The sequence below is a fragment of the Pantoea sp. GCM10028869 genome, from assembly GCF_042666835.1.
Taxonomy (GTDB): Bacteria; Pseudomonadota; Gammaproteobacteria; order Enterobacterales; family Enterobacteriaceae; genus Pantoea; species Pantoea leporis.
Map to the genome: position 1 here is coordinate 684,200 of NZ_JBHTGO010000001.1, position 57,671 is coordinate 741,870.

Genomic DNA, 57,671 nt, shown 5'->3' on the forward strand with positions numbered 1-57,671 from the left:
TGCAGCAGCAACGGCGGCGCAGCGGGCTGTGACTATCTGGAAACCGACTCCCTCGCGCTGATCTACGACGAAAATAATGCCAAAGTGGCGCTGTTTCTCGGCCCGGAATTTGTGCCGCTTGCGGCTGACAACTCATCGCCCTATTACCAGCAAACTGCCGAAACAGAAGCGGCGTTTATTCATCAGCAGAATATTAACTTCGTCACCAACCGCGATGACCAGACGTTATCGCTGCAGGGGGCGGGCGCGCTAGGATTCACTGAAAACAGCTATGCCGGAATTGACTGGGACTATCTGGCGCAAAAATACCGTCAGCAAAGTCATCAGGAAGTGCGTTTTAACAACGTGTTTCTGCGCCGCGATCTCGGCAAACGCTATTACGTGCAGGCCGGACGCATGGATTCGCGCGATATCTTCAGCAACGCCGGCGGCAACATTACCTTAAGCCAACTGCCGCTCAGCACCATCGAAGGTGCGCGCGTCGGTTCGACGCTCGCCTGGATGAACCGCGCACAGGCGGCGCAAGGCACGCCGGTCACTGTCTTTATTACGCGCCCGTCGCGTATTGATGCTTATCGCGGGCAGCAACTGCTTGGCACCTTTTACCTGAATGCCGGCACGCAAAATCTTGATACCAGCGCCTTTCCCAATGGTAGCTACAGCGTGACGCTACGTATCTATGAAGATAATCAGTTGTCGCGTACCCAACAGGTTCCTTTCAGCCGCACCGGTAATGCCACCAGCCAGAACATTGAATGGTTTGTGCAAGGCGGCTCCATTCCCGATCGCGAGATGCAGGGCAACGGCGCTGCATCGCAATCGGGTGCCGATCGCCGTGTGATGCAGGCGGGCATCAAAGTGCCTGTGATGCAAGACGTTGCGCTGACCGGCGGTGTCGCCGTGACCAACCGCAACCGCTTTATTGAAAGCGCAATCGACTGGAGCCACGGATTTGATAATCCGCTGCTCGACGGCATCCTCACTACCCGCTTTAGCTACCTGAAAGGCAGCGAAGGTTCGCGCGGCAATATCCAGCAGGTCGCTTATAACGACGGATTCTCCCTCAGTTTCTACCGCTGCGCCCTGTATGCGCAGGATTGCTACAGCAACAACGGTGGGCAATACGGTTTTAGCGGGTGCTACCAGAGCAGCAGCCTGATGTTCAGCGTGCCGGTGAAAAGCTGGTATCTGAATGCCGGTTACAGCGCCAGCAAAAACGAGGGCCGCAATGTGCTTCCGGTGCAGTGGGATGATAACGCCGTCGTGCCGCAGTGGACGCGCCGCAACATCTACAGTAAAACGCAGACTACCACCTGGCAGGCTGGCCTGGGGCGCGGCTTCAGCGTCAACGGACTCAATATTAATACCAGCGCCAATCTCTTTACCCGCACCAGCAGCAGCGGAACTCAGCGCGACAACGGTGGCTTCCTCTCCGTCTCACTCTCGCGCGTCAGCACGCCAACCATCGATTCACGTTCGAGCTACAGTTCGCTCGGCATGACCTACCAAACCGATCGCAACAACAAGGATCAGGTTGGCTATAACGTGTCGCAAAACTGGTATTTCGATGCGCAGAATCAGCAGGAGATCGGCGTGAACCTTAACGGTAATCAGGAAAATACTTTGAATGCTTCCGTTTACGGCAAAACTGCGGGCGAATACGGCAGCGGCAGCCTGGCATTCAGCTCTGCGTCGTCCGGTTCATCCGCTCAGCGCTTCAGCAGCAGCGGCAGCTACAACTCCTCATTGGCGGTAGCGCGTTCCGGCCTCTATTGGGGCAAATGGGGCAACGGCCTGCCCGGGGCGGCGGTGGGCGTGCATGTGGCAAGCAGCGATGAAAGCCGCGACACACGCGTGGATGTCTCCGTTGATGGCGCGGGCAGCGCCAGCCTACATGGCACCGGCCGCACTTTATTCAGCGTACCGGCTTACACCCAGAGCGCGATCAGCATCAACGATTCCATCGAATCCACCGACGGTATGCGCAGTGAAATCACCCAGGGTGCCGGACGACGCACGCTGTTTATCGCGCCGGGCCGCATGCTGGTGAGCAAAGTGAATATTGTTTCGCGCTACACATGGCTTGGCAGGCTGATGATCAACCAACAGCGTCCACTGGAAGGCGCCACGCCGCTGAATGTCGCCAGCTGGTCCGGTTTAGGCCAGGGCGGATTCAGCGCTGAGACCGATCACCGCATAAAAAATCTGTACATGGTGCGCGGCATGCAGATGTACCGCTGTGAAATGAAGGTGAAAAGCACCCATGACGTAGTGCGCTATGTCGGCGACAGCGACTGCAAACCCATCGAGCTGGCTTCAGTGCCGCAGGATGTGCAGCAACGAGCAAAAATGCTGATTGTCACCCGCCAGGCGGATGAGGTTCCGCTGGCACGTACCACGTCGTCTTCGCCGGAACAACAATAGGGATTTTAAATGAAAAGTAGAGTTATTAGCGCGTTGACGCTATTGGCCCTCGTCGCGGGCATGCAGGTGCAGGCCGCCATGCTCACGCCTTCAGGGCGCAATACCAACGTTGCCGTAACCTTTGACCGCATGTCAGTACCGGCGCAATTGCCGATCTGGACCAATGAAAATGGCGGTTACGATACCAATGACGCACCAAAATGGGGCCGCAATACGCTGGTTTGCCAGTCGCGCACCAGCAATCAATATGGTGCCTGCCTGACATTACCTGTCTGGCTTGAAGCGTCGCCGTCACCCTACCCCGTTCCACTGTTGTTTACCGAAAGCAGCACCAAACAGACGTTGGTACTGAATGTCTATCTCACCAAAAGACGCTCGCTGAATAATGTGGTGGTGGCGACTAATCTGGTGCCGATGAATGCCTTTGGCGGGGCCGTCACGCCACGTGGCGATGGCACCGATTATTCGGCTTATCTTCCCTCTTCAGAGCTGAGTAAATTCCCATCGGCGGGCACCTGGAGCGCGACGCTGAAAATGTCGCTGATGCAGTGGCCAGTGACGTCCTGCACCGGAAATTCGCAAAACGTAAACGTGGGTTGTACCAACGTGACGAAAATGGGTGACTGGATCGCCAACATGACCTTTAAGGTGACAGATTACGGCAACCAGCAGATCTATCTGCCTGAGTTTGGCAATGCGGCCGCCACTGTGGATCTCGGTTTAAAAACCTTTCCCGGAGCGCGCGCCACTACCACCGTTAGCGGCAGCCGTTCGCTGGATATGTGCCTGTACGACGGCAATAATTCTGACAGCAACCGGGTTAGCCTGTTGTTTCAGGACGAAGGTGCAGCCGCGCCCGGCCGGGGAACGGGGTTGTTTTCGCTATATCGCACAGGCGCGGATAAAACTCTGGCGCAAAATCGCCTCGATTATGCGATTGAAGTAATCAACCCGCTGACCAAAGCGCGTCAGGTGGTTGAGAACGGCAGTGAGATTATCTGGAGTGGCACCAACAGAGGTGTGTTGCGACGGGTGGTGTTACCGGGACAGAGCAATTCCGTGCTGTGCGTTCCTGCGCCGATGCAGCTTGTTACACCCGCCTTCACGTTATCGTCAAAAACAGCGGGCCGTTATCAGGGGACGTTGAGAATTATTTATACCCCGACGACGCAATAATGGCGCGGGCGGTGATGTCATAAAAACTGCAATTACCGAGCGCACACACTGTAGCGGCGCAATTTATTGCGCGATAAATCGCGCCGCTACGGAATGTGCGATGATTAGACGCAGCTATCAAATTATCGGTATTATGCATTAGATTTGTGATTTAAAAATTATTGGTGAAACGCTGATAGAGATGCAGGCTGTTTTTCAGATTGAGTTTTTTAACGATTTTATTCTGATGGCTATAAAGCGTTTTTTTATTTATCCCGGTTATTTTCGCCACATCTTCAATCGATTCGTAAGTGAATAAGCATCGCAGAAAGTTAAACTCCTTCCTGGTTAAATGATTATTTAATCCGGGAGCCGTCATTAGCTGGTCGCTCTTATGCTGGCACAGCATCATTGCCAGCTTAGTACTAATGGTACCGGTTGAAGATTTTTTATCGATAAAACAATCGGCTGCGATGGCATGGCTGCTGTAGTTAATCTTGTTTTTCACTGAATCCGAAAAGAAAATCAGCGTCGCGTTCAAGGTGATTTTCAGTCTGGTCAGATAATCTATCTGAGCCAGAGCCGCGCAGAAGTTTTCTGGCAGATCAAAAATAATGATTGGCGAAAGTGTGGCGGTTTTTTCCCTGTCACGCATCAGTGTCTTCATTTCTCGAAGCGTATTACAGCAAGTGATACTTGAATGTTCCAGCAGCGCAATTAAGCCCTGCTGGTGATAGCAAGACTGATCCAGATAAATGACATCCATGATTAATTTCCGATAAATATCCCTGATTCTGCGAATACTATCGGCTTTCTGGCAGAAATTAACTGTCCATTTTTGGTGCTAAATGACTCACGCGATCGACAGGTCGATTTAAAAGTAGGCCGGGTACAAAGTGTTACCTCTGTGCCCGGTCTGATTTCACACTAAAGCTTAGGCGCGCGCGGCGATGATGCTTTCAGCCACGTTGCGGGGTGCTTCCGCATAGTGCGCAAACTCCATGCTGTAGGTGGCGCGGCCTTGCGACATCGATCGTAGCGTGGTGGCGTAGCCAAACATCTCGGACAGCGGCACTTCGGCGCGAATAATGCGTGCACCAAAGCGTTCATCCATGCCTTGCAGCGTACCGCGCCGCGCCGACAAATCGCCCATCACGCCACCGGCATACTCTTCCGGCGTTTCCACTTCCACCTGCATCAGCGGTTCGAGGATCACCGGATCGGCCAGTTTCGCGGCGGCTTTAAAGCCAAAGATCGCCGCCATACGGAATGCCATTTCCGATGAATCGACATCGTGGTACGAACCAAACGTCAGCGTGGCTTTGATGTCCACCACCGGATAACCAGCCAGCACACCGCTGTTCAGCGCTTCACGAATCCCCTTCTCCACCGAAGGAATGAACTCGCGCGGCACCACGCCGCCTTTGGTGGCGTCTTCAAAGGCAAATCCGGCCCCCGCCTGCTGCGGTTCCAGCGTCAGCACCACATGGCCGTACTGACCTTTACCGCCCGACTGGCGCACAAACTTGCCTTCCACCTCGCGCACCGTTTTGCGAATGGTTTCGCGATAGGTAACCTGCGGCCGACCGATGTTGGCTTCCACGCCAAACTCGCGCTTCATGCGATCCACGATAATCTCCAGATGCAGCTCGCCCATGCCGGAAATAATCGTCTGGCCCGATTCCTCATCGGTGTGCAGACGGAACGACGGATCTTCGGCCGCCAGCCGCTGCAGCGCCAGGCCCATTTTCTCCTGATCGCTCTTGGTTTTCGGCTCAATCGACAGCGAAATCACCGGATCGGGAAACTCCATGCGCTCAAGTGTGATCACCGCATGGGGATCGCACAGCGTTTCGCCGGTGGTGACCTCTTTCAAACCCACGCAGGCGGCGATATCGCCAGCACGAATCTCTTCGATCTCGATACGGTCATTGGCCTGCATCTGGACGATGCGACCGATACGCTCTTTGCGCCCTTTCACCGCGTTCCACACGCTGTCGCCTTTACGCAGCACGCCGGAATAGACGCGCACAAAAGTCAGCTGGCCCACGTAAGGATCGCTCATCAGCTTGAACGCCAGCGCCGAGAACGGCTCGCTGTCATCCGCATGACGTTCATCGTGTTCGCCCTGCTCGTTGACGCCGCTCACCGCCGGTACGTCGAGCGGCGAAGGCATAAGCTCAATCACCGCGTCGAGCATGCGCTGTACGCCTTTGTTTTTGAACGCGCTGCCGCACAGCATCGGCTGGATTTCACCAAGCAAGGTGCGCTGACGCAATCCGGCAACCACCTCCTCTTCACTGAGATCGCCCTGCTCCAGATAGCGATCCATCAGTGCTTCGCTGGCTTCTGCCGCCGCTGCCACCATGTTCTCGCGCCACTCAGCAGCGAGTGCATGCAACTCATCAGGAATCGGCGCATAGCTAAAGCTCATGCCCTGGCTGGCGTCGTCCCAGTAAATTGCGCGCATTTTATTAAGATCGACCACGCCGCTGAAGTGCTCTTCCGCGCCGATAGGAATGACAATCGGCACCGGATTGGCGTGCAGGCGATCTTTCATCATCTGCACCACGCGGAAGAAGTCTGCGCCCTGACGGTCCATTTTATTGACGAAGGCGATGCGCGGCACATGATATTTGTTGGCCTGGCGCCACACAGTTTCAGACTGCGGCTGCACGCCGCCAACCGCGTCATACACCATCACCGCGCCATCGAGTACGCGCATTGAGCGCTCAACTTCAATGGTGAAATCGACGTGTCCGGGCGTATCGATGATGTTGATACGGTGCGGCGTAAAGCTGCCGTCCATGCCCGGCCAGAAGCAGCTCACCGCCGCCGAGGTAATGGTGATCCCACGCTCCTGCTCCTGCGCCATCCAGTCAGTGGTTGCCGCGCCATCGTGCACTTCACCTAACTTATGGCTCATTCCGGTGTAAAACAGGATGCGCTCGGTGGTGGTGGTTTTACCGGCATCGATGTGCGCGGAGATGCCGATGTTGCGATAACGTTCGATGGGGAGGGTTCGGGGCATGATGCGTCCTTAGTCATTCGACTCGTTCTGCGGCGCGCACCATTGCCCGCCGCTGCGCAACAGCCTAAACCTATTGTACGAGTAAATACGAACAGTTTGAGCCTTTTTTAAACATCGTTAAAAACTTGCAGGTGATTCAGCATTTACGGGCTGGAAAGCCGTCGCCGGTCACTTTAAGGTAAGACTTTCACTCTCAACGGGAAAATTGACCATGCGTATTCTGGTAGTCGGCGCCGGCGCCACCGGCGGCTATTTTGGTGCGCGTCTGGCGCAAGCAGGACGTGATGTGACTTTTCTGGTGCGCGAGCGCCGTTTTCAACAGTTGCAGCAAACCGGTCTGGTGCTGAAAACCCCCGGCGGCAGCGAAGTGATTCAGCCGCAGCTGGCGCAGGCCGGTTCGCTTGATGGCCATTACGATCTGATTATCTTGACGGTGAAAAGCTTCGCGCTGGATCAGGCGATGAATGACATCGCGCCCGCCGTCGGTCCGGACACGCTGATCATGCCGATCCTCAACGGCATGCGCCATTTCGATTCGCTGCGCGCGCGCTTTGGCGACAAGGTGATTGGCGGTTTGTGCAAAATCAACGCCACGCTGGGAGATAATGGCGAAGTGATGCAGATGACACCGCTGCATATTCTCTATTACGGCGCGCTGGACGGCCACAACGATGCGCGTTTGCAGCGCGTGGATGAAGCGCTGCGCGCGGCGCAGTTTGATACGGTGTTTGCCGACAACATCATCAGCGAGCTGTGGGAAAAATGGTTGCTGCTCAGCACGCTGGGTGCGGTGTGTTGTATCGCGCGTGGCAATACGCAACAGGTGCTGACGTCACAAGGTGGCGAAGCGCTGCTGCAAGGCGTTTTTGGTGAGGTGTTGGCGGTGCTGAGTGCTGAAGGTTATCAGCAGCGTCCGGCGGTGACGGCGAAGATTTATGAGACGCTGAACAATCCTCAAGCGGCGATGACCTCGTCAATGTACCGCGATTTAACCCAGGGCTTTGAGATTGAGGCCGATCAGGTGATTGGCGATCTGCTGGTGCGCGGCGCACGCAGTGGCGTAGTGACGCCGTTGCTGAACGCGGTGTATGTCAATTTGCAGGTATATGTGCAGAACCGATAACGTTGGTCGCCATTCATGGCGACCGAAACATCACAACCGTGACTGTACGCCGGGCAACTGCTTCAGGCGTTGCCAGCCGGCTTCCACCGCTTCTGGCACCTCGACGTGGCCGAGGAAACCTTTTCCGCGCGGCCCGTAGCCGTTTTCATCGTCGCGCAGGCGCTGGATTTCACCCATCAGCAGCGACAGAAAACGCTCCATCGACCACAATCCTTGCGGCGGCGCGCCGATGATGCGCAGCATGCCCGCGTCCATCATCACCTGCGGCACAAATACCGGCCAGCTGATAAATTCCGGTGCATCCGCACGATCGCGCCATTGATAGCGGAAGGTTTCCCAGGTGCGACGCTGCATCAGCGGATCCTGCACCAGCAGCACGCGCTGCGGCTGCCAGCTGTGCTCATCCAGTAGCTTTTGGCTGAAGGCGGCGTTTTCCCCGCAGTTGCGTGAGGCGGTTTCCAGCAGTAGCAAATCGTCCGGCAGCGCGGCAAATACGCGGGCGACATCGCCCAGCAACTCGGCTTCGCTTTTGCCTTTGCTGTCGATTTGGCGATACAGCGGATGTGCGGCGAGCATCTCCACCAGCAGAGAGGTTGAGTGACCGGTGCCGCCGCTGATCAATAACGGCAGCTGATACTTTTTCGCCACGGCAATCACCGCTTCCACGTTTGGCAGGACCGCGTGACCAGCGAGAATGGCTAAATCGATGTCGAGCGTGCCATCTTGTGGCATCTGATCCAGCGCCAGCCAGGCCGCCAGGGTGTTGATATCCTGAATCTGATGGTTATTGAGCTGCATCCGGTTCTCCTCTTTTTACCTTTGGCAGTGTAGCGGCTTAAGTGCGTGTCGGCAGGGAAAAATTTGCTACACTCGCAGCTCAATCTTCAGGAGAGATTCATGACTGCGCGCTCCGTAACCCTCGACGATGTTGCTCATCTGGCTGGGGTTTCTTATCAAACCGTTTCCCGCGTCCTCAACCATTCCGAGCAGGTTTCGCCGCGCACCCGCGCCAAAGTAGAAGCCGCGATGCAGCAGCTCAACTATGTGCCGAATCGCGTGGCGCAGCAGCTGGCGGGCAAAAACACCCGCACGCTGGGTCTCGCCACCAGCGATTTAGCCTTGATGGCGCCCGCGCAGATCGCTTCGGCGATTCAGCAACGGGCGGCGGCGCAGGGTTATCATCTGGTTATCGCCATGGCGAATCCCGATAATGCGCCGCAGGATACAGTGAATGAACTGCTGGCGCAGCGCGTGGATGCGCTGCTCATTAACCTGCCGCTCGATGCGGCGCAGGCTGCGCAGATTCAGCAACAGTGCGACAACAAGCCGGTGCTGTTTCTCGATGTGGAGCGCAGCGCTGAAGTGGCGCAATGCCAGTATCAGAGCGAATCCGGTGCGCAGCAGGCGGTCGATCATCTGGTGGCGCTCGGCCATCGCCAGATTGGCGTGTTAAATGGACCGGAAAGTTCTGCCTCGGCGCGCGCGCGTTTCGCCGCGTGGCAACAGGCGCTGGCGGCGCATCAGCTCAAGCCATTCTGCGTGCTGAGCGGTGACTGGAGCGCGGCATCGGGTTATCAGGCGCTGCTGGCGCGGTTGCCCAACACTCTGCCGCAAGCGCTGCTGGTGGCTAACGATCAAATGGCGCTCGGCGCGATGCGCGCGCTGCATCAGCACGGCGTGAAGATCCCGGCGGAGATTTCGCTGATTGGCTACGACGATACCGCGGAAAGCGCGTGGTATCAGCCGCCATTAACCACCGTGCGTCAGGATTTGCAGCAGTTGGGCGCGGTAAGCGTTGATCGCTTGCTGGCGCAGCTGGAAGGCGACGATGTGGCAGAGAAGACGCTGGAAACCGAGTTAGTGTTGCGGGAAACCACCGCGACGCCGCAGCAAGATGAGGTGGATGTGGCGGAGATTGCGCAGCAGTTGCAGGTGTTGGCGCGCAAGTTAAAGCGCACCTCATAAATAGGTTAGGTGCGCGAATTTGCGCACCTGGTCGTAATTACCCGAGTGCGAGTTTTACGGCATCTTCTGCGTGGATCAAGGTGGTATCGAACAGCGGCACACTGGCATCTTCCGCTTTTACCAGCAAGGTGATTTCGGTGCAGCCGAGAATAATCGCTTCTGCGCCCTGCTCCACCAGCTCAGCAATAATCTTGCGGTATTGCGCACGAGATTCATCGCGGATCACGCCAAGACAGAGTTCCTGATAAATGATGTCGTGCACCACTTTACGACCGGCTGCATCGGGAACCAAAACGTCGATCTCCGACTGATGAAGTCGGCCTTTGTAGAATTCCTGCTCCATGGTAAACGCCGTTGCTAGCAAGCCGACTTTTTTTACGCCCGCCTGACGAATGCGTTGTGCGGTGGCATCGGCGATATGCAGCAGCGGAATGCGGACCGCATCAGTGATTTGCTGCGCGACTTTGTGCATGGTGTTGGTACAGAGCACAATAAAATCCGCGCCGCCCTTTTCCAGACTGAGCGCCGCTTCTGCCAGGATCTCGCCCGCTTTTTGCCACTCGCCAGCGGCCTGTAGCTTTTCGATTTCATGGAAATCGACGCTGTACATCAGGCTGCGCGCGGAGTGCAAACCGCCCAGCTGCTGTTTCACCTGCTCATTGATAATACGGTAATAGAGCGCGGTGGATTCCCAGCTCATTCCGCCAATCAAACCGATCATTTTCATCTGCTTAACTCCGTTTTAAACATGCTGCTCAGCACTGTAATGGTTTTCCGGCCAGCGCGCTGCAGGAAACAACGATAAGCGAATATTGAACAGGTGGAACATTGGCGCAAACAGCGTGTTCTCCTGCAACGCTGCCGCTTCCAGCCGCAGCAACAACGTATTCAATTCCGCTAACAATTCCGGCTGCGGCGTGGTTTGCAGCGATTTTAACCGACGCTTAAGAAACTGGCTCAGCTCATGGAACATCGCCGCGCTTTCGATGTGATGCGCCAGCAGCAGTTCACGATGACGCGTGTAATAGTCGTAGCAGTTTGCGCCCAGCCAGGCTTCGGCAATCAGATTGCCGCCGGAGACCAACTCCGGCACCGGATCGACACGCTTACGCGGCAGAATAATGTTGACCTTATCCAGCGTGCGCGAAACAAACTGCTGACGCGCGGTCAGCGTGACGCTGTTGAGCCGCACCGTGGCGATAAACTGCAGCAGCTCGCGGATACCTTTGCGCACCGCGCGTTTGGCGGTCCACGACGGGCGCTTGTTGCGGATCAGCGCCGTGATTACCACCGCGAAGGTAATGCCCACCAGCGTCGAAAGAATAGCGTTCACTATAAGCTGTAGATCGGGCTTGAAGTTGTGGCTCATGCCAATCAGCCCGGGAATCTGCGTGGCGACAATCAGACCAATCAGGTTGGTTGACGGATTGGCGATAACCAATCCCAGCGCCAGCAAGCCCGGCGCAAGGCAAATCACCAGCGCTTCGAAGGTCACCGCCTGCGGAATCAACAAGGTGATATACAGCAGGCTGATCACCACAGAAATCAGCACCCCTTTCAGGAACAGCTTCATCGGCGCAATCGGGCTGTCCATGCCAGCAAAGAAGGAGCACAGCACCGCCGCCATCATCGGTGCGGTGGCACCATCCACCCAGCCGCTGCCGATCCAAAATACGCAGGTAACGAAGGTGGCAATAAATGCGGTAAACGACGACAGCAGCAACAAACCCTTATCGACGTGTTTGTGCGCGCGCACCATTTTTCCGGCTTTGACCGCGGGCGTCCATTCACTGACGCGCTCGCTCACGCTTTGGTAGGCATCAACGATGCGCACAAAGTTGAGTAGGCGCTCCAGCAATCCGCTCAGCAAAATGCTCTCTTCGCTGTTGAGCCTGCCCTGTTGCCACGCCCGTTTCAGCTGATCTTGCGCGTGGCTGAGCTGGTCGCGCACCGGCAGCTGATCTTCACCATTTAGCCACAGCAAAAATTGCTGAAACACCTCGGCGATATAGTCGGGAAAACGGATCTGCTGCTGCGCCAGCAAATTGAGGCGCGATTCGATTGCCGTCAGCGTGGGGATGAAATAGGAGAGATGCTGATACTGCACGCTGACTAAGCGCACCAGACGCCGCGCGGCATCGCCTTCATACACGCAGTGCGTGATGAGTGTTTCGACGTTAAGCGGATAGTTGGCCATCTGAATAAGGATATCTTCGCGCTCCACCGACTTCTCAGCGGGCATCGCCGTGACCAATTCGCTGCACAGCTTGCGCGCGTTCTGATACCACAGGTTCACGCTCTGCTCTAACAGATTGCGCATCGAGACCGGCCACAGCAGGCGATGCACCAGGCTGCTGCAGACGATGGCGACGGTGATCTCCTCAACACGCGAGATCACCGTGTAGGTGATGGCCGATGGCGACACCACATCGGGAAAACCCATGATCGCCGCGCTGTAGCCCGCCAGCATAAACACATAGCTTTTCGGCGTGCGGTCGTGCAGCGAAAGATAGAGACAAACCGCGACCCAAAGGGAGATGCACAGGCTGAACAGCAGCGGATCCTGCACCGTGGCGGGATAGATCAGTAGCGTAAACAAGCCGCCCAGCAGGGTGCCAAAGAAACGGAAAACCGATTTCGATACCGTCGATCCCGAATAGAGCTGCGAGGCAACGTACACTGTAGTCAGTGACCAGGCCGGTTTATCGAGATTGAGTTCCAGAGCAATGTAAAAAGCCAGAAAGGCAGCAAGACAGGTTTTGGCAGAGAACAGCATTGCGCTTCGTGAAAACCACTTCATAGAACGGGTAAAACCTTATGCAGGCAGCGGAATGGCTTATCCTGACAGAAGCATTTGGCAATGGCATTTTGATTTGTTATACAAATTATTACCGTGCTAATTATATGGGCATCTATGGAAATGGCGGACGCGTTTGCTGATTACAGTGAATGATCCAGATCACATAGATAATAGTTATAAGCGATCGAAATTAGTTATTTATTGGTTATATAAGGGCTTTGCTAAGGTGGCAAAAAAACCACTCGAGAATCATCATGAAAGCAAAACTTCCTGTCCTGAGCGCTTTAGCTCTCAGCGTTGGCCTGCTCTCCACGCACGCTTTTGCCGCTAACCCAGAAACCGTCACCATCGGCTATCAAAAAGCCAACATCTTTGCCCTGCTGAAGTATCGCGGCACGCTGGATGAAACCTTTAAGAAGGAAGGCATCGCTATCCGCTGGGTGGAGTTCCCGGCGGGCCCGCAGATGCTGGAAGGCTTAAACGTTGGCAGCATTGATTTGGCGGCAACCGGCGATGCGCCGCCTGCCTTCGCGCAGGCAGCGAAAGCCGATTTGATCTATCTTGGGCATTCACCGGCTAACCCAAAAACCGAAGCCATCGTGGTGCCGAAAGATTCCGCCATTAAAAGCGTAGCGGATTTGAAAGGTAAACGCGTCGGTCTGAACAAAGGCTCTGACGTTAACTATCTGCTGGTGAAAGCGCTGGAAGATGCGGGGCTTAACTACAAAGACGTGACGCCGGTGTATCTGCCGCCCGCCGATGCACGCGCGGCTTTCCAGAAAGGCGCGATTGATGCATGGGTGATTTGGGATCCATACCTTGCCGAAGTGGAAGCCAATGCCGGTGCGCGTGAAATCCGCAATGCGGAAGGATTAGTGCCACATTACACCTTCTATCTCGCCAGCCGTCCTTTCGCGGAAGGTCATCCTGATACTGCGAAACAGGTTGTCGATGAGTTGAGCAAACTCAGCGATTGGGCCAACAAGAACCCGGATGACGCGGCAGCGATTCTGTCGAAATCGACCGGCCTGGATAAAGCCATCTGGCAAACCACCATTAAGCGCCTGCCTTACGGCGCGTCACGCATGTCGCCGCAGGTGTTTGATGAGCAGCAGGCGTTAGCGGATACCTTTACGCGCGTGGGACTGTTGCCGGTGAAAGTGGATGTGCGCAGCGCGACCTGGTCGCTGGATAAGAAGTAAGTCATTACCATCAACCAGGTCGTCATGAATAGCGACCTTACATGCCCGGTGCGCATTTATGCGCACCGGGTTTTATCAGCCCTCGCCTCTGCCAATCTGCCAAATCCCCGTCGGTGCGGTGCCATTCACTTTCCAGTCGCCGATATCACGCGCTTTGTACACCACCGGATTATGTGATGACAGGGTTCGCGCGTTGCGCCAGTGACGATCCAGCGCTTTGCTGACGCGCGTATCTGATGCGCCCAATGCGTTAAACAGCTCGGTGGCGGCGCGTGTCACCAGCTCGCTGGCAATCACCTGCGCCTGCCCCGCTTCGGCTTCGGCCAGCACATTCGCGGCGGCAATTTGCGCTTCATCGTTGCTGACGTGGGCAACATATGCTGATTGCAGTGAATGTGTCGCGCGGATCACCGTGGCTTCCACCGCAAACGCCAGGCTGGTGATTTGCCCGATCACCTGCAGAATCTGCGCATCCTGACGCGCAACACCGCCGTTGCCGTGACTGTAAACCCGATTTCGCGCCGCCACCGCCTGCGCACCGTCGCGCGCCACCGCACGGCCAATTCCCGCCAGCGTGGCCAGCAAGACATGCTGATAGAAAGCGGTTTGATAACGGAAGCGGGTGGCGAAATCGTAGACATGTTCCTGCTCGACATGGGCGTTAGCGAAACGCGTGGTGCCGCTACCGGTTAAGCGCTGGCCAAAGCCGTCCCAGTCGTCCTCACGCGTCACCCCGGGTTGGTGAGTGTTAACCAGAGCGATAACGTCGCCCTGATTGTCATTGCGGCGCGCATAGACATCAATCCAGTCGGCGAACAGCGTGCCGGTGCTGTAAAACTTCTCACCGCTCAGCGTCCAGCCGCTTTCGTTTGGCGTAATACGCGTGATGACATCGCCGAGTTTTACCGTGCCAATTTCCGTCCAGCCGCTGCCCACCAGCTCGCCATCAATAAAACGGCCAAACCAGCGATCGCGTTCCGCGCTATCCGGCTGATTCAATCGATCTTCGACAAAAGCGAAATGCGCGCGCAGCGCCTGCGGCAGATTCGAGTCGGCTTCTGCCAGCTCGGTTAACAGCTGGAACAGCTGCGGCAGCGATGCGCCCCAACCGCCCTTCTCTTTCGGAATTCGCACCGTGCCGAATCCCGCCTCTTTCAGCCAGCTAATCGGTTGATGCGGCAAAGTACGTTCCCGCTCGCGTGCTACCGTTCCTTCAGCGATGCGCGCGAAAATCGGCCGGAAGTGCGCCGCCAGCGCCTCATAATCGGTGCCTGTTGCCAGTAAACTCATGGTGACTCCTGATGTGAAAGATCGTCGATGTCATGCAGCGTGGGCTCGTGGCGCACCGCCAGCAGGAAGAAGATCGGGATGATCGCTGCCAGCGATACCACCCAAAACATATTGGTGCCGAGCGCGGCTTGCAGAAGCGGCAGGATGAACAGCGCTAACGCGCTACCGATGCCGGAAAGCGCGCGGCTGAAGCCCACGCCGGTGGCGCGAATTGAGGTTGGATAGGAAAGCGCTGGATAGACCATCAGCTGCGCGCCCGGCCCGAAGCCCTCGGCAAACAGCCACAAGCCGAGCATCAAAACTGCAAAGACGATTCCGGCGATGGCTTGCGGATGACCAATTAACGCCAGCGCGATCAGCGCAAAGAATTGCAGGGCAAAGCCAGCGATGGCGACGTGGCGCGACGGATATTTCCACGCCAGACGCATGCCAAGCAGGCCGCCGGTAAAGGCGAACAGCGCGTTGAGTCCCAGCGATGCCGAGATGGTTTCAAACACGCCCGCGCCGAGGAACTGCGCCAGAATCGACGGCAGGAAGAAGGCAATGGCGGTGTATTCAAACGAGATACAGATGTTCATCACGCCCGCGACGATGGTGCGTTCGCGCCACGGCTTCTCAAACAGCACGCGGAAACTCACTTTCGGTGCCGCAGCAGCCGGTGGCGCTTCGTGTTCCGCTTCGTGGGCGTGAATGCCATAGGAATCACGCAGAATGCGCACCGCGGATTTCAGATCGCCCTGATTCGCCGCCCACAGTGGCGATTCGTTCATGAATTTGCTGCGCACCGCGATGATCAGCAGCGCCGGTACCGCACCGAACAGCAGCGACGCGCGCCACAGCCAGTCAAGATGCTCTTTCGGCAGCAGGAAGTAGAGCGCGAAGATCAGCAGGAAGCACAGCGTTGAGGCGGCGTACCACATCGGGCACCAGGCTGCGAGTCGGGATGCCTTGTTGCCTTTACCAGCGAATTTGGAGAACTCCGCCAGATATGACATCGCCACCGGCAAATCGATGCCGACGCCCACGCCCATCAGGAAGCGCGCGCCAATCAGCACCCACACGTTCGGCGCTAACCCCGCCGCAATCGCTGAAACCACAAAGAACAGCATGTCGGCCATGAACACCGAATAGCGGCCATATTTATCCGTCAGCCACCCGCCCACCAGATTGCCGACGATGGTGCCAACCATAATTGAGGAAGTGACTAAGCCGGTGAGCAGCGGCGAGAGCTGAAACTCGCGCACCACATCATCGATGCCGTACGACAGCGTGGTGAGATCGTAGGCGTCGAGGAACACGCCGCCGAGCGCGAGGAACACAATCATGCGCGCGTAGTTGTCATTTTTGGTGCGAGTGTTTATCAGCCTTGCCACATCACTGACCGAACGTACCGGTTCGGAAACCGGAATGGTGTTTTCTAAAGGAAGAGAACTCATAACGCCTCACGTTGTTGTTTTGTAGTGCAGGTGAGGTTGTTATAAGCGTTTTTCTGGCTGCGCCAAAACAACAATTCTTTATATAAATTTACATTAAAATCAATTAGATAAATGGTTTTTAGCCAACACAAAAACCCGGACACGCCTGACGCGTCCGGGTGTTCAAACAACAACAATTTATTCGGCTGAGACCGGCACCAACACGCCTTTTACCAGCGGATCGTCGGTGGTCTTCAACCACTGCTGGACGCGCGGATCGGAGAAGGCTTTTTTCAGCTTCTCGATGTTTTCCTGGTCCAGATAAGGCGTGCCAATCACCAGCTGTGAGGCGAAAGTGCGCGGCGCAGGCGGGAAGAGAATGCCTTTTTCGCGCGGCACTTTACCGGCATCAAATTGCGAGACGTAACCAATCGCCGCATCCACCGAGTTGAGCGCACGCGGCATGGTCAGCAAATCGAGCTCTTTAAACACGAAACCGTGCGGATTGCCGACAATGTTCTTCAGTTTGGCCGTGCGCGGCTCGACGTTGGGATCGAGCGTGATTAAACCCTGACGCGCCAGCAACCATAATGCCTGGCCCTGATTGGCGCCGTCATCCGGCACCACGATGGTCGCGCCCTGCGGCAGATCCGCTACCGATGTGTAGCGATCGGAGTAGATGCCAAATGCCCACTGGAACAGCGGCAGCGTTGAGGTGAGCGCAAAACCGTTGGCATCCACCACTTGCTTTAGCCACCACTGATGCTGATATACGGTGGCGGCATACTGCCCTTCCGCTACCGCGCGGTCGGCTTGCACCGGATCCTGCACGCCAACCGCCTCCAGCTTCAGGCCATAATCGGGCGCGATGTGCTCGCCAACGTATTCAATCAGCTTCTGCTCGCCCGCCATCGCCGGTTCAAAATGCACCTTCAGCGTGGTGCCAAAGACCACCGCCTGCGCCTGTTGGCTGCGCCAGAACCAGCCGCCTGCTGCAAGTACAACGACCACTATAATCAGTAGCAGCCACGGCCAGCGGCGGGTTTTACGCAGCTCGAAATCTTGTGTTGTCATAACGATGTCCCCTGAGGATGGCGTAATGCGGTGACCAAACGGTCGCCGAGAAATTGAATGGTTTGAATTAAGGCGATCAGCACCACGATGGTGGCGATCATGATGTGGTTGTCGAAGCGCTGATAACCGTACACCACCGCCAGATAGCCGATACCGCCCGCGCCGATGGTGCCGGCAATGGCGGAGTACTCGATCATTGAGATCAGGTTGAGCGTCACTGCCGCCACAATCGCCGGCAGCGCTTCGCTAAGTTGTGCCGAGAGGATGATCTGCCAGCGCGAACCGCCGCACACCAGACCTACCGCCGTCACTTCGCCGGGCAGCTCACGCAGCGCGTTGTCCACCAGACGGCCAAAAAACGGAATGCCCGCGGCGATCATCGGCACAACGGCGGCAGGAATGCCGATGGTGGTGCCGGTAAGCCAGAAGGTGAACGGAATGATGGCCGCCATCAGCACCAGAAACGGCAGCGAACGGCCCATGTTGACGATCCAGCTCAACACTCTATTAATTCCGCGATGCGGAAACAGACCGCGCACCGAGGTGTTGAACAGCACCACGCCGACGATGCCGCCAAACGTGATCACGAACAGCATCACGATCGCCACCATCAATGCGGTTTCGCCCAGAGCGGGCAACATCAGCGCCGGGATTTCTGGCCACGGCGTATCCTGACTAATCACTGATACGCTCATACCGCCTCCCGCAATAGCCGCACGCTGCCGGAAACGCTGGCAACTAAGCCCAGCTGTTCCAGCTGCGATAGCAAACGCGCCAGCGGCACGCGTTCCTGTTGATAGTGAATGCCCACCTTGAGGCGGCCAGCTTGCAGACCATTCACCTGCTCAACGTGCGCGCCGAGCAGATCAATACGCAGACCAAACTGCTGGCTGAGGCGCGAAATCCAGTCGCTGGCGACTGGCACATCGGTGCGATAACTCAGTTGCAACACCAGTTCGGCATCGCCCGCCTGCGCCGCCAGCGGGAACAGGCGCTGTCCCAATAGCGAATCGGGTTGCGCCAGCAGCTCTTTCACCACGCCGTACTGCACGATTTGGCCGTCGCGAATTTCCGCTACCGCATCTGCCGCCTGACGCACCGCGTCCATTTCATGGGTGATCAGCACAATCGCCAGCTTGTAGTCATCACGCAGTTTTTTCAGCAGGTCGAGCACGGTGACGGTGGCTTCGGGATCGAGCCCTGAAGTGGCTTCATCCGCCAGCAACACCGACGGGCGCAATGCCAGCGCACGCGCGATACCAATACGCTGCCGCTGACCACCAGAAAGCTGTCCCGGATAGGCTTTGGCTTTGTGGCTGAGGCCGACGCTATCGAGCAATTCGCCCACGCGCGCGGCGATATCGCGATCCACTACGCCAAGATAGTGCAGCGGCAAGGCGATATTCTCCCACGCGGTTTTGCGTTGCAGCAGCGCGGAAGACTGGAACACGGTACCAATTGAGCGACGCGCCTGACGTAGCGCTTCGCCATCCAGACGTGAGAGATCGCTGCCGTTTACACGGATGCTGCCGGCGCTCGGTTGTTCCAGCAGGCTGATGCACTTTGCCAGCGTCGATTTACCCGCGCCGCTGGGCCCAACTACCGCGGTGATGTTGGCTTGCGGTACTTGCAGGCTGATGGATTTCAGCACCTCGGTGATGCGGCCGTCGGGCGCGCGATAGTGTTTGCTAAGCTGATCTATTTCGATCATGAGACCTCCTGCGGCGTGGAGGATTTAACGCGATAGCCCGCGCCCGGATGCGGTGCTTGCAGCTGCGGGCCGGCGGAGAATAACTTCTCGCGCAACGTGCCCTGCGCGTACTCTTTTTTGTAGACGCCGCGCTTTTGCAGCTCCGGGATCAGCAGCTCCACCACATCTTCAAAGGTTTCATGGGTCAGTGCGTAGGCGAAGTTGAAGCCATCTACGTCGGTCTCTTCAACCCAGCTTTGCAACTCATCCGCGACGGTTTCCGCGCTGCCGACAATCAGCGGACCAAAACCGCCGATGCCGACCCAATCCGCCAGTGCTTTTACCGTCCACTGACAATCTGGATCGGCGGTGGAGAAGGTTTCGACCGCCGATTGGATGGCGTTGGTGTGGATATATTTCAGCACCTGATCCGGCTGATACTGGCCGAAGTCGATACCGGTCCAGCCTGATACCAGCGCCAGCGCGCCTTCGTAGCTGACCCAACTGGTGTACTCTTTCCATTTCGCCTGCGCCGCCAGATCGGTTTCGCCAACAATCACGGTTTGCAGATTGAAGATTTTGATGCTGTAAGGATCGCGCCCCGCTTCCGCCGCGCGGCGGCGAATATCGGCGACGGTTTTCTTCAGCAGCACTTTCGACGGCGCGGCAACAAATACGCATTCGGCATGTTCTGCGGCAAACTGTTTGCCACGACTCGATGCGCCCGCCTGATACAGCACTGGCGTGCGCTGCGGTGACGGTTCGCACAGGTGAATGCCCGGCACGTTGAAGAAGGTGCCCTGATGATTGATGGGATGGATTTTACGCGGGTCGCTGAAGATACGGCGTTCGCGGTCACGCAATACTGCATCCTGCTCCCAGCTGCCTTCCAGCAGCTTGTACACCACTTGCAAATACTCGTCGGCGTAATCGTAGCGGCTATCGTGATCGGTCTGGGTTTTGTGCCCAATGTTGCGCGCCCCGCTCTCCAGATACGAGGTGACGATGTTCCAGCCGATGCGGCCTTTGGTCAGGTGATCGAGCGTGGATAAGCGGCGCGCAAACGGATAGGGATGCTCAAACGACAGCGACGCCGTAAGACCAAAGCCGAGGTGTTCGGTCACCAGCGCCATTGGCGTAATCAGCGCTAACGGATCGTTGACCGGCACCTGCGTCGCCTGGCGGATCGCCGCATCGCCGTTGCCGTTGAGTACATCGTAAACGCCGAGCACGTCGGCGATAAACAGGCCGTCAAATTTGCCGCGCTCCAGCAGGCGCGCTAAATCGACCCAATACTCCAGATCTTTATACTGCCAGGAACGGTCACGCGGATGCGCCCACAGGCCCGGCGACTGGTGTCCGACACAGTTCATATCAAATGCATTCAAGCGAATTTCACGTTGCGATGGCATAGCAATCTCCATAGCGAGGCCGTGATCGTGTTACGACCCGGCGTTCGTCAGTTAATTTTTAGGATGTTGAGAGATTAAAGCGCTGAAGGGGGACATCGCTCGGCGGGAGCGATTTGCAGTTCTTGTAAAATATGTTTCGCCACAGCGGCGGCGTGATCGGCAACCTGCGGCAATCCCATCAGTTCACCGAAGCGCGCACGCGCAGCGGGACCGACGACAAACAGTCGTGCGTTGGGCTGGCCGTTAACATTGAGCGTGTGCGATTGGCTATCGACATCAATACCAAAACCGAGCAGGTCAGCGCGGATTAGCCCTTGCTGGCTGAGCGACTGCAGCAGCGGCTGGCTGGCGGTTAAGGCTTCATGGCCGGGACCGGTGGTGACAATCAGGTGATCGAGGCGATGGGTTTCGCTGGCGCCCTCGCGCGTGCGTAGCGTGATTTGCAGTTGGTTGCCGACATCGGAGATGTCGCTAAGCCGCGCGGCCAGCACCTTCAGACTGCCCTGCTGGCGACGTGCGCTGATCACCGCTGACACCTGCGGCGCGATGCGATAGCGATGCACATCCCACCACGAGCGCAAGTGACGAACAAAGCGCTGCTGCTCGCGCAGCGGCAGCGATTGCCAGATATCCTGACCTTGCACGCGTACCTGATCGAGCACGCGCTGCCACGGCAAATCCTGTTCCGCGGCACGCGCGACTTCGGCACGAATATGTCGCAGCCACAGACGTGCGCTGGACGCTTGTTGCGGGGCTAGTGTCCATTCAGGCCATTCACCACTCAGGTTATCGCGTGAGAGGTGTCCACGGCGCGAGAAGGCGATTAACGGGCCGCGATGCTGTCTGGTGCTCAACGAAGCCACCACGTCCGCCATGCTCAAGCCGGTACCGATAATCGCCACCGAGGATTGAGGATCGATGGCGTCTAATACGCTGTGCTGCCACGGATTGGCAATCAGCGCCGGATGCGCCGAGAACGGTTGCAGCGCACGCGGCAACGATGGTGGCGGATGACTGATCGCTAACGCCAGTACATCACCCCGCAACATTTCGCCGTTGCTGAGCAACAGCTGCTCGCCTTCCCAGGCCACGGCGCTGGCCTGAACATGGCGCAGCGTGACGTGCGGATACGCCTGCGCAGCTTGCGCAAACTGTTCTGCCAGATAGCGACCGAACAGGCTGCGCTGCGGATAAACTGCGCCGTCTTCACAGTGCGCTACTGAGTCCAGTGAACATTCCGGCTGTTGGCGATACCAGCGGTCAAACGCGCCCTGCTCTTCACCGCTTAACTGCATGCGCGAAGCGGGTACGTTGATGCGGTGCGAAGGCTCCTGCGTGGAATAGGCAACGCCGCCACCGAGGTTGGCGCGCGGTTCGACCACTGTAATCAGTAATCTGCTCGATGAGGTTCGTGCGAGATGAATCGCCAGCGCTGTGCCGCTAAAGCCACCGCCAACAATGATTACCCGTGCCATTGCCTTCTCCTGCATTAGCTGGCGCTAGTCTGTTTTGACGGACGCTTATCGCCGCCAATGGTTTCACCAAACGGGCCGGTGTTAATGGTGCGTTCACGCTGCTGCTGTGCGTTAGCCAGCGGTAGCAGCGGCAACAGTAATTCGGCCACGCGATGCGCTTCTTCCAGATGCGGATAACCGGACAGAATGAAGTTGGTGACACCCAGCGCCTGATATTCGCGGATACGCTCAGCCACCTGCTCCGGGCTGCCGACCAGCGCAGTGCCCGCGCCACCGCGCACCAGACCCACGCCCGCCCACAGATTTGGCGAGATATAGAGGTTGTCGCGCGAGCCGTTGTGCAACGCGCTCATTCGTGCCTGACCGGCGGAATCCATACGCGCAAAGATTTTCTGCGCCTGCGCGATGGTCTCTTCATCAAGATGACCAATCAACTTATCTGCCGCCGCTTTGGCTTCTTCTTCGGTCTCGCGCACAATCACATGCAAACGAATGCCGTATTCCAGCTTACGTCCGCGCTGTTCTGCACGTGCGCGCACCACTTCCAGCTTCTCGGCAACCTGCGCTGGCGGCTCGCCCCAGGTGAGATAGGTATCGATCTGTTCCGCTGCTACATCAATCGCCGCCTCAGATGAACCACCAAAATAGAGCGGCGGCCCCTTTTCCTGCACCGGCGGAAACAGCACTTCTGCGCCTTCAACGTGAATGTGTTTGCCTTCGTAATCCACTTTCTCGCCGCGCATCAGGCGGCTATAAACGTCGAGGAACTCTTTGGTGACTTCATAACGTTCACTGTGGTTGAGAAAAATGCCGTCGCCTTTGTTCTCAATCGGATCGCCGCCGGTCACCACGTTAATCAATAAACGCCCTTCAGAAAGACGATCAAGCGTGGTCGCCATGCGGGCTGCCAGCGTTGGCGGCTGCAGGCCAGGACGCACCGCCACTAAATAGCGCAGACGTTTGGTAATCGGCGCTAACGCCGAGGCCACCAGCCAGGAATCTTCACAGCTTTTGCCGGTAGGAATTAATACGCCGTAGAAGCCAAGATTGTCGGCGGCGAGCGCCACTTGCTGTAAGTAGGGTAAATCGACCGGGCGTCCGCCTTGCGTGGTGCCGAGATAGCGTCCATCACCGTGCGTCGGTAAAAACCAGAAGACATTAATTTTATCGTTCGCGGAATCGGCCATTATGCTTTTCCTATATAACTTTATTAAAAAATGATCATTTTGAACTGCTTATTTGGTTATATAGCTGTTAGCAGAAAGCGTGCCAGGTTGTTAACTGCCGCGAATCGCCGTATTTCAGGCGGTTAGCCTTGTCGCCGTCAACCAAAAAAGTTGCATTTGCGACTCTGGCGCAACAGCAATTGCTGCATATGCAACTGCTTATGCTTTTTACATGGTGTTAATAGCCAGCGTGAGCATTTAGGTTAACGATATGCTCGTTACAGGACTCAATACCATGTTAACCACCTATAACCACACCGATTCACCGAGCTTAATCGATCCCGCTTCTCTGGCGTTTCAATCGCTGCTGGATAAATTCGCGCCCACGGATGCCACCGTTCTGATTGTCGGCGAAACCGGCACAGGTAAAGAAGTGGTGGCGCGCTATCTGCATCATCACAGCCAACGGCGTAATGGCCCTTTCCTCGCGGTTAACTGCGGTGCTTTGACAGAAAGCTTGGCTGAAGCCGAGTTGTTTGGCCATGAGAAAGGCGCTTTTACCGGCGCGACGCAGTCACATCCCGGCTGGTTTGAATCAGCGCAAGGCGGCACCTTGCTACTGGATGAGATTGGCGAGCTGAGCCCTTCACTGCAGGTTAAATTGCTGCGTGTGCTGCAGGAGCGTGAGATTACGCGCGTAGGCTCGCGTAAAGCTATCAAAGTAGATGTGCGAGTTATCGCGGCTACACATGTGGATTTGGCACAGGCGATTCGCGAGCGACGCTTTCGCGAAGATCTGTTCTATCGCCTGAATATTGCGGTGGTGCCATTACCGCCGTTGCGTCAGCGCCGTGAAGACATTCCGCTGCTGGCACAGCACTTCCTCGCCCTCTACGCACGACGTTTAGGGCGCCCGGCACGGCGTCTTTCTGCTGATGCGCTTGAAGCGCTGCGCGAATACAGCTGGCCGGGCAATATCCGTGAACTGGAGAACACGCTACATAACGCCGTATTGCTGAGCCGCGAAGAGACGCTGACGCCCGCACAGTTGCGACTTGCTGGTTACAGTGAACATGGCTTTAACGAGTCAAACGATTCAACGCTCGACAGTTTTCTTCAGCAGCAGCTAACCAGTCAGCCGCAACAACTGTTTGATCGCGTTATCAGCAGCCTCATTAGCAATGCGCTATCGATGACAGATCACAATCAAACCCAGGCTGCGGCGCTATTAGGTATCAGCCGCCACACATTGCGCACGCATCTGGCGAATCAGGGAATGATTAAAGGACGGCGAAAAGCGCCGGTAACTACGTCGACATCTCATACACACGGGACGCAGGAGCGTGAGCTGCGCATTGGCTACCAGAAGTTTGGCAATCTCGGGGTGTTAAAAGCCCGTCAGAGCCTCGAACACTGTTTCGCTCAGCAAGGCATTAGCGTGTTGTGGAGTGAGTTTCCCGCCGGGCCACAGCTGCTGTATGCGCTGCAAAACAACGAAATCGATTTTGGTACGACCGGTGAAGTTCCCCCGGTCTTCGCCCAGGCGAGTGGCAATGCGGTGACTTATATTGCCTGGGAGCCGCCAGCGCCGAGCAGCGTTGGCATTGTGGTGCCTCATGACAGCGATATTCGCACCATCAACGATCTGCGCGGTAAGCGCATATCGGTTAATAAAGGCTCGAACGTTCACTGGCTACTGCTGCAGTTACTGGAGGAAGCGGGCATTGGTCTGGATGAACTCAAAGTGGTGTATACGCCGCCGAAATATCCGCTCACCGCCAGTGATTATCTTTCGGTTGATGCCTGGATGATGTGGGATCCGTTGCTCAGCGCTGCTGAGAGCAATCCCGAGCTGCGAGTTTTGGTCAATGGTGATGGGCGCGTACGTAATCATCAGTTCTATCTGGCGCGGCGTGATTACGTTGAACAGCACCATGACATCCTCAGACAGCTGGTGAAGAGTTTGCAACAAACGGGTTTGTTCATCGATAGCCATCGCCACGAAGCATCAATGTTATTGGCTCAGGAGCTTGGATTGGAAATCGCATCAGTTGAACGTGCCTTGACTCGCCGCAGCCACAAAACACGTGCGATGGCCTTCGAAGTAATCAAAGAGCAGCAGACCATCGCCGATCGCTTTTATGCGTTGGGGCTGATTAATAAACCGGTGCGCGTGCGCGATGCGGTCTGGCAATTTTCATCAGCTTTAACGTTAATTGAGTAAGGTGAATCTTGAAAGTTATCCACGTTTTCTGTGGATAAATCATTGAATATCATCTGGCTAATCTCGCCTAGGGATTTTTGAAGGTTGCTGAAACTAAAAAATTAATTGGCGATTTCAGCCTGAAATTTTATCAGAAACTCCTTATATTTCATATCAATAGAGATGAAATCGATTAGGCGAGCAGATGAAATTTCACTCACTGGCTGGACGGCAATTCTGCTGTGGCTGCCTTTTGTTGCTTTCGCACACAGCTGGTTAAATTGGCTGCAGTCAGTTAATCAGTATTGGTGATTTATTAACGGATATCTTTGAGCTGATGGCTAAAACAGTGGCGATTTCAGGCTGAAATTTCCGCGGCGATAATCTATATTTCATACAGTTAGCGATGAAATTGCGCTGGCGAGGCATTGAGAAGGGCATAAAAAAACCGCCCGGAGGCGGCATTTCAATTACTGATTAAGATACTTATTGAGCGTCTCGTTAATCACTTTATCCAACTCTTCCTGCAACTCTTTTGACTGGCGATTAAACTCGTAGCTGAACATGCGTCCGCGCGTTTTTTTACGCGCAAAGCGGTCTTTATCGGCGAAACTCCATAATGGCGTCGCCACGGTTTTATCTTTTGCCGGTGACTGAATCAGCGTCTGGCTACCGTTACGCACTAAACGCAGAATGCCATTCTTCACTTCGTCTTCCGCCAATCCATCGCGCGCGCATACGGTATCAACATCCATACCTATAGTATCGATTAGGGCATCAACCGTTTGTCCGGTTTCCTGCAGCTTCTCATACGCCTGCAGCAGCGATTTATAGTCAGGATAGGTCAGCTCTGAATGATTCGGGAACAGCGTTACCAGCTCAAGCGGCACGCTTGCCGCTTGCAATGCACGCGTTACCTTGGCCTGCGATAAGCCTTCGCTTTGCGCAATCTCTTTCTGCGACAATCCACTCTCTTTAAGCGATAGCAGACGCATGCCCACTTCACGCAGATTGTGCTCGCGCGCGGTCTGAATATCCTGGGCTAAACGACGCGCTTCTTCCGCCGAGATAGCCACGTCTGTAACCAACACATCAAGCCCAGTTTTGCAGTGCAGAGCCGCTGCACGACGGCGTGAACCATCGAGAATCTCAATGCGATCGTCACGCTTTACGCCAATCGCCGGGAAAAACTGCTGCAATTTGATGGTGCGAATGATGTCGCGCAGCGATTCTGGCGTCAGGCCAGACTGATCGCGGCCATTGGTTTCCATCTTAACGAAGGTTTTCTCTTCAATTTCCTTCGCCGGGATGTGCTCCAGCGTGAACAGGGCGCGTTTACCCGTCGCCAGAATAAATGTCTGAGAATGGCCATCGGCGCTTTCCTCAGTCTGCAATGGTGTCTGGCTGAAGGTTCGGCCAATAGTGATTCTTTTTGCGCTCATAGTAACCTCAGTTCAGGCGAATGAATTCAATACGGTCAAATACGGCTTTCGCGAAATCTTCCGCCGCTGAACGCGCATTCTTTAAGGCTTCGGTGCTGCCCACGTAGGTTGATGGGTTGGCTGAGATAACCGTATCAAACGACTCTCCGCAGCGCTCAAAGCCATCCAGACGCGGCAACGCAGCATCAAGCATGTCGCCGCCAAATATCTCTTTCGCCAGGCTGTGACACAGCTTGTGATCCGCTTTATTCGACAGTTTAGACATAAAGCCAATGTTGCCTTGCAAACGGCAGGCTGCGCCCGATTCCTCTATGATCCCAATCAACTCCGGCAAACGCGTTAAATACTTCAGCGTGGAGTGGAAATCCACCTGCGCGGGCGGCACTGGCGTCATCAGCAGGTCTGAAGCAGCAATGGCGTTCTTCAGGAAGGCATCAAGATGCGGGCCGCTGTCGATAAAGATAAAGTCGTAATCTTTCTTCAGCTTGGCCACTACATTGTCATACAGCACCGCGTGGATGTTTTGTTCGGGCAGGTGAGCGGCACACAACTCTTCCCAACGCGAGGCAATGAAGGCGTCATCAATTGACGCCGGCAGCACATCGACGCCCGGAATAATCGAGGAAACGATAAACTCGTTGAGCAACTCTTCGCGGCTGACGTTCTGTAGCATCGCTTGTGCGGCGGTCGCTTCCACTAATCCCACTGAACGTTGATGGTTCAGGAACATGGTGGCGGAAGATTGCGGGTCCAGATCGATGACCAGAATACGCAGATCTTCAAATAGCAGATGCGGATGCGCACGTAATGCGTGTGCCAGCGAAACGGTAGAGACCGTTTTCGAAACGCCGCCTTTGAGGTTGCCAACAAAGATGCTAAAGGCTTCATGGTGGCGATCGCGGTACTTAGGCACACCGCGATGGTGATAGATATCGATGATGTTCTGAATCGACATCGCATACTTGGTTGAGCTGCCCGCTGCACGCTTATCGAACGGATAACCATTTTCTTCCATTTCGTTGACAGCGTAATCCACGCTCGCACGCGTTAATTTGGGCAGTTTGGCTAACGCCGCTTTAGCGTAAACCTGATAGAACGTGTTTTCCCGCAATTCTTCTTTCTGCGCCTGAATCTGTTCAGTCAGGCTCATCAGCATTCTTTCTGAACGTTGTGCGACCTTCAGAACTTGCTTCTCATCGTTAGCCATACTTGCTCCACACATGTAGGATTTACGACTTTATACATAAATCCAGCACACGAGGCAAATATATCTCTTCTGCACAGGAAGAATAAGTTATGTGAAAACACCTTGATTAAGAGCACGTTAACGAAAATATTCACTGTAATCAGTGATGGTAATTTAGCCATATTGGTTTTTTGTACGATTTTGAACCGCTGATTTATCGTTGATTGGGGCAAAGATTCACTGTAGTCAGTAGCTGATTTCTACCCTGTATGCTTTAAGTAGAGAAAGGAGAAGGGTTGTGGCGGCTGAAATTGCTGGAACGTTCACTGTAATCAGCTAGCAAAAATGCGCCGATGCCCAACGTTCACTGCAATCAGTAAAAGGTTCACTGTGATCAGCGAGCGGTGGCTGAAGATTCACTGTAATCAGTAAATGATGCGTGGAAATAAAAAGCAGGTGAGAGAACAACGATAAGTGTCATGCTGGTGAGATGTTCACTGTAATCAGCAAATCCTGAAGACGTTTTCACATAACGCTAAACGTTCACTGTAATCAGTAAAAGCCTTGTACTCGTCATCGGCAAAGATTCACTGTAATCAGTAGACGTTGTCGCGCTGCGATAAACCGTTCACTGTAATCAGTAAGTCAATTTGGCCAGACCGAGATAACATTCACTGTAATCAGTAAAAGTTATGACGCTATACAGAACGTTCACTGTAATCAGTACAGCCCGACAAGCATGATAAGACGAACGTTCACTGTAATCAGTAGAGTGTTATTTGCCGACAAGCTGATATGCCTGGAAGCGCCATATGCGTTACAGCGAAATACCCAGAATGTCGTCAACAACATTCACTGTAATCAGTAAAAGTGCGCTGTTGATTTAAACGCCCAACGTTCACTGTATTCAGTAAAAAAACTACGCGCTGAGCGAGTTTGTTTCATGCTGCAAACCTGGCAGGGCAGGGGACGAGTTGGTAACGTTCACTGTAATCAGTGACAGCGTGACATGTTATTCAAGCGGCATATGAGCGTCAGTACGAACGTCTCTCGTTACAGTTCACTGTAGTGAGAAGACAGACCAAACGTTTACTGTAATCAGCATAGTGACCAACCCTGTCACTTTTACTGGCTGTATTCACAGTCAAACTGCTGATTAAAGTGAATCCGTTTGAAACAGGCTTTTTTTATACTTATAAATCATTAAGTTGCATTTGATCGTTCACTGTATTCAGTATGCAGCCTCTAATTGGCATTCACTGTAATCAGTGAAAGCCACCGCCCCAACAAACGTTCACTATGATCAGTAGAAAGGCAGTGAAAGAGGGAAGTTGAGTACTACGCCACCGCCATTGTAAGTACTCACTATCTTTATAAGTCGCTTAGAAAGACTACAGTGCGGTGCAAAACATCGCATAAGACACAACAAAAGCAGAAGGTTTCTGATTACAGTGAACGTTGCTGATTACAGTGAATGACGCGAGCACAGCTGATTGCAGTGAATGTTAGCGGAGGAGCATGTGTCACTTTTGCTCAAAAAGTGACACAGCTTGAAGGGGATTACTTATTACAGTGAACGGGCAAGATCACTCTTCAAACTCGATATCTTCCAGCGAATCGATACTTTCAAGATTGCTGATGCCGTCGAGTTTTGGCGTCCTGCTGTGGATGATGAAGAACACTGAGCGGCCGCGTTTCACTTCCGAATAGTCGAGATAGCCGATCTCTTTGAGCTGCTCCATCGCACGTCGCACCACGTGGTTTTGCGTGGTGGTTTTCGAACCCAGATTTAAACGCATACGCAAACGCGCCAGAGAGATGGGCGCCGGATTCGTTGGCAAACTTTCGAGATAGGTATACAACGCCTGAGCCGATTCTTTACGTTTTAAACGCGAAATGGCTCGCAGCTGCAGTAACACTTTATGGTCGAAGTTGTAGAGCTCGAACAACTTTGGATCGGCCTGAATACGCACCAGATCCTTTTCACGATCGTAATACGCCGATTGCACAAGGTGAGTGTGATAGGCTTTGCCATTACCTTCAAAGGACAACGTATTGGTAGCAATGCGTCGCAGAGAGGCATCTAAGCGCTTACGTAGCGCAGCCGAAGAGTTTGCCGATGGGATCCCGCACATCTTGACGAAATCGATAAACGGCAGCGTCACGGTGTCGCCCTTAGAAGGATAACGCGAGAAAGACTGAATAATTCCGGCCCAGGTTTTGAAATCATTATCCATGTCCAGCCTTGCGCCGGTAATGGTAATTTTTTCATAGCCTTCCGATTTGACTAAAGAAAGGTTCTTCAGCTCTTTCGTTGCATCGGTCGATGCCATCGCGCCTGATTTACCGCGCGCTGTGGACTTCAATGTAGGAACAAACAGACCCAGGCGCATTAAAGCGACCGGTTGTACGGTGTTATTTTTATTGGGGTGGAGTTGAATAACTTCACCGCTGTTTTTTGTCACCGACAGAAAAGGCTCGAGTAACGCCTTGTTTTCACTCTCTTTATCTGCCATAGCCTGAGATCTTCATTCTGTGGATGAAAAGGGTCGTTTTCTGATTACAGTGAACATTAACACTGTTTATAGTGAACATTCTACTCTCTATAGTGAATAAACTACTGACTCCAGTGAACACTTTACTCATTATAGTGAACGCGATCACCTTCTGACCCCTTGTGTGGTGCGGCCTGCGACGATCGGGGATCTCTTAGGATCTCTTTAAGATCTCTATATGATCTTTCTTTAAGATCTATTCACTGTATAACTTAATAACGCCAGGACTGAAGCGGCTTTAGACCGGCAAAATGTTTAAAACAGCCCCATCGCGATAACATCCTGTTTGATCCCACCAAATCATCAGTTATATACGATCTGGATCCTTCTATTTCTCCATAAATGAACAACTTCCTCATTATTATTCATTTTTAAGAAACTACATCCCGGCGTAAAGTGAACTTCATCGAACATCACATTACTTATGACGAGGACATCTTTCATGACTGACAACGTTATCTCCCGTAACCCTACTACCGGCGAAATCCTCGCAACCTATCCGCTGCAGAGCGCAGCCGAGTTGAAAGCCGCATTGCAGCAAAGTGCTGATGCCTATGCAGAATGGCGCTATACCGCGATGCCGCAGCGAGTGAAAGTGCTGCGTCAACTGGCTGAACAGATCCGCCAGCGTCAGGATGAGCTCGCAACCATGGCCACACTGGAAATGGGCAAACCGATCGCTCAGGCACGTGCTGAAGTACTGAAATGCGCCAATCTGTGTGACTGGTATGCAGAGCATGGTCCGGCGATCCTGGCCGACAAACCAACGCTGGTAGAAAACCAGCAAGCGTGGCAGTCATTTCGTCCGCTCGGTGTGATCCTTGCCGTGATGCCATGGAACTTCCCTTATTGGCAAGTTCTGCGCGGCGCAGTCAGCATGTTGCTGGCGGGCAATACCTACGTGCTCAAGCACGCACCGAGCGTAATGGGATCCGCTAACCTCATGAAGTCGCTCTTTGACGCCACCGAACTGCCTAAAGGCGGCTTTACCGTGATCAACGTCGATAACGATGGCGTTTCAGCCGCGATCAAAGATCCGCGTATTGCCGCTGTAGCGGTAACCGGCAGCGTGCGTGCAGGCGGTGCAATTGCAGCACAAGCCGGTGCGGTACTGAAGAAAACCGTGCTGGAACTGGGCGGCGCAGATCCTTTTATTGTGCTGGCGGATGCAGACCTGGATGCTGCAGTAGCCTCAGCGGTCACAGGACGCTATCAGAACACCGGACAGGTCTGCATGGCAGCCAAGCGCTTCATCATTGAAGAAAGCGTCGCAGAAGCGTTTGAGGCGCGTTTCAGCGCAGCGGTACAGGCATTGAAGATCGGCGATCCTTTGGCAGAAGATACCTACATCGGACCAATGGCGCGTTACGATCTTCGTGACGAGCTGGATAATCAAGTGCAGCAGACCATCAAGGAAGGCGCACGTCTGGTATTAGGCGGCCATAAAATTGACGGCCCAGGCAATCATTACGCCCCGACGATCCTCGCCGATGTCACGCCAGCCATGACCGCTTTCCAGCAGGAAATCTTTGGCCCGGTCGCAGCAATTAGTGTCGCTCGTGATGCACAACATGCCCTTGAGCTGGCAAACGACAGCGAATTCGGGCTGAGTGCAACAGTGTGGAGCGGCAACGAAGCGCTGGCCTACGAACTGGCGGAAAAACTGGAGACCGGCGCGGTATTTATCAATGGCAATGGTGCGTCAGATCCGCGAGTTGCGATTGGTGGCGTGAAGAAGAGCGGCTATGGTCGTGAACTGTCGAGCTTTGGCGTCCACGAATTCTGCAATATTCAGACGGTATGGAAAAACCGCCGCTAAGCATCACAGGGCGCGTCAGGCGCGTCCTTATTCCCATCCTCCGCCCCCAGATATCTCGCATCTCATACCGTTGCCCATCATTTAAAATGTTGTGGACCAGTTCAAAAAAACCACCAGTGGTATTACAAAGGTATTATATCCGGTGTTAGATTTGCCTCCACCTACACCGGGGAGTCCTTTTAAATGAAAACAACAATCCCAAAACTGTCGTTCATGATGTTTCTTGAGTGGTTTATCTGGGGCGCATGGTTTGTACCGCTCTGGGCATTTCTCAGCAAAAACGGCTTCTCGCCGGTTGAGATCGCCTGGTGTTACGCCTGTACTTCGATAGCCGCCATCCTGTCGCCGATCCTTGTCGGATCGCTGGCCGATCGCTTCTTCCAGGCGCAGAAAGTGTTGTCGCTGCTAACAATTGTCGGATCGATTCTGATGTTCTTCGCAGCTCAGCAAACGCATTTCGGCGGTTTCTTCCCGTTGCTATTGCTGTATGCGCTCACTTACATGCCCACCATCGCCTTAACCAATAGCATCGCGTTTTCGCACGTCGCGGATGTGGAGCGTGATTACCCGCGCATTCGCGTCATGGGCACACTTGGCTGGATCGCGTCTGGCATCGTTTGTGGTTTCCTGCCGCCGCTGCTGGGCTATGGCGATATCTCAGCCAGCAACGTGCCGTTATTGATCACCGCCGCAAACTCGCTGTTACTGGGCATTTTTGCCCTGACGTTGCCCGCCACCGAGCCGAAAAGCACCGGCAAATTCAGCCTGCGCGTCGCGCTTGGTCTGGATGCGCTGCATCTGCTGAAGGATCGTAGCTTCCTCGTGTTCTTCGTCTGCTCCTTCCTGTTCAGCATGCCGCTGGCGTTTTACTACATTTTTGCCGAAGGCTATCTGACGGAAGTCGGCTTACCGCACGCCACCGGTTGGATGACGCTCGGCCAGGTTTCGGAAATCTTCTTCCTGCTGGCGCTGCCGTTCTTCATCAAACGCTTTGGCATCGGCAAAGTGCTGCTGCTGGGATTAACCACCGCCGCACTGCGCTACGTGTTCTTCGTGTTCGGTGGCGATCAAAACATGCTGACTTACGGCTTGCTGTTCATGGGCATTCTGCTGCACGGCGTCAGCTACGATTTCTACTTCATCACCGCTTACATCTATGTTGATAAGAAAGCGCCAGTGGCGATGCGTAATGCTGCGCAAGGGCTGATCACGCTGGCTTGTCAGGGCATCGGCAGCCTGCTCGGTTATCGCCTTGGCGGCTATCTGATGCAGGAAATGTTCGCCTACGACCAACCCCGCAACGGGCAGACTTTCAACTGGGCCGGCATGTGGATGTTTGGCAGCGTGATGATCGTAATGATCACCATCGCCTTTATCGTCCTGTTCCGCGACGGCAAAAAACGCAGCGATGAACTTACCGCTTTCGAAAATTCAGCAACCGCTGACAGCCATAAATAAGGGATTTCACCATGACGATGACAACGCAAGAAAAACGGATTTTAGGCGCGTTTTACGGCCAGGCGCTGGGCGATGCGATGGGCATGCCATCGGAATTGTGGCCGCGCTCACGCGTGAAGCAGCACTTTGGCTGGATCGATCGCTTCCTGCCCGGTCCGGCTGAGAACAACGCCGCCTGCTACTTTGGCCGGGCGGCCTTTACCGACGACACTTCGATGGCGCTGGCATTGGCTGATGCAATCGTCACTCACGACGGCGAGATCAACGCCCAAACCATTGGTGCGAATATTTTGCAGTGGGCCGAGTCGTTTGATGCCTTTAACAAGAATGTGCTTGGACCGACCTCAAAAATCGCGCTCAACGCCATGAAAGCCGGCACACCTTTGTCGCAGCTGGAAAATAACGGCACGACTAACGGCGCAGCGATGCGTGTGTCACCGCTCGGCTGTCTGCTGCCAGCACGCGATTTACCGGCTTTTATCGATGCCGTCGCACTGGCGTCGAGCCCTACGCATAAATCGGATGTCGCGATTTCCGGCGCGACGGTGATTGCGTGGGCTGTTTCACGCGCCATTGACGGTGCCAACTGGGCAACGATCCGCGATGAACTGCCCGCGATCGCACGCGCGGCACAGGAAAAGCGTGTCACCACCTTTAGCGCGTCGATGGCGGCACGCATCGAACTGGCGTTAAGCGTGGTCGTGCAGGGCAGGGGCGTGGAATCCACCATGCAGCAGATTTACGATTTGGTGGGCACCGGCACCGGCACCATTGAATCGGTACCGGCGGCGATTGCGATGGTGGAATTGGCCGAGACCGATCCTAATCGCTGCGCGATCCTTTGCGCTAACCTCGGCGGCGATACCGATACCATCGGCGCGATGGCGGTGGCCATTTGCGGCGCGCTGCACGGCATCGACAGCATCGACGTTGCCTTGAAAGCCGAGCTGGATGCCGCTAACGCGCTGGATTTCACTCGTTACAGCGCTGCCTTCACGCGTTTCCGCCAGCAGCGCGAGGCCGCTTATGCTAACGCCTGATGATCTGAAGAGACTAGAAGGCCGCCTGCCGGTGTGTGTGATTGGTGCGGCGGTGGTTGATGTGATTGCTGATGCTTACTCGTTGCCCCATCGTGGCAGCGATATTGAGCTCCACCAGCAGGGCGTCAACGTGGGCGGCTGTGCGCTGAATGTGGCGATTGCGCTGCACCGGCTTGGCATCCCGTCCATCAATGCGCTGCCGCTCGGCAACGGCACTTGGGCCAGCATTGTGCGGCAGAAGCTGACGGAATATGGCATTCACAGCGTGCTGGAAACGGCTAAAGGCGATAACGGCTGGTGTTTAGCGTTAGTGGAACCTGATGGCGAGCGCACCTTTCTGTCAGTGAGCGGTGTGGAAAATCAGTGGGATGCAGCGCTGCTGAACACGTTGCCGCAGCCGGCCAATCGCTGGATCTACCTTTCCGGCTATCAGCTCACCAGCAAAAGCGGTGATGTGCTGATCGCCTGGCTGGAGCAGCAAAGCCAGCCGTATCAGCTGCTGGTGGATTTCGGTCCGCGTCTGGCGGATATCGGTGATGCGCAGTTCGAACGCGTTATGGCGTGCCATCCACTGATTACAGTGAACAGACAGGAAGCCGAACTGCTGTGGCATGAACGTTTGAATCAAACAGAACCCATTGATGCGCATCAGTTAATGACGTGCTGGCAGCAGCGATTCGGCGGCGCGATGGTGGTGCGACTTGATAGCGAAGGCGCCGGTTTCGTTAACGCGGAAACACAGGGCTGGATGCCGGCGCTACCGACAAAAGTGGTCGATACCATCGGCGCAGGCGACAGCCACGCGGGAGGATTACTGGCGGGATTAGCGTCGGGTTGGTCACTGGCAGAAAGCGTCGCGCTGGGCAACGCGGTGGCATCTTATGTGGTGTCACAACGCGGCGGCGATTGCGCGCCCGATCGCGCCACACTAACAGCTTACTGGCAACAGCGCCTTACTCCGCAATAAACACATACATATCGCTACGACAGTAGCTAATGCTGTACTCCAGCGGATTGCCCTGCGCATCTAACGCCAGCTGCTTGATCACCAAAACAGGTACGTTGTCGGGTAGGGCGATCTGCTGCTGCAGCGCCTCATCAGGCATGCGAGCACTCACTCTGCTTTGCGATTTTACCGGCAGAATTTGTTGCTGGTGGAAATAGTCGTAAAGCGAAATGCCAATCTCATCCGCATTAGCGATATAGCGCGCCGGCACCCAGGATTCTTCCACCGACACCGCTTGCTGATCGACATAACGAATGCGTTTCAGCAGATACACTTCGCTGCCAGTGTTCAGCCCCAATTTCTCTGCGATTGCTGCGTCGCATTGGATTTTGCTTTTGTTAATCCACACGGTATCGGGCTTTTTACCACGCAACACTGCTTGCTGGGACAAGCCTTTCGGCTCTTTTAGCGAATACTCGAACTGGCTGCAGATCTGCGTACCGTAGCCTCGAGAGCGCAATACCACGCCCTCTTTTTCCAGCGCATCCATGGCTTTACGCACGGTAATGCGCGAAATGTTCAGCGACTGGCTGAAGTCACGCTCACTCGGCAGGATCTCTTCATGCACTAACAAACCATCACGCACCGCATCTTTGATCGCAGTGGCAAAGCGTCTGTACAGCGGCGTGCGGCTGTCATCAGCAAGGGTAGAAGTAAGCCGCGAAAATAGTGAAGTTTGGTCGGTCATAATGTGCGTGTTCACCTAATCCGGTAAGCGGATGAAAGCGTTATGATACTGACTTTTAAGCGGTCGCGAACCATTTTTGGGCTCTTTATCTTAGAGTTAACAAATAGTACAATACTTAAAATTTCCAGACCCATTAAAGATATGAAATTTATAAAAAAAATTAGAGAATTAAATAGAAAAAGAAATTATTTCAAGAAAAGGTTGAAGTATAAAATTGCTTTGTATAAAGCGACAAAAAAATGGCATCGAGAGCCATCAGTAAAAATTTCACCATCGGAAGTACGTACAGTGCTGATGATTAGAAATGAAGGTAAAATTGGTGATGCAATCGTATCAACCTGCATACTTCGAACAATGCATGAAGCTGGGATAAGTATTGATGTTTTAGCGATAAAAGCAAATGAAATGGTTTTCTCAGATAACCCTTTTATCAGGAAAATTTATTTAACGGAAGAAATGGATTATCAAGATAGGTATAACCATGCGATTCCCGATGACTTAATTAATACATTGAAAGAAAATAACTATGATTTGATGATTGATACGGGTATTTGGGATACAGGGCTATATATGCCGCATATGATACAAGCTATCTCACCCAAAATTTCATTAGGTTTCAATAAAGAAAAGTGGCTTTCGCATTACGACGTAAATATTAGATTCAATCACTATGAACATCATGTAAAAGAAATTTATGCTCGTATTATTAACTACCTTGGCGTCCCAAGTGCTTCGCAGCAAAGGTACGAAGTGTATTATAAGCAATCAATCACAGATGAAGTTAAAGCAATCGATTTTTTTAAAAAAGAGAGTAAAAAAGTTATTATAAATATGTACGCAAGCCACAATGATAGGAATTTAACACCTCAACAAACACAAGAAATAATTAGTGGTGTCTTATCAAAAAATAAAGATGCAGATATTATGGTCCTGGATTATAAAAAAAATTTTATCAATGACTTCTTCCACGGCGCTTACGTTTATCATGTGCCCTCGTTTTATCATGCTATGGCAACGATAAACTTAGCCGATGTGGTCATATCACCTGATACGGCAGTTGTACATGTTGCAGCTATGTATGACAAACCGTTAATTGGTATTTATCGCGATATCTCTGATAACAATAAATTATGGTCGCCAGGTTATAAGAATGGTCATCAAATTTTCACATCAACTTTTGTTGTTGGAGAAGATGCATTATTGGTCGATAATGTTTTAAATGCTATTGACAAATTTGACTTAAATTAGAGCAATCAAGCATAGAGTGAGCATTATAAATTCGCAAATTTTTTAGTTTTGTCTTGCACTCTATGCCTGTTATTTCTGTTCAGATTTAAGCGCTAACTTAGCGCTATTCTAGCGCTCATCAAACGGCACGCCACCTTTCGACTTATGATGTTTTGGCGTTTCGATAATGGAAACCGTCACTGAATTAGCATCGATCTCAAACGAATCTGCCACCGCCGCGGTGACGGCTCTCAACAACTTCTTTTTCTGCTCAATCGTGCGACCTTCTGCCGCATACACAACGATTTCTGGCATCTCTGCTGCTCCATAAAGTAAACGTTCGTTTTCAGCATAGCGCAGCAAAAGCACTGCGCGCAGCGTCAATCACCCGTCTTTGCCAGCAATCTGTGTTGAAATGTGTATTGTTATGTTATAACGTAATTAACTCACATAATATGTAGCGGCTTCAGTCGGAAATCTTAATGAAATCAATGAAAAAATTGCTTATCGCTTCGGCGTTAGGCCTGGCTTCTTACGCCTCAATGGCGGCTGAACATCAGGATAAAACGGTGCGCATTGCGGCACCGTTTGAAATCAAAGGCGCCGATCCCGCACTCTCCGGCGACATTTTGTTGCGAATGGATGTGGTGGAAACGCTGGTGGAAGTGAACGAACGCGCCGAGCCCATTCCGGCGCTGGCGCAAAGCTGGCAGGTATCGGCAGATGGTTTGCAATGGCAATTGAATTTGCGTCCCAACGTGCGCTTCCATGATGGATCGCCATTGGATGCGGCCGCGGTGGTGAAATCACTCAACACCGCGCGCAGCAAAGCGGGTCTGCTGGATAAAACGCCGATCACCGCTATCAGCGGGGAAGGGCAACGCGTCACCATCACCTTGAGCGAACCATTTACGCCGCTGCTTTCGGTATTAGCAGAGAGCCGTTCCCAGATTCTGGCGTTGGCTAGCTGGGATGCGCAGAACAACATCACCCGCATCATCGGCAGCGGCCCGTTTATGCTGACGTCATTCCAGCCACCGCAATCGCTGGCGGTACAACGGTTTGACGATTACTGGGGCGAAAAGCCGGCGATTGCGGCCGCCAGCTATCTCTCTTCCGGACGCGCCGAAACCCGCGCCTTGCTGGCGGAAAGCGGCGACGCGGATTACGTATTCAACCTGGATGCTGCCAGCCGTCAGCGTTTAGCACGCAAGCCAGCGCTGCAGCTGCCCGCCATTCCGGTGCCGCGCACACTGATGCTAAAACTGAATGCGGGCGATCCGCTGTTAGCCGAACAGCCGGTGCGTGCAGCGATCAGCATGGCGATTGACCGTAACGCGCTGGCGATGGCGGTATTGCGTTATCCGGGCGCGGCCACTCAGTTATTCCCGCCGAATATGGGTGAATGGCACAACAACGCACTGCAACCGTTGCAATTCAATCCGCAGCAGGCGGCACAGCAACTGCAGGCGGCGGGTTGGAAAATGGGTGCAGATGGCGTGTTAGCACGTAACGGCCAGCGCTTTAGTGTGACGCTGCTGACCTTCCCCGATCGTCCCGAACTGCCGCTGATGGCGATGGTTATCCAGCAGCAGCTGCGCAAAGTCGGCATTGAAGTGAAGATCAACTCCACCAACGCCAGCGAAATTCCGGCGCAGCATCACAGCAATCGTCTACAACTGGCGCTGTTTTCACGCAACTTTGCACTCACGCCTGATCCCACCGGCACGTTACTGCAGGATTATGCGGAAAAGGGCGGCGACTGGGGCGCGATGAACTGGCATCCGGCCGGTTTTAGCGCGGCGTTGCACACCTTAACGCAATCCACTGACTCGGCAGAACGTGCGCAGGCACGTAACCTGATCACTGCCTCGTTACAGCAAGATCTGCCGGTGATCCCGATTGCCTGGTATCAGCAATCGGCCGCGATTAACAGCAAGCTGAAAAACGTCACGCTCGATCCGTTTGAACGCCACTTTGGTCTGCGTCAGATGCAGTGGGAGCAATGATGTTCAAACTACTTGGCTGGCGCGTAGCGCAGGCGGCTTTTGTGGTGTTGGCGGTGGGACTACTCACCTGGTTTTTGGTGCAGTCCTTGCCCGGCGATATGGCATGGCGTATTGCCAGCGGTCGTTATGGCTACGATCGGGTGGATGCCAGTGCGGTGGCGCGGGTGCAGCAGGAGCTAAGTGACTCGCTGCAGCAGGGCAGCGCGTTGCTGCACTGGCTATTCGATCTGATGCAGTTCAACTTTGGTCGCTCGCTGGTCTCCGGCGAACCGGTGATGGATGAACTGCGCTGGCAGCTGAGTCAAACGCTGGCGCTGGCAGGTTCATCGCTTTTCCTGACGATTCTGTTCACCTTGCCGCTGGGTATTTGGGCGGGATGTCACGCCAATGGCAAGCTCGACCGCGCGTTATTCTGGCTGAGCGCGCTGCTGAAATCGGTGCCGCATTTTGCGCTGGGCATGCTGCTGATTGTCCTGCTGGCGCTGCAACTCGATTGGCTGCCCAGCGCCGGGCATGGCGAGCTGCGTCATTTTCTGTTGCCATCGTTGACGCTAGCATTGTCGTTAACCGCGGTGGGCGTGCGCGTGGTGCGTGAAGCCACGTATCAGGTTGTCAGCTCGGGCTATTACCGCTGGGGCGCGCAAAAAGGATTAGCGCCCGCAACGCTATTGCGTCGTCATGGATTGCGCAACCTCGCATCGCCGGTATTGACCTGGTTCGGCATGCAGTTTGTCTGGCTGGTGGAAGGTGTGGTGGTGGTAGAAACGCTGTTTGCCTGGCCTGGCATTGGTCACGCGCTGGTGCATGCCATCTTCGCCCGCGATGTGCCGGTGATTCAGGCCAGCGCCATGACGCTCGGACTGCTGTTCGTACTGCTGAATATGCTGGTGGATGCGGGTTGTCATCTGCTTGATCCCAGAGGAGCGCGCGCATGACAATTTCATTTTCGCGTCTTATCGGCCTGCTGCTGTTGTGCTTGCTGCTTGGTTTCGCCTTCCTGCTGCCCCTGATTCATCACGGCGATCCGCTGGAACAGGATCTGCTGCAGATGCTGCACGCGCCGAGCGGCGCCAATCTTCTCGGGTTTGATCATCTTGGTCGCGACATGCTGCCGCGCCTCAGTGCCGCGTTGCGCCTTTCGCTGGGTCTCGCGGCGCTCTGTGTGATGAGCGCACTGCTTGCGGGCGTGCTGGCTGGCGTATTCAGCGCACTGTATGGCGGCTGGCTGGATCGTCTGCTCAGCATGCTCGGCGATATGTGTCTGGCGCTGCCGGGATTGCTGCTGGTACTGCTGTTAGCGGCGATTGCGCCGGATTCTCCCGGCATGTTGTGGCTGGGGATTTCGCTGGTGCTGTGGGTGGAGTTCTTCCGCGTCACGCGCGCAACCCTGCGCCCGATTGTGCAGGCACCCGGCATGCAGGCCTCAAAGTTGCTCGGTTTTTCGGCGTTCTACCGTTTCCGCCGACACCTGTGGCCAGCGTTAGCGCCGGTATTAACCACGTTGACTCTGTTCTCGTTCAGCAGCGCCATCATGGCGGTCTCCGCGCTTGGCTTTATCAGCGTCGGCGTACGTCCGCCGACGCCAGAACTGGGTTTGATGATGACCGAACTGCTGCCGTTTGCCTGGGAAGCACCGTGGCTGCTAATGCAGCCGGTAATCGCGCTGTTTCTGCTGTTGATCAGCCTGAATCTGTTAATGAAAGAGGAGCGTAAATGAAAGGATTACAGGTTATCGGCATCAGCGTCACAACCGCCAGCGCTACGCTGGTGGAACCGGTTGATTTCACCCTGCAGCCCGGACAACCGCTGACCTTGCTGGGTGAAACCGGTTCAGGTAAAAGCCTGCTGGCACAAGCGATCATGGGCATTTTGCCTGACGATTTACAGGCCAGCGGCACGCTGAGCATCAACGAACAATGTTTCACTCTGCCACAGGATGCCGAATTGTTGCGTGAATTATGGGGCCGCACATTAGCGTCGCTGCCGCAGGAGCCGTGGCTGTCGCTGGATCCCACCATGTCAGTGCTTCAGCAGATTGCGGAAGGCTATCGTTATGTACGCGGACAGGCGAAATCCACCAGCGCACTGTCGGCCCAGCGCGATTTACAACAGCTTGGTTTACAGGATGCGGCGCCGCGTTTTCCGTGGCAACTCTCCGGCGGGATGGCGCAGCGCGCCGCCTTTGCCGCCGCACGAGCAGGTGGCGCGGAGATACTGATTGCCGATGAACCCACCAAAGGGCTGGATGTGGCGCGTCGTGATGAGGTAGCGGCCTTACTGCGCCGGGAAGTGGCCGACGGCGGCACACTGCTCACCATCACCCACGACATCGCGCTGGCCCGCCAGTTGAGCGGTGAGGTGATCGTGATGCATAAAGGCAAGGTGATCGAGCAGGGCAGGGCGGAACAGGTGTTACATGAACCGCAGCAGCGCTATACGCGTGAATTACTCGCCGCAGATCCCACCGCCTGGCCTGCACGGCAACAAACCGTTATGGGCAGTAAACCGGTGGTGAGCGCTGAGGGCATCCGCTTGCAGCGCGGCGGTAAATCGCTCGGCGTGCCGCAAGACTTCAGGCTGCACGCCGGAGAAATCGTTGGATTACACGGTGCCAGCGGCAGCGGTAAAAGTAGCTTTGGCGATGTGCTGCTCGGCCTGCTAACGCCGCAGCAAGGCAAGGTGACGCGGCATGCGGCGGTCGATGGGCTGAAATACCAGAAGATTTATCAGGATCCGTCTGCGCTGTTTCCGCCGACCCGCACGCTGGCGCAAAGCCTGGACGATGTGTTGCGCCGTCATCGCATCGCCTCCACGCGGCGGGATGCGCTGATGGAGCAATTGGCGCTGACGCCGGAACTGCTGACGCGTCGTCCCGATTCACTGTCGGGCGGCGAGCTGCAGCGCTTCTCGCTGTTACGCGTGATGCTGCTGGATCCGGTATTTCTGTTTGCCGATGAACCCACATCGCGTCTGGATCCGCTGGTGCAGCATCAAACCATCCAGCTCATCACCTCGCTGGCGCGCGAGCAGCAGTGCGCGGTGTTGCTGGTGAGCCACGATCGCGATCTGCTGGAAAAGGGCACGCATCGTATGATTGCGATGGAGGCAGTCGCTTAACGTTCTGGCGGCTGGCTGTCGCCGTGACCGAGTGAACGCTGCATCACTACGGTATCCAGCCAGCGGCCATGTTTGAATCCCACCGATTTCATTACACCGGTGTGCTCAAAACCGAGCGCCTGGTGTAATCCCAGCGATCCGGCATTCGCGCTATCGCCAACAATCGCGATGATTTGGCGAAATCCCGCCGCTTCTGCCAGCGCAATGGCTTTTTGCAATAGTGCGCGACCAATGCCTCTGCCGGTTTGCTGCTGATCGAGGTAAATCGAATCCTCCAGCGTAAAGCGATAGGCATAGCGCGGGCGATACGGCGCCAGATAGCAGTAACCCAACACCTGATCATCCTCCTGCGCCACCAGCCAAAAACCGCCGCGCTGCTGCACATCCTGCACGCGATTCTGCATTTCGCTCGCCGAAGGTGGTTCAGTTTCAAAGGTCGCGGTGCCGTGCAGCACATGCCAGGCGTAGATTTTCTGAATGGCAGCGGCGTGATGAGGTCGGGCGGGAATAATGTCCATATGTTCCTGATTCTTAGCGGCGAAAACCACAGCATGCCACCGCGCCGCACGCGAATCATCGGATTTAATAATAGGAAATTCTGATGGTCACTCTGCAATTCCATAGTGGCGCCATTTATGGCGACCTGACCCACCGACACTCAATTCTGCTCCGACAACTGCACCGCCATGGTATCCGGCTCTAAGGCTTCGAACACATGCGGTTCGTCAGCGGGATAGCAAATGTAGTCGCCGGGATGCAGTTCGACCGGCGCATCGCGCGGCCCAACCAGCGCCCGGCCACGCGCGATAATCACATGCTCCACCGAGCCCGGCGGATGCGGTTTTGAATCGCGCGGCGCGCCCGGTTGGCTGGTGACCAGATAGAGATCGCGGCGTCCGCCGGGCGGGCAGCTTGCAAGCAATGCTGCCTGATAATCCGCCATCTCCGCCGAGACGATCATGCCTTCGCCACGGCGAATTACCTGCAATCGCTTCACTTCCGGCTCCATCAAACGCGCGAAAGGAATGTTCAGCGCCACACACAGCGCCCACAACGTTTCAAGGCTGGGATTGCCATTGCCCGCTTCGAGCTGCGACAGCGTAGATTTGGCGATGCCGGCACGACGCGCCACCTCTGTCAGTGAAAGCCCCGCGCGCTGACGTTCGCGCAGTAATCCGACAGCAATAATATCAATTGGCGTGGTCAAACCCTCTCCTGTTCTTTATATCGAACGATTTGTTCGTCTTGTAAAACGATTCTGGCGCGTTCATTATAACGGCTTTCCTGTTCGATATGAGATCAAATTGTGATGCGTCTGGGTGCAGTACCGCTTGATCGCGGAGTAATAAAGGCCATTTTCCTGGTTTGTCTTGCCGACGGCATTGTCGGGCTCTCTTACGGTTCGCTGGCGGCAGCGGAAGGGTTTCCGCTGTGGGTGCCGATTGCACTATCAACGCTGGTGCTGGCGGGCGCGTCGGAATTCCTGTTTATCGGCATCGTGGCTGGCGGCGGCAGTCCATTAACGGCGGCGGCGGCGGGTTTGCTGGTCAACGCGCGTCATCTGCCGTTTGGCATTGCGGTGAAAGATCTGGTTGGTAAAGGCAGCCGCAGTTTGTTGGGATGCCACATCATGAATGATGAAAGCGTGGTGTTTGGTATTTCCCAGCCAAAACTGGCGCAACGTCGTGCCGCGTACTGGATTTGCGGATTAGGTATTTTCACCATCTGGCCGCTGTCGGTAATTGGCGGTGCGGTGATCGGGCGCTTTATTCCCGACGTATCGGCCATTGGTCTGGATGCGGTGTTCCCAGCGATCCTGATTGCCCTGATATTCCCGGCGCTGCGTCAGCGTCGTACGCTGATCCCCGCTACGCTCGGCACCACGCTGTCTGTGCTGGCGACACCGTTTGTGCCAGCGGGCATGCCGGTGCTGTTTTCACTGCTGGGATTACTGAGCTGGCGGGAGCGTAAAAATGCAAAATAATCTGATCATTGGCGGCATCGCGCTGCTGGCGGTAGGCACTTATGCGATTCGTTTCGCCGGTTATCGTCTGGGCAGCCGCATGCAGATGTCGGATCGCGCACGCAATATGCTATCCGATGCTGCCACCGTTTTGCTGCTGGCGGTGGCCGTTACCACCGCGCTGTTTGAAGGCACGCATTTTGCCGGCGTGGCGCGCATCGCCGGCGTGCTGTTTGCGGTGTTTTTGGCCTGGCGGCGCACACCGCTAATCCTGGTAATTATCGGTGCCGCACTAATGACCGCGTTGCTACGTTACTTCGGCGTGCCCTGATCGCGCCAGGTTTGCGCGCGTAATTCATATACCAAACTGGCGGGCGCGCCCGGGACATCGTGAACCTGGCCGTAACAGCGCAGTCCCGCCTTTTCCAGTACCTGCTGTGATGCTATATGGTCCTGACGCACCGCCGCATCAATAACCGGAAGCTGGCATTCATCGAAGCCATAAGCGATAACCCTTCGTGCAAACTCCGTGGCGAAACCTTTTCCCCACGCCTCTTTCGCCAGACGATAGCCAAGATTGTTTACCGGCTTGCCAGCAAACTCGCGCACCGATAAACCACCAAATCCGATAACCTCATCCGGCTGTTCCCGCAGGCAAATTGCCCAGTTACCAAAGGGAAAGGATTGCCAGTGCGCCAGCCAGCGATTTAACACCTCCTCTGCAAAGGCTAAATCGGGAAACGGACCCGCCGGATTGAACATATTGGTAGCGGGATCGCCATAGATGGCAAACAGGCGCTGAACATCGGTGGGTTCAACCGGACGAAGAAACAAACGTGATGAAGTGAGTTGCATTGTCGTAACCTTTTGTAGCCGGAACCGGCGTTATCTTCCTGATGAGTTTTGTTACTGTGATACTCCACGGATTACTAGCATAGAGGAAAACGTATGAAACCGCGTTTAGCCCGCTGTGATGAAACGGCCACGTTGTGGCGCATCCGCAACCTTGCCATTCGCCACGGTTGCCGGGGCGTTTATCCCGCTGATGTTATCAGTGCATGGACACCCGATGCGTTACCGTCCGGCTATTTCGAGGCGGTCAGAAGCCATCCGTTTTATGTGGTTGAGGATGCTGAATATGGCGTGGCCGCGACCGGATTTCTTGACTTGCACAACGGCAGCGTTGAAGCGATCTTCACGCTGCCCGCCTGCAACGGCAAAGGTTATGCCAGCGCCATCATGCAGGCAATCATCAATGAAGCGCGTCAGCGGGGTTTTGATAAACTGACGCTCGCCGCCACGCCCAATGCGAGCGGCTTTTATCTGCGCCACGGTTTTCGTGTGGTGCGTGAGACGCTTTATCCCTCGGCGCTGGCGCAAGCCAATCTTCCCTGCGTCGAAATGGTACGCGAGCTTTAAGGCTAAAATGAAAAAAAGTGAAAACAACAAGGACGGCGCGAATATGGTCATTAATTGCGTAGCGTATCGCCACGGTAAGCGTGAAGAGCATGTCGACATCGCTGATATTAGTGAAGTATTAAAAGAAGAGAAATCCTTCGTCTGGATGGGTTTGTACCAACCAGAACCGGCTTTTATGCAGACGCTGCAGCAGGAGTTCAGCCTGCACGAACTGGCGATTGAAGATGCGCTGGTGGCGCATCAGCGACCAAAGATTGAGCAGTACGGCGATTCGGTATTTATTGTGGTAAAAACCGCGCACATGGACGATTTGCAGCGCATCACTTTCGGCGAAACCCACTTCTTCCTTGGCAAAAACTTCCTGATCACCGTGCGTCACGGTTCATCGGAAGGTTATGCTGACATCCGCACCAAAGCCGAAAAGAACCACGTATTACTGTGTGAAGGTCCGGGTTATGCGCTCTATTGCATCCTCGATTTCATCGTCGATAACTACAGCAAAATCACCGAATCACTTAACGATCGCATTGGCGGGCTGGAACAGGGCATGTTTACTACGCGTTTTGACAGCGACGCGTTGCAAAACGTTTATCACCTGCGCCGTGAACTGCTGGCGCTACGCAATGCGGCGCTGCCGGTGACGGAAATCTGCCAGCAGCTGGTGCGCTTCCACGAAGATATCATCCCGAAAAATCTGCGCGCCTATCTGCGTGACGTACAGGACCACGCGCATCACGTGATGATTGATGCGGAAGACATGCGCGAAATGCTCACCAGCGCGATGCAGGTGAATCTGGCGCTGGTGTCGGTGCAGCAAAGCGAAGTAAACAAAAAGCTCGCCGGTTGGGGGGCGATCCTGATTGTGCCCACCATCATTTTCAGTATGTACGGCATGAACTTCCCCGATATGCCGGAGTTGCACACGCACTTTGGCTATCCCGCCGTGGTGGGCATTACTGTTGTTATCTGCTGCGTGATGTGGTGGCGGCTGAAAAAGGCCGGTTGGCTTTAACCGCTGAATGCCTGCATTTTTTACAACTTCCTGCGATCTGGAGCGAAAGATGTCCTTTAATATTGGTCTGCTGCTGTTCCCCAACCTCACGCAGCTCGATCTCACCGGTCCGTGGGAAGTGTTTGCCCGCATGCCCAACGCTAACAATTATCTGATTTGGAAAGATCGCCAGCCGGTGATGTCGGATCGCGGTCTGGCGATCGTACCCACCGTGACCTTTACCGATTGCCCGCAACTCGATTTGATCTGCATTCCTGGCGGTCCCGGACAAATTGCGCTGATGGACGATGACGAAACGCTGGATTTTGTCCGTCGTATGGCGGAGAACGCAAAGTGGATAACTTCAGTGTGTACCGGTTCGCTGGTGTTAGGTGCTGCGGGATTGTTGCAGGGATATCGCGCGACGTCGCATTGGGGTTCGCTTGATCAGCTGAGCCTGCTCGGTGCCACGCCGGTAGCCGAACGCGTTGTGCGCGATCGCAACCGCATCACTGGCGCGGGCGTCACCTCGGGTATTGATTTTGCGTTAACCGTAGCGGAAGAGCTGCTTGGACGTGAAATCGCAGAAAATATCCAGCTGCAGATGGAGTACGATCCGGCGCCGCCATTCCATTCAGGTTCACCGCGCAGCGCCTCGCCGCAACGTTTGGCCGAGGCAAAAAGCCAGATGCAGGATTTTATTGCTCGCCGACGTGCGGCGACAGAAAGTGCCGCTGCACGGCTCAAGCGCGAGGAGTGAAAGCTGGCGATTTCAGCCTGAAATCGCCACAGTTGTTACTGCTTAATGTGCGCTGGCAGTAGGGCGCACGGTGATTTCACTGGTATCCACTTCGCCAGGTTGATCGATGGCCCAACTCACCGCGTTGGCAATCGCTGCTGGCTGGAGCGCGATCTGGCGATAGCTTTTCATCGCTTCACGCGCGGTGCTATCGGTGATGCTATCCGCCAGTTCAGATTCGACTACGCCGGGATTGATCACCGTAACCCGCAGATGTTGCGACTCCTGACGCAGGCCATCGGAAATCGCGCGTACGGCGAATTTAGTGGCGCAGTAAACGGCGGCGGTCGGCGAAACGGTTAGCGCGCCAACCGAAGCGATATTAATAATGTGACCAAACTGCTGCGCTTGCATGGTGGGCAGCACCGCCGCAATGCCATACAGCACGCCGCGAACATTGACGTCGAGCATCAAGTCCCATTCATCGACTTTCATTGAACTCATGGGTGACAGCGGCATGACGCCGGCATTGTTGATCATCACATCAATACGGCCATATTTTTCCCGTGCAAAATCGGCCAGCTGCTGGGTATCAGCGCGTTGGGTGACGTCGGTGGCGAGATAATCCACATTCGCGCCGCCAAAACGCAGCTCATCACATAACGTTTGCAGACGATCGGTTCGACGCGCGCCAAGCACCAGTTGATGACCTTGCTGCGCCAGATGACGTGCAATGCCTTCGCCTATGCCGCTGCTGGCACCTGTCAAAATAATCACTTTCTTCGCTGTGTTCATGATGCATTCCTCGTTGAATTGACGAGGCTATTGTTGATAAATCACGCAATGCGCAACAGACCGGATTGTGGCGCATCTTTGCCTGATCCTCTCGCGTGTATTGTGCAAACAGCAGCTTGATGGCTATGCTTTGCCTGAATATCTCAGTGGAAATTATTTATGTCGCAATCCGTGCAACAGCGCACCTGCGCTTTACTCATCCAGCTGGCGCGTCAGGAAGGCTATACCGAATCACTGCTTGATAGCGTGCGCTTTATGCGGGCCGATCGGCAGTGGGCGCGCACGCCGGTACTGTATGAGCCGAGCATCATTATTATTTGCCAGGGATCAAAACGAGCTTTTCTCGCCGACAAGATGTATCGCTATGATGCGCAGCACTATCTGGTGTTGTCAGTGCCGCTGCCGTTTTCTGCCGAGACGGAAGCCACATCAGAAGAGCCGCTGCTGGGCATCGCGATTCGTCTGGATGTTGCCATGGTAGCGAGGTTGGTGGCGCAGCTGGCCAGCAGTGAATCGGCGGTAACCGCTGCGCCGGCGGGCATCATCTCCACACCAATCAATGAAATCCTGGCGCAGAGCACACTGCGTTTATTGGAAGCGTTGAGCGATCCGCTTGAAGCCAAAGTGTTGGGACCCGCGCGGGTCGAAGAGATCTGTTTTCGCGTATTAATGGGCGAGCAGGGTGGCGCGGTGCGTGCAGCGTTAACTTATCAAGGCCATTTTGGTCGTATCGCGCGGGCTTTGCAGCGTATACATGCCGACTGGCGTCAGCCGCTGGATGTACCGCATCTGGCGAATGAAGCCGGGATGAGCGTGCCGCGCTTCCATCTGCATTTCAAAACGGTTACGCAAACCTCGCCGATTCAATATCTAAAATCGCTGCGATTGCATCAGGCGCGTCTGATGATGATCCGCGACAATCTTACCGCCGCAGGTGCCGCAGCGCGCGTCGGCTATGAAAGTGATTCGCAGTTTAATCGTGAGTTCAAAAGGCTGTTTGGTCGCAGTCCGGCAGAAGAGGCGCGGGAGATGAAGCGGGCGTTTGAGTTGTTACCGCCGGAACAGCTGTCCGGCCGATTACAGGCGCATTAGCTTAGCGAATGCTCATGATGGCGACGACCATCAAAATCCAGAATACCGCGCAGCCGGTAAAAATCATTTGCCAAACTACACGGCGTTCAACTGTCAGAAAAGAAGTGAAACGTGAACGTAAAATCGATTGCATAGCGACCTCAAATCAGAATTTAAGAAGAAAGTTCGTTGGCTGAAGTAAGAAATCCCTGTCAGCGAATCAGACTATTCTGTCTTTTATGAGGTAATGAAATCGACGAGACCAGTCTTGTTTTTGGTCTGGAATGTAAACCATAAATAAAAGAAAAGCCGCGCAGGGCGCTGATCCCTGAGCGGCTGAACACTACGCATTTACTCGCTAAACGTTGCGCGTCACGCCACCATCAACACGAATATTCTGAGCGGTAATATAGGCTGCGCCAGGCGAAGCCAGGAAGGCGATGGTCGCCGCCACTTCTTCAGACGTACCGTAACGCTGTAATGGCACACTATCCCGACGTTCATCGGTTTTCGGCAAGCTGTCGATCCAGCCAGGCAGCACATTGTTGATGCGGATGTTATCGGCCGCGTAGGCATCAGCAAAGATTTTGGTGAAGGATGCCAGGCCGGCGCGGAACACCGCTGAGGTCGGGAACATATCGGTTGGCTCAAACGTCCAAGCGGAGGAGATGTTGATAATGCTGCCGCCGCCTTGTTTCTGCATGATTGGCGTGACCAGACGCGTGGCGCGTACCACATTTAAAAAATAGGTTTCCATGCCAAGCTGCCACTGCTCATCGGTTAACGCCAAAATCGGCGCGCGCGGACCATGACCGGCGCTGTTCACCAGCACATCTATTCGGCCCCAGCGCGCCAGCGTTTGATCCACCAGCTTCTGCAGATCCGCTACCGATTGATTAGAACCGGTCACGCCCAAACCGCCCAGACGCTCCGCCAGCGCTTCACCTTTGCCGGAGGAGGAGAGGATTGCCACTTTATAGCCATCGCTTGCCAGTTTCTCAGCCGCTGCTGCTCCCATTCCGCTGCCACCGGCGACGATTATTGCAACTTTTTCTACTGTCATCATTGATCTTCCTGTTAATTAAAAATCGATTAAAACCAGTATAAAAGGTAATTTTGGCAGCAGAGAGTCAGTCTGTTTGCCAATTGACGATAGGAAAACTACAGGATGAGTCAGGGATTCAGCGAACTACCGCCGCTCAATGGGTTGAAAGTGTTTGAAGCGGTGACGCGCCATCTTAACTTTCGCCTGGCAGCGGAAGAGTTAGGCGTCACACAGGGCGCGGTGGCGCAGCAAATTCGTGGTCTGGAAGCCAGCCTTGGACTGAAATTGTTTGATCGATTGCCGCGCACGCTGGCGCTGACCGGCGCGGGTGCGGGCTATGCGGTCAGCATTCGTCAGGCATTTGAATTGATCGATGAAGCCACGCGCACGCTGCGACCAGAACCGAATCGCTTAACGCTGAGCGTTACACCCACCTTTGCCAGCCGCTGGATGCTGCCGCGTTTACCGGGCTTTACCACCGCATGGCCGGATATCGATCTGCGCGTGTTGGCTTCTGAGCGGCTGGTGCAGTTTCATCATGAAGGCGTCGATTTAGCGGTGCGTTATGGCAGGCCACCGTTTGGCGCGGGTCTTGATGCCACTTTGCTGTTTAGCCAAACGGTATTAGCGGTGGTGAGTCCTGCGCTGTTAGCCGAGCTTGGCGATCCGGCAGCAAGCGACAACTTTCAGCGCTACGCCTTGTTGCACGATGGTCACCATCTGTGGCCTGCATTTCTCGCGTTTACCTTCCCGAATTTATCGCTGCATCATCAGCATCACCTGCGTTTCAATCAAACCGCGCTGGCGCTGGAAGCGGCGATCAGCGGGCAGGGCATTGCGCTCACCAGCCCGCATTTCGTGCAGAACGATCTCACCAGCGGACGGTTGGTGCCCGCGTTTACGCAGCAAATGACCCTGGATGCCGGTTGGTATCTGGTGTGGCCGCGCCGTCCGCGCCAGCAGGCGTCGGTGATGGCGGTGCGCGATTGGCTTTTAGCGCAGGTTAGCGGCTGATATTTGTTCAATAACGAAATCAGTAAAACTGATGATCCACGCAGGATCATGAATGTTATAACTGCTTAATGATGCAGACATGGGGTTTTATCCTGTCAAGGCAGTGAATTAGCAAAATATCGCGAAAATTCAGCAAGTAAAGCAACGGATTGCGCGTTGCATTCTGCCGGGGGCTGTGAATAAATACGGAGTCAATTTTAATAAAAATGCCATAAAGGCCAGGTTTACGCCTGAAAAAGATCTTTGCATATGACCGATCATAAAGATGTTTTAGCCAGGGACATCAGCGCCAAAAGTGAAAGCATGCAGGCGCATCTCATCGCCATCCGCCGTGATATACACGCGCATCCGGAGCTGGGTTTCGACACCGTCCGCACCGCCCACATCGTTGAGCAGGAACTGCTGCGCCTGGATCTGACGCCGCAAACCGGCGTTGGCAGAAGTGGCGTGATGGTTGATATTGTCGGCGCGCATCCCGGTAAAACCGTGCTGTTACGCGCGGATATGGATGCGTTGCCAATCCACGAACAAACCGGCTTACCTTTCAGCAGCCAATATCCCGGCAAAATGCACGCCTGCGGCCACGATATTCACACCGCGACGATGCTCGGCGTGGCGGCGATAGTGCCGCACTATCGCGCGCAGCTGCATGGCACGTTACGTTTGATTTTCCAGCCAGCAGAAGAGACGCCCGATAGCGGGGCCGAAGCGATGATCGCTGATGGCGCGGCAGAGGGCGTCGATCTGGCCATCACGCTGCACAACAAACCGGAACTGGCCGCCGGTGAAATCGGCTTAACGCGCGGCGCCAGCACCGCTTCCAGCGATGAGTTTGATGTGGTAGTGCACGGTAAATCAACCCACGCGGCCCGTCCGCACATGGGAACCGATCCGATCATTGCTGCCGTCAATCTGGTGAGCCAGCTGCAAACCATTATTTCGCGCGAACTCGATCCCGCCAATTCAGCGGTGCTGACCATCGGCCATATTCATGGCGGCACCACTCACAACATTATTTCCGATAGCTGCCTGATTCAGGGCACAGTGCGCGCCAAATCACCGGCGGCGCGTGCGCACATTGAAGAGGCGTTCAAACGTATCTGCGAGGGCGTCGCGCTGTCGCTGAATGTGCGCGTTGAGGTCAATTATCAGCGCGGTGTACCGCCGTTGATGAACGACGATGCGTTGATTGATGTGCTGGAACCGATTTTGTCGCATCAGTTTGGTAAAGCGATTATCGCCAAACCGAGCGCCAGCTTTGGTGCCGAAGATTTCTCGCTGTTTACCGAGCGCGCGCCAGGTTGCCAAATCCACATTGGATCCGGTGCACCGGGACGCGACGACCATCTGCATAATTCGGATTACCAACCCGACGAGCGCAGTATCCATGCCGGCACGCAGGCATTAGCCCGTTTAGCCATTGATTTACTCTCAAAATAACGAACTTAGAGGTTTTATGATGATGCGTAATGGACTGTTTACCGCTTCTGTGGGCATGCTGCTGCTTGCCTCTTCCGCTCTGGTGCAGGCAAAAGATTTTGGCACGCTGAAATTCGCCACCGAAGCCGCTTATCCGCCATTTAACCAATCTACGCCGAACGGCAAAATCGTCGGTTATGAGCCGGATATGGTGGCTGAAATCGCTAAACGAGCCGGTTTCAAATACGAAATCGTGGCACAGAAATGGTCCGGTATGATTCCGGGTTTAGTCGACGGCAAATATGACGCGGTAATCGATGCCGTGACCGTCACGCCGAAGCGTGAAGAAGTGGTAGATTTCTCCCGCCAGTACACCGTCAGTGTTTCAGGTTTCGTCACCCTGAAGGGCAGCGCGGTTGATACCTTGCCAGGCAATGGCGAAGTGGTGCTGGCGGATGACGAAGCCGCGATGACCAAATCTATCGATGCGTTGAAAGCCAAATTCAAAGGCAAAACCATTGCGGTGCAGGTTGCCACCATTCAGGCGGACTTCCTCAACAAATATCTGGCGGATGTGGCGACGATTCGCACGTATCAGGCCGGCCCGGAAACCTTCGCCGATCTGCTGAATGGCCGCGTTGATGCGGTAATGGCATCACGCACTAACCTGAATGCCTATGTGAAAAAGCATGCCGATACGGTGAACAGCACCGGTTACGGTTTCTCGGGCGGCGTGTTGGGCCAGGGTTCCGCTATCGCGATTCAGAAAAACAATCCGGAGCTGAAAGCGGCGCTGGATTCGGCGTTAAATTCCATGATCAAAGATGGCACGCTGAAGCAACTGTCTGAAAAATGGTTCGGCGAAAACGTCGCACCTAAAGAGTAATTCCAGGCGCTTATGGCTATTGATTGGCAAATCTTAGGTTTTGGTGACGAAGGTTGGGGCGGCGTGTTGCTTAACGCCGCCACGGTAACCGTCACCGTTTCATTGTGTGCATGGCTGCTGGGCGCAATCCTTGGCAGCCTGCTGTGCTGGATGCAGATTGGTGGCGGCCGCTGGCAGCAGCGGCTCGCCAAAGGCTACATCACGCTGTTTCGTGGTGTGCCGGAGCTGCTGGTGATCTACCTGTTCTATTTTGGTGGACGTCAGGTGGTGTCGTTTGTCGGGGAAAGTCTCGGCTTGCAAGGTCCGTTCGACGTGAATGGCTTTGTCGCCGGCGCGATTGCCATCGGCCTCATCTCCGGCGCATATCAAAGTAGCGTGTTCCGCGGTGCGTTCTACGCAATCCCGAAAGGGACGCTGGAAGCCGCAACGGTTACGGGCATGGGCCGATTGATGCTGTTCCGCCGCATGATTGTGCCGCAGGCGCTGAAAACCGCGCTGCCGGGCATGGGAAATCAGTGGCAATCGGTGATCAAGGAGTCGGCGCTGGTTTCGGTCACTGGTTTGGTGGAAACCATGAACCAGATCTCCACCGCCTCCAACTCGACGCAAATGCCGTTCTTCTTCTACAGCGTTGGCGCGGTGATCTACCTGATCATCACCACCTGTTCCGATTTTGTTTTCCGCTATGTGGAAAAAGTGGCCATGCGCGGGCAACAACGCGCGCGGTTGTAAGGAGCCACGATGGATGTCACTTTCCTGCAGCACACCTTAGCTGCACTGCTGCGCGGCCTGCCGCTGACGCTGAATCTGGCGCTGCTGTCACTGTTGGGCGGCGGCGTATTGGCGCTGCTGCTCAATCTGCTGCGGCAGAATCGCTTCGGAAGCTACGTTACGCGTTTCTATGTCTGGGTGTTTCGCGGCACGCCGCTGCTGATTCAGATCTTCATGATCTATTACGGCCTCGGCAGCTTGCCAGCGGTGCGCGAAAGCGTGCTGTGGCCGCTGTTGCGCGATCCTTATTGGTGCGGTTTGATTGCATTAATTCTTAACGATGCGGCTTACACCTCGGAGATTCTGCGCGGCGGGTTAAACGCAGTGAGCGTGCAGTCGCTGGAAGCTGCCAAAGTGAGCGGTATGTCGCGCTTCACCACGCTGCGCCGCATTACGCTGCCGCTGGCGGTGCGTCAGGCATTACCGGCTTACAGCAATGAAATTATCTCGATGATCAAATCGACCTCGCTGGTCAGCACCATCAGTTTGATGGAGATGACCGGCATCGCTGATTCCATTGTCTCCGAGACCTTCCGCGCGCTGGAGGTGTTTATTAGCGCGGCGATTATCTATCTGCTACTGACCGTGCTGGTGAGTAAAGCGGTGGCGCTGCTGGAGCGCCGTTTGTCCCCTTATCACGTTGGAGCACGTCCATGAGTAAACCCACTATCGCACTGAGTCATCTCAGAAAAAGTTATAGCGGGCACGAAGTGCTGCACGATATTAGCCTGACGGCGCAGGATGGCGACGTGATTTCGCTGATTGGTGCCAGCGGCTCTGGCAAAAGTACCTTATTGCGCTGCATTCCATTTTTAGAAGTGCCGCAGGGCGGGGAAATCGCGGTGGGTGACGAAGTGGTCACTATCGATAATCCCGATGAGAAGTTGAGCCGCGAGCAGCAGCGCCGTATCAAGCTGATGCGTATGCAGCTCGGTTTTGTCTTCCAGGGTTTCAACCTGTGGCCGCACAAAACCGTGCTGCAGAACATCATCGAAGCGCCAATTCATGTGCAGAAGCGCAGCAGTAAAGAGGCGATTGAAGAGGCCGAAGCGCTGCTGCAAAAAGTGGGATTGTACGAGAAGCGTAACGCGTGGCCATCGCAGCTTTCGGGTGGTCAGCAACAGCGCGTGGCGATTGCCCGTGCGCTGGCGCAGCAGCCGAAAGCCATTCTGTTTGATGAGCCGACCTCCGCGCTTGATCCTGAGCTGGTAGGCGAAGTGTTGCGCGTGATTCGTAGCCTGGCGGAAGAGGGGCGCACCATGATCATCGTCACACACGAAATGGGCTTTGCACGCGATGTCTCGAACAAAGCGGTGTTCCTGCATCAGGGCAAGATTGAGGAAGCCGGTTCGCCGCAGCAGGTGTTCAGCGATCCCCTCTCCGCGCGCTGTCGCGCATTTGTGAGTAGCCACTTACAGCGCAATAGCTAACAGCAGTTTCATTTCCCTTCGCACCAGCAACGAGAGTGAGCTGGTGCATTTCTTCTGCGTCTCATGTTTTACCTAAATTTCTTCCTAATTGAAGCCATTGCTCTAGCAACGGGTGGTCCGGATAGCAGCAACCACGCGCCAGGCACACTTCTGAAAACACGCGACGACCGGGAAAAGTCGTTGAATCCCTCTACGGCGCGGGTTAAAACGTTTGACTTTAGTCAGGCCTCCTTTGCTGGAGTACTTCTTTACTGCATAACCACGGAACTCTATGCCGCACACTTACCGACCATGGATGAAAAGGTATTGGCTGGTCTGGCTGCTGTTAACGCTGATCACCTTGATAGCGTTATTTACCGATCAAATTTTGCAGCAGCAGCGTGTCGGCGAGGCGCGATTTAACCAGCAGTTTAACCGTCTCGCCGCCTATCAAACGCAGAATGAAACGCTGTTGCCGCTGCTGAATGGCGATGAGGAACTCGCCTCTTTGCAGAGCAAATTCCCGCAGCTTGTCCTGTTGGAACACACCGTAAATCGTCCGTTAACCGCGCCGCGTTTTGAAGAAGTGAGCGGTGGTCGCTATTGGCTCTACAATCCCTATCGCCAGATTCGCATGCTGATCGATTTGCATTTTGCCCTGCAAACCTCGGATGTGGCGCTGGCGCTGGCTTTTCATATCCACGCACCGCCCGCCATGCAAACGGTGAACTATTCGGACACCGCGCGCTGGCAATGGCAGCGGCCGTTCATCAATCACTATCAGCCATTCTTGCTGAAAGGCAGCGCCAATCCCGACTGGCGTGCGCTGCATGCGCTGCCATTTATGCTGGCGCTGCTGGTGTGGCTGGTAATTGGCGGTTTAGGCTGGTGGCTACTGCGTCACTGGCGTCAGCACGTGGAGATGCGCCTGCGCGCGGACTATTTCCAGCGGACGCGACGTGAAGCATTGGGCGAGTTTACCGCTGGCATCATTCATGAAATTAATCAGCCGCTGACAGCCATCAACACCTGGCTGCACAGCAGTGAGCTGCTGCTGAAACAGGGCAAGTACGAGAATCTGCCGCAGGCGCTCAACGCGATGAACCTGCAAACCGAGCGCCTCGCGGCGTTGCTGCAACGCTTTCGCGACATCGTGAGCGAACGTCCGGTGGCGATG

51 protein-coding genes (2 of these 51 running past the window's edge) are annotated in these 57,671 nt (G+C 54.9%); 28 read left to right on the plus strand and 23 right to left on the minus strand.

Going from position 1 to position 57,671, the window contains the following annotated elements; all coding sequences use genetic code 11:
- On the plus strand, positions 1–2,424 hold the 3' portion of the coding sequence (locus ACFQW4_RS03130; protein WP_377723729.1) for a TcfC E-set like domain-containing protein. Its footprint begins 315 nt before the window's first position; 2,424 of the gene's 2,739 nt are visible here — the last part of the coding sequence; its start codon lies off the left edge, out of view; the stop codon is at positions 2,422–2,424.
- Positions 2,425–2,433: 9 nt separating this feature from the next.
- Positions 2,434–3,600 carry a CfaE/CblD family pilus tip adhesin gene (locus tag ACFQW4_RS03135; RefSeq protein ID WP_377723731.1) on the plus strand — a complete coding sequence of 389 codons (1,167 nt, stop codon included), beginning with the start codon at positions 2,434–2,436 and terminating at the stop codon, positions 3,598–3,600.
- Between the two features lie 151 nt (positions 3,601–3,751).
- Here ACFQW4_RS03135 and ACFQW4_RS03140 read toward each other — a convergent pair whose 3' ends face one another.
- Together ACFQW4_RS03140 and fusA are read right to left on the minus strand one after the other, a co-directional pair.
- Positions 3,752–4,345, minus strand: coding sequence for a LuxR C-terminal-related transcriptional regulator (locus ACFQW4_RS03140; protein ID WP_377723733.1), 594 nt, complete (start codon positions 4,343–4,345; stop codon positions 3,752–3,754).
- A 168-nt stretch (positions 4,346–4,513) separates the two neighbouring features.
- A complete protein-coding gene (gene fusA, locus ACFQW4_RS03145; RefSeq protein WP_377723735.1) occupies positions 4,514–6,610 on the minus strand; it encodes an elongation factor G in 2,097 nt (698 codons plus the stop codon).
- A gap of 211 nt (positions 6,611–6,821) precedes the next feature.
- Here fusA and ACFQW4_RS03150 point away from each other — a divergent pair, with 211 nt between their 5' ends.
- The gene (locus ACFQW4_RS03150; RefSeq protein ID WP_377723737.1) at positions 6,822–7,733 is read left to right on the plus strand and encodes a ketopantoate reductase family protein; all 912 of its coding nucleotides are present in this window, start codon (positions 6,822–6,824) and stop codon (positions 7,731–7,733) included.
- A 30-nt stretch (positions 7,734–7,763) separates the two neighbouring features.
- On the opposite strand, the gene ACFQW4_RS03155 is transcribed toward ACFQW4_RS03150, so the two are convergent.
- The gene (locus ACFQW4_RS03155) at positions 7,764–8,531 is read right to left on the minus strand and encodes a YdcF family protein (protein WP_137387139.1); all 768 of its coding nucleotides are present in this window, start codon (positions 8,529–8,531) and stop codon (positions 7,764–7,766) included.
- 99 nt (positions 8,532–8,630) lie between these two features.
- Between ACFQW4_RS03155 and ACFQW4_RS03160 the strand changes: the two genes are divergently transcribed.
- Positions 8,631–9,698 (plus strand): LacI family DNA-binding transcriptional regulator, encoded by a 1,068-nt coding sequence (locus tag ACFQW4_RS03160; RefSeq protein ID WP_222234168.1) that lies wholly within the window; start codon positions 8,631–8,633, stop codon positions 9,696–9,698.
- Between the two features lie 37 nt (positions 9,699–9,735).
- Here the strand turns inward: ACFQW4_RS03160 and ACFQW4_RS03165 are convergent, their stop codons facing one another.
- Together ACFQW4_RS03165 and ACFQW4_RS03170 are read right to left on the minus strand one after the other, a co-directional pair.
- A complete protein-coding gene (locus tag ACFQW4_RS03165; protein WP_217547766.1) occupies positions 9,736–10,425 on the minus strand; it encodes an aspartate/glutamate racemase family protein in 690 nt (229 codons plus the stop codon).
- A 15-nt stretch (positions 10,426–10,440) separates the two neighbouring features.
- Entirely contained in the window at positions 10,441–12,498 is a 2,058-nt protein-coding gene (locus tag ACFQW4_RS03170) for an FUSC family protein (protein ID WP_377723740.1), read from the minus strand.
- 254 nt (positions 12,499–12,752) lie between these two features.
- Between ACFQW4_RS03170 and ACFQW4_RS03175 the strand changes: the two genes are divergently transcribed.
- Positions 12,753–13,700 (plus strand): sulfonate ABC transporter substrate-binding protein, encoded by a 948-nt coding sequence (locus ACFQW4_RS03175; RefSeq protein ID WP_192414676.1) that lies wholly within the window; start codon positions 12,753–12,755, stop codon positions 13,698–13,700.
- A 75-nt stretch (positions 13,701–13,775) separates the two neighbouring features.
- Here ACFQW4_RS03175 and ACFQW4_RS03180 read toward each other — a convergent pair whose 3' ends face one another.
- The 8 genes from ACFQW4_RS03180 to ssuD form a co-directional block, all read right to left on the minus strand.
- Positions 13,776–14,990 carry an acyl-CoA dehydrogenase family protein gene (locus tag ACFQW4_RS03180; protein ID WP_377723743.1) on the minus strand — a complete coding sequence of 405 codons (1,215 nt, stop codon included), beginning with the start codon at positions 14,988–14,990 and terminating at the stop codon, positions 13,776–13,778.
- Positions 14,987–16,426: an MFS transporter gene (locus ACFQW4_RS03185; protein WP_192235397.1), complete on the minus strand. Its 1,440-nt coding sequence runs from the start codon at positions 16,424–16,426 to the stop codon at positions 14,987–14,989. Before ACFQW4_RS03185 ends, ACFQW4_RS03180 begins: the two co-directional genes overlap by 4 nt.
- Positions 16,427–16,603: 177 nt before the next feature.
- Positions 16,604–17,479: a MetQ/NlpA family ABC transporter substrate-binding protein gene (locus ACFQW4_RS03190; protein ID WP_101761172.1), complete on the minus strand. Its 876-nt coding sequence runs from the start codon at positions 17,477–17,479 to the stop codon at positions 16,604–16,606.
- On the minus strand, positions 17,476–18,174 hold the full coding sequence (locus tag ACFQW4_RS03195; RefSeq protein ID WP_377723746.1) for a methionine ABC transporter permease: 699 nt from the start codon (positions 18,172–18,174) through the stop codon (positions 17,476–17,478). Before ACFQW4_RS03195 ends, ACFQW4_RS03190 begins: the two co-directional genes overlap by 4 nt.
- Positions 18,171–19,190: a methionine ABC transporter ATP-binding protein gene (locus ACFQW4_RS03200; RefSeq protein WP_377723748.1), complete on the minus strand. Its 1,020-nt coding sequence runs from the start codon at positions 19,188–19,190 to the stop codon at positions 18,171–18,173. Before ACFQW4_RS03200 ends, ACFQW4_RS03195 begins: the two co-directional genes overlap by 4 nt.
- Entirely contained in the window at positions 19,187–20,581 is a 1,395-nt protein-coding gene (locus ACFQW4_RS03205) for an LLM class flavin-dependent oxidoreductase (RefSeq protein WP_354466701.1), read from the minus strand. Before ACFQW4_RS03205 ends, ACFQW4_RS03200 begins: the two co-directional genes overlap by 4 nt.
- Before the next feature lie 74 nt (positions 20,582–20,655).
- Positions 20,656–22,056, minus strand: a complete 1,401-nt coding sequence (locus tag ACFQW4_RS03210; protein ID WP_377723750.1) for an FAD/NAD(P)-binding protein — start codon at positions 22,054–22,056, stop codon at positions 20,656–20,658.
- Positions 22,057–22,070: 14 nt separating this feature from the next.
- Positions 22,071–23,243, minus strand: a complete 1,173-nt coding sequence (ssuD, locus tag ACFQW4_RS03215; protein WP_101761167.1) for an FMNH2-dependent alkanesulfonate monooxygenase — start codon at positions 23,241–23,243, stop codon at positions 22,071–22,073.
- 274 nt (positions 23,244–23,517) lie between these two features.
- Between ssuD and ACFQW4_RS03220 the strand changes: the two genes are divergently transcribed.
- A complete protein-coding gene (locus ACFQW4_RS03220; protein WP_377723753.1) occupies positions 23,518–25,446 on the plus strand; it encodes an aliphatic sulfonate ABC transporter substrate-binding protein in 1,929 nt (642 codons plus the stop codon).
- A 449-nt stretch (positions 25,447–25,895) separates the two neighbouring features.
- On the opposite strand, the gene ACFQW4_RS03225 is transcribed toward ACFQW4_RS03220, so the two are convergent.
- The 3 genes from ACFQW4_RS03225 to ACFQW4_RS03235 form a co-directional block, all read right to left on the minus strand.
- Positions 25,896–26,867 (minus strand): ParB family protein, encoded by a 972-nt coding sequence (locus ACFQW4_RS03225; protein ID WP_110867047.1) that lies wholly within the window; start codon positions 26,865–26,867, stop codon positions 25,896–25,898.
- A 7-nt stretch (positions 26,868–26,874) separates the two neighbouring features.
- Positions 26,875–28,074 carry an AAA family ATPase gene (locus ACFQW4_RS03230; RefSeq protein WP_101761164.1) on the minus strand — a complete coding sequence of 400 codons (1,200 nt, stop codon included), beginning with the start codon at positions 28,072–28,074 and terminating at the stop codon, positions 26,875–26,877.
- Positions 28,075–29,639: 1,565 nt separating this feature from the next.
- Complete coding sequence (locus ACFQW4_RS03235; RefSeq protein WP_007886110.1) at positions 29,640–30,569, minus strand: RepB family plasmid replication initiator protein; 930 nt, start codon at positions 30,567–30,569, stop codon at positions 29,640–29,642.
- A 481-nt stretch (positions 30,570–31,050) separates the two neighbouring features.
- Here ACFQW4_RS03235 and ACFQW4_RS03240 point away from each other — a divergent pair, with 481 nt between their 5' ends.
- The 4 genes from ACFQW4_RS03240 (at position 31,051) to ACFQW4_RS03255 (ending at position 35,892) form a co-directional block, all read left to right on the plus strand.
- Complete coding sequence (locus ACFQW4_RS03240; RefSeq protein WP_377723756.1) at positions 31,051–32,427, plus strand: aldehyde dehydrogenase family protein; 1,377 nt, start codon at positions 31,051–31,053, stop codon at positions 32,425–32,427.
- A 183-nt stretch (positions 32,428–32,610) separates the two neighbouring features.
- Positions 32,611–33,885, plus strand: a complete 1,275-nt coding sequence (locus ACFQW4_RS03245) for a nucleoside permease (RefSeq protein ID WP_377723758.1) — start codon at positions 32,611–32,613, stop codon at positions 33,883–33,885.
- A gap of 11 nt (positions 33,886–33,896) precedes the next feature.
- Positions 33,897–34,925, plus strand: a complete 1,029-nt coding sequence (locus ACFQW4_RS03250) for an ADP-ribosylglycohydrolase family protein (RefSeq protein WP_377723760.1) — start codon at positions 33,897–33,899, stop codon at positions 34,923–34,925.
- A complete protein-coding gene (locus ACFQW4_RS03255; RefSeq protein WP_377723762.1) occupies positions 34,912–35,892 on the plus strand; it encodes a PfkB family carbohydrate kinase in 981 nt (326 codons plus the stop codon). Before ACFQW4_RS03250 ends, ACFQW4_RS03255 begins: the two co-directional genes overlap by 14 nt.
- Here ACFQW4_RS03255 and ACFQW4_RS03260 read toward each other — a convergent pair.
- On the minus strand, positions 35,879–36,619 hold the full coding sequence (locus ACFQW4_RS03260; RefSeq protein WP_217547735.1) for a GntR family transcriptional regulator: 741 nt from the start codon (positions 36,617–36,619) through the stop codon (positions 35,879–35,881). The genes ACFQW4_RS03255 and ACFQW4_RS03260 overlap by 14 nt on opposite strands.
- Before the next feature lie 42 nt (positions 36,620–36,661).
- Here ACFQW4_RS03260 and ACFQW4_RS03265 point away from each other — a divergent pair, with 42 nt between their 5' ends.
- A complete protein-coding gene (locus tag ACFQW4_RS03265) occupies positions 36,662–37,867 on the plus strand; it encodes a glycosyltransferase family 9 protein (RefSeq protein ID WP_377723764.1) in 1,206 nt (401 codons plus the stop codon).
- 108 nt (positions 37,868–37,975) lie between these two features.
- Here the strand turns inward: ACFQW4_RS03265 and ACFQW4_RS03270 are convergent, their stop codons facing one another.
- The gene (locus ACFQW4_RS03270) at positions 37,976–38,230 is read right to left on the minus strand and encodes a tautomerase family protein (RefSeq protein WP_225608259.1); all 255 of its coding nucleotides are present in this window, start codon (positions 38,228–38,230) and stop codon (positions 37,976–37,978) included.
- 98 nt (positions 38,231–38,328) lie between these two features.
- On the opposite strand from ACFQW4_RS03270, the gene ACFQW4_RS03275 reads away from it, so the two are divergent.
- From ACFQW4_RS03275 to ACFQW4_RS03290, 4 genes are read left to right on the plus strand one after another with little or no spacing between them, the layout of a single operon-like run.
- Positions 38,329–39,855, plus strand: coding sequence for an ABC transporter substrate-binding protein (locus ACFQW4_RS03275; RefSeq protein WP_377723766.1), 1,527 nt, complete (start codon positions 38,329–38,331; stop codon positions 39,853–39,855).
- A complete protein-coding gene (locus ACFQW4_RS03280) occupies positions 39,855–40,790 on the plus strand; it encodes an ABC transporter permease (protein WP_377724005.1) in 936 nt (311 codons plus the stop codon). The genes ACFQW4_RS03275 and ACFQW4_RS03280 overlap by 1 nt, the downstream gene beginning before the upstream one ends.
- Positions 40,787–41,572, plus strand: coding sequence for an ABC transporter permease (locus tag ACFQW4_RS03285; RefSeq protein WP_101761154.1), 786 nt, complete (start codon positions 40,787–40,789; stop codon positions 41,570–41,572). The genes ACFQW4_RS03280 and ACFQW4_RS03285 overlap by 4 nt, the downstream gene beginning before the upstream one ends.
- Positions 41,569–42,972: an ABC transporter ATP-binding protein gene (locus ACFQW4_RS03290; RefSeq protein WP_377723768.1), complete on the plus strand. Its 1,404-nt coding sequence runs from the start codon at positions 41,569–41,571 to the stop codon at positions 42,970–42,972. The genes ACFQW4_RS03285 and ACFQW4_RS03290 overlap by 4 nt, the downstream gene beginning before the upstream one ends.
- Here ACFQW4_RS03290 and ACFQW4_RS03295 read toward each other — a convergent pair.
- Positions 42,969–43,490 (minus strand): GNAT family N-acetyltransferase, encoded by a 522-nt coding sequence (locus tag ACFQW4_RS03295; protein WP_377723769.1) that lies wholly within the window; start codon positions 43,488–43,490, stop codon positions 42,969–42,971. The two genes, ACFQW4_RS03290 and ACFQW4_RS03295, sit on opposite strands and share 4 nt — an antisense overlap.
- A 140-nt stretch (positions 43,491–43,630) precedes the next feature.
- A complete protein-coding gene (locus ACFQW4_RS03300) occupies positions 43,631–44,179 on the minus strand; it encodes a helix-turn-helix domain-containing protein (RefSeq protein WP_192235427.1) in 549 nt (182 codons plus the stop codon).
- Between the two features lie 102 nt (positions 44,180–44,281).
- On the opposite strand from ACFQW4_RS03300, the gene ACFQW4_RS03305 reads away from it, so the two are divergent.
- Both ACFQW4_RS03305 and ACFQW4_RS03310 read left to right on the plus strand, forming a co-directional pair.
- Positions 44,282–44,956, plus strand: coding sequence for an AzlC family ABC transporter permease (locus ACFQW4_RS03305; RefSeq protein WP_110867038.1), 675 nt, complete (start codon positions 44,282–44,284; stop codon positions 44,954–44,956).
- Positions 44,946–45,266 (plus strand): AzlD domain-containing protein, encoded by a 321-nt coding sequence (locus tag ACFQW4_RS03310; RefSeq protein ID WP_008109204.1) that lies wholly within the window; start codon positions 44,946–44,948, stop codon positions 45,264–45,266. Before ACFQW4_RS03305 ends, ACFQW4_RS03310 begins: the two co-directional genes overlap by 11 nt.
- Here ACFQW4_RS03310 and ACFQW4_RS03315 read toward each other — a convergent pair.
- Positions 45,248–45,790, minus strand: coding sequence for a GNAT family N-acetyltransferase (locus tag ACFQW4_RS03315; RefSeq protein ID WP_101761150.1), 543 nt, complete (start codon positions 45,788–45,790; stop codon positions 45,248–45,250). The two genes, ACFQW4_RS03310 and ACFQW4_RS03315, sit on opposite strands and share 19 nt — an antisense overlap.
- A 93-nt stretch (positions 45,791–45,883) precedes the next feature.
- On the opposite strand from ACFQW4_RS03315, the gene ACFQW4_RS03320 reads away from it, so the two are divergent.
- Genes ACFQW4_RS03320 through ACFQW4_RS03330 form a run of 3 tightly spaced genes read left to right on the plus strand, consistent with a single transcriptional unit; the run spans position 45,884 to position 48,105 of the window.
- Entirely contained in the window at positions 45,884–46,354 is a 471-nt protein-coding gene (locus tag ACFQW4_RS03320) for a GNAT family N-acetyltransferase (RefSeq protein ID WP_377723773.1), read from the plus strand.
- Between the two features lie 43 nt (positions 46,355–46,397).
- Positions 46,398–47,366: a magnesium/cobalt transporter CorA gene (gene corA, locus ACFQW4_RS03325; RefSeq protein ID WP_377724007.1), complete on the plus strand. Its 969-nt coding sequence runs from the start codon at positions 46,398–46,400 to the stop codon at positions 47,364–47,366.
- A 49-nt stretch (positions 47,367–47,415) separates the two neighbouring features.
- Positions 47,416–48,105 carry a DJ-1/PfpI family protein gene (locus ACFQW4_RS03330; RefSeq protein ID WP_217547720.1) on the plus strand — a complete coding sequence of 230 codons (690 nt, stop codon included), beginning with the start codon at positions 47,416–47,418 and terminating at the stop codon, positions 48,103–48,105.
- A 42-nt stretch (positions 48,106–48,147) separates the two neighbouring features.
- On the opposite strand, the gene ACFQW4_RS03335 is transcribed toward ACFQW4_RS03330, so the two are convergent.
- A complete protein-coding gene (locus tag ACFQW4_RS03335; RefSeq protein ID WP_377723775.1) occupies positions 48,148–48,879 on the minus strand; it encodes an SDR family oxidoreductase in 732 nt (243 codons plus the stop codon).
- A 159-nt stretch (positions 48,880–49,038) separates the two neighbouring features.
- Here ACFQW4_RS03335 and ACFQW4_RS03340 point away from each other — a divergent pair, with 159 nt between their 5' ends.
- The gene (locus ACFQW4_RS03340) at positions 49,039–49,971 is read left to right on the plus strand and encodes an AraC family transcriptional regulator N-terminal domain-containing protein (protein ID WP_377723777.1); all 933 of its coding nucleotides are present in this window, start codon (positions 49,039–49,041) and stop codon (positions 49,969–49,971) included.
- A gap of 337 nt (positions 49,972–50,308) precedes the next feature.
- Here the strand turns inward: ACFQW4_RS03340 and ACFQW4_RS03345 are convergent, their stop codons facing one another.
- A complete protein-coding gene (locus ACFQW4_RS03345) occupies positions 50,309–51,013 on the minus strand; it encodes an SDR family oxidoreductase (protein ID WP_110867237.1) in 705 nt (234 codons plus the stop codon).
- A gap of 105 nt (positions 51,014–51,118) precedes the next feature.
- Here ACFQW4_RS03345 and ACFQW4_RS03350 point away from each other — a divergent pair, with 105 nt between their 5' ends.
- From ACFQW4_RS03350 to ACFQW4_RS03380, 7 genes are all read left to right on the plus strand, one after another.
- A complete protein-coding gene (locus ACFQW4_RS03350; protein WP_377723779.1) occupies positions 51,119–52,009 on the plus strand; it encodes a LysR substrate-binding domain-containing protein in 891 nt (296 codons plus the stop codon).
- A gap of 249 nt (positions 52,010–52,258) precedes the next feature.
- Entirely contained in the window at positions 52,259–53,449 is a 1,191-nt protein-coding gene (locus ACFQW4_RS03355) for a M20 family metallopeptidase (RefSeq protein WP_377723781.1), read from the plus strand.
- A 16-nt stretch (positions 53,450–53,465) separates the two neighbouring features.
- Positions 53,466–54,314, plus strand: a complete 849-nt coding sequence (locus ACFQW4_RS03360) for a transporter substrate-binding domain-containing protein (protein WP_217547709.1) — start codon at positions 53,466–53,468, stop codon at positions 54,312–54,314.
- A 12-nt stretch (positions 54,315–54,326) separates the two neighbouring features.
- On the plus strand, positions 54,327–55,046 hold the full coding sequence (locus ACFQW4_RS03365) for an ABC transporter permease (RefSeq protein WP_377723784.1): 720 nt from the start codon (positions 54,327–54,329) through the stop codon (positions 55,044–55,046).
- Between the two features lie 9 nt (positions 55,047–55,055).
- Positions 55,056–55,742: an ABC transporter permease gene (locus ACFQW4_RS03370; RefSeq protein WP_061719022.1), complete on the plus strand. Its 687-nt coding sequence runs from the start codon at positions 55,056–55,058 to the stop codon at positions 55,740–55,742.
- Positions 55,739–56,515 carry an ABC transporter ATP-binding protein gene (locus ACFQW4_RS03375; RefSeq protein ID WP_064741357.1) on the plus strand — a complete coding sequence of 259 codons (777 nt, stop codon included), beginning with the start codon at positions 55,739–55,741 and terminating at the stop codon, positions 56,513–56,515. The genes ACFQW4_RS03370 and ACFQW4_RS03375 overlap by 4 nt, the downstream gene beginning before the upstream one ends.
- A 295-nt stretch (positions 56,516–56,810) precedes the next feature.
- Positions 56,811–57,671, plus strand: the 5' portion of a protein-coding gene (locus ACFQW4_RS03380; RefSeq protein WP_377723786.1) for a sensor histidine kinase. It continues 447 nt past the right edge of the window; the window shows 861 of its 1,308 coding nt (coding positions 1–861); the start codon lies at positions 56,811–56,813; the stop codon falls past the right edge of the window.

Coding starts and splice junctions, on each gene's coding strand:
- ACFQW4_RS03135 (WP_377723731.1), top strand. CDS start 2,434: ATGAAAAGTAGAGTTATTAGCGCGTTGACGCTATTGGCCCTCGTCGCG.
- ACFQW4_RS03140 (WP_377723733.1), bottom strand. CDS start 4,345: ATGGATGTCATTTATCTGGATCAGTCTTGCTATCACCAGCAGGGCTTA.
- fusA (WP_377723735.1), bottom strand. CDS start 6,610: ATGCCCCGAACCCTCCCCATCGAACGTTATCGCAACATCGGCATCTCC.
- ACFQW4_RS03150 (WP_377723737.1), top strand. CDS start 6,822: ATGCGTATTCTGGTAGTCGGCGCCGGCGCCACCGGCGGCTATTTTGGT.
- ACFQW4_RS03155 (WP_137387139.1), bottom strand. CDS start 8,531: ATGCAGCTCAATAACCATCAGATTCAGGATATCAACACCCTGGCGGCC.
- ACFQW4_RS03160 (WP_222234168.1), top strand. CDS start 8,631: ATGACTGCGCGCTCCGTAACCCTCGACGATGTTGCTCATCTGGCTGGG.
- ACFQW4_RS03165 (WP_217547766.1), bottom strand. CDS start 10,425: ATGAAAATGATCGGTTTGATTGGCGGAATGAGCTGGGAATCCACCGCG.
- ACFQW4_RS03170 (WP_377723740.1), bottom strand. CDS start 12,498: ATGAAGTGGTTTTCACGAAGCGCAATGCTGTTCTCTGCCAAAACCTGT.
- ACFQW4_RS03175 (WP_192414676.1), top strand. CDS start 12,753: ATGAAAGCAAAACTTCCTGTCCTGAGCGCTTTAGCTCTCAGCGTTGGC.
- ACFQW4_RS03180 (WP_377723743.1), bottom strand. CDS start 14,990: ATGAGTTTACTGGCAACAGGCACCGATTATGAGGCGCTGGCGGCGCAC.
- ACFQW4_RS03185 (WP_192235397.1), bottom strand. CDS start 16,426: ATGAGTTCTCTTCCTTTAGAAAACACCATTCCGGTTTCCGAACCGGTA.
- ACFQW4_RS03190 (WP_101761172.1), bottom strand. CDS start 17,479: ATGACAACACAAGATTTCGAGCTGCGTAAAACCCGCCGCTGGCCGTGG.
- ACFQW4_RS03195 (WP_377723746.1), bottom strand. CDS start 18,174: ATGAGCGTATCAGTGATTAGTCAGGATACGCCGTGGCCAGAAATCCCG.
- ACFQW4_RS03200 (WP_377723748.1), bottom strand. CDS start 19,190: ATGATCGAAATAGATCAGCTTAGCAAACACTATCGCGCGCCCGACGGC.
- ACFQW4_RS03205 (WP_354466701.1), bottom strand. CDS start 20,581: ATGCCATCGCAACGTGAAATTCGCTTGAATGCATTTGATATGAACTGT.
- ACFQW4_RS03210 (WP_377723750.1), bottom strand. CDS start 22,056: ATGGCACGGGTAATCATTGTTGGCGGTGGCTTTAGCGGCACAGCGCTG.
- ssuD (WP_101761167.1), bottom strand. CDS start 23,243: ATGGCCGATTCCGCGAACGATAAAATTAATGTCTTCTGGTTTTTACCG.
- ACFQW4_RS03220 (WP_377723753.1), top strand. CDS start 23,518: ATGTTAACCACCTATAACCACACCGATTCACCGAGCTTAATCGATCCC.
- ACFQW4_RS03225 (WP_110867047.1), bottom strand. CDS start 26,867: ATGAGCGCAAAAAGAATCACTATTGGCCGAACCTTCAGCCAGACACCA.
- ACFQW4_RS03230 (WP_101761164.1), bottom strand. CDS start 28,074: ATGGCTAACGATGAGAAGCAAGTTCTGAAGGTCGCACAACGTTCAGAA.
- ACFQW4_RS03235 (WP_007886110.1), bottom strand. CDS start 30,569: ATGGCAGATAAAGAGAGTGAAAACAAGGCGTTACTCGAGCCTTTTCTG.
- ACFQW4_RS03240 (WP_377723756.1), top strand. CDS start 31,051: ATGACTGACAACGTTATCTCCCGTAACCCTACTACCGGCGAAATCCTC.
- ACFQW4_RS03245 (WP_377723758.1), top strand. CDS start 32,611: ATGAAAACAACAATCCCAAAACTGTCGTTCATGATGTTTCTTGAGTGG.
- ACFQW4_RS03250 (WP_377723760.1), top strand. CDS start 33,897: ATGACGATGACAACGCAAGAAAAACGGATTTTAGGCGCGTTTTACGGC.
- ACFQW4_RS03255 (WP_377723762.1), top strand. CDS start 34,912: ATGCTAACGCCTGATGATCTGAAGAGACTAGAAGGCCGCCTGCCGGTG.
- ACFQW4_RS03260 (WP_217547735.1), bottom strand. CDS start 36,619: ATGACCGACCAAACTTCACTATTTTCGCGGCTTACTTCTACCCTTGCT.
- ACFQW4_RS03265 (WP_377723764.1), top strand. CDS start 36,662: ATGATACTGACTTTTAAGCGGTCGCGAACCATTTTTGGGCTCTTTATC.
- ACFQW4_RS03275 (WP_377723766.1), top strand. CDS start 38,329: ATGAAATCAATGAAAAAATTGCTTATCGCTTCGGCGTTAGGCCTGGCT.
- ACFQW4_RS03280 (WP_377724005.1), top strand. CDS start 39,855: ATGTTCAAACTACTTGGCTGGCGCGTAGCGCAGGCGGCTTTTGTGGTG.
- ACFQW4_RS03285 (WP_101761154.1), top strand. CDS start 40,787: ATGACAATTTCATTTTCGCGTCTTATCGGCCTGCTGCTGTTGTGCTTG.
- ACFQW4_RS03290 (WP_377723768.1), top strand. CDS start 41,569: ATGAAAGGATTACAGGTTATCGGCATCAGCGTCACAACCGCCAGCGCT.
- ACFQW4_RS03295 (WP_377723769.1), bottom strand. CDS start 43,490: ATGGACATTATTCCCGCCCGACCTCATCACGCCGCTGCCATTCAGAAA.
- ACFQW4_RS03305 (WP_110867038.1), top strand. CDS start 44,282: ATGCGTCTGGGTGCAGTACCGCTTGATCGCGGAGTAATAAAGGCCATT.
- ACFQW4_RS03310 (WP_008109204.1), top strand. CDS start 44,946: ATGCAAAATAATCTGATCATTGGCGGCATCGCGCTGCTGGCGGTAGGC.
- ACFQW4_RS03315 (WP_101761150.1), bottom strand. CDS start 45,790: ATGCAACTCACTTCATCACGTTTGTTTCTTCGTCCGGTTGAACCCACC.
- ACFQW4_RS03320 (WP_377723773.1), top strand. CDS start 45,884: ATGAAACCGCGTTTAGCCCGCTGTGATGAAACGGCCACGTTGTGGCGC.
- corA (WP_377724007.1), top strand. CDS start 46,398: ATGGTCATTAATTGCGTAGCGTATCGCCACGGTAAGCGTGAAGAGCAT.
- ACFQW4_RS03330 (WP_217547720.1), top strand. CDS start 47,416: ATGTCCTTTAATATTGGTCTGCTGCTGTTCCCCAACCTCACGCAGCTC.
- ACFQW4_RS03335 (WP_377723775.1), bottom strand. CDS start 48,879: ATGAACACAGCGAAGAAAGTGATTATTTTGACAGGTGCCAGCAGCGGC.
- ACFQW4_RS03340 (WP_377723777.1), top strand. CDS start 49,039: ATGTCGCAATCCGTGCAACAGCGCACCTGCGCTTTACTCATCCAGCTG.
- ACFQW4_RS03345 (WP_110867237.1), bottom strand. CDS start 51,013: ATGACAGTAGAAAAAGTTGCAATAATCGTCGCCGGTGGCAGCGGAATG.
- ACFQW4_RS03350 (WP_377723779.1), top strand. CDS start 51,119: ATGAGTCAGGGATTCAGCGAACTACCGCCGCTCAATGGGTTGAAAGTG.
- ACFQW4_RS03355 (WP_377723781.1), top strand. CDS start 52,259: ATGACCGATCATAAAGATGTTTTAGCCAGGGACATCAGCGCCAAAAGT.
- ACFQW4_RS03360 (WP_217547709.1), top strand. CDS start 53,466: ATGATGATGCGTAATGGACTGTTTACCGCTTCTGTGGGCATGCTGCTG.
- ACFQW4_RS03365 (WP_377723784.1), top strand. CDS start 54,327: ATGGCTATTGATTGGCAAATCTTAGGTTTTGGTGACGAAGGTTGGGGC.
- ACFQW4_RS03370 (WP_061719022.1), top strand. CDS start 55,056: ATGGATGTCACTTTCCTGCAGCACACCTTAGCTGCACTGCTGCGCGGC.
- ACFQW4_RS03375 (WP_064741357.1), top strand. CDS start 55,739: ATGAGTAAACCCACTATCGCACTGAGTCATCTCAGAAAAAGTTATAGC.